The organism is Streptomyces sp. x-19 (assembly GCF_046549115.1).
Classification (GTDB): Bacteria; Actinomycetota; Actinomycetes; order Streptomycetales; family Streptomycetaceae; genus Streptomyces; species Streptomyces albulus_C.
In genome coordinates this window covers 1-57,671 of record NZ_JAJPWK010000006.1, presented here as the reverse complement: position 1 = coordinate 57,671, position 57,671 = coordinate 1, and the positions used below count along the sequence as shown (strand labels likewise).

The window sequence follows — 57,671 nt, the reverse complement described above, 5'->3', positions numbered from 1 at the left end:
GCCGCCAACGAGGAGTGCGTCGAGGCGTTCCTCACCGGCGGGCTGCCGTTCACAGGGATTGTGGATACGGTCGCGGCAGTGGTCGACGAAGGGCTGGCATCCGGAGTGGTGATGAAGCAGAGCCAGGACGGCGCCCGCCCCGGCAGCGCGCCCGGTGACGGAACCTCCCTGACCGTCTCGGACGTCCTGCAGGCCGAGACCTGGGCGCGCGCCCGCGCCCGCGAACTGGCCGCCGCGGCGGCACGCACCCCCTCGGAGGTTCGCGCATGACGACCTGGATGACCATCCTCGGCATAGTCGTCTTCGTCGTCGGCCTGCTGTTCTCCATCGCCTGGCACGAACTCGGCCACCTCAGCACGGCCAAGATGTTCGGCATCCGCGTGCCGCAGTACATGGTGGGCTTCGGGCCGACGATCTTCTCCCGCAAGAAGGGCGACACCGAGTACGGCATCAAGGCGGTCCCGCTCGGCGGCTACATCCGGATGATCGGCATGTTCCCGCCCGGCGACGACGGCAAGCTCCAGGCCCGCTCCACGTCCCCGTTCCGCGGCATGATCGAGGACGCCCGCTCGGCGGCCTTCGAGGAACTCCAGCCCGGCGACGAGCACCGGCTGTTCTACACGCGCAAGCCCTGGAAGCGCGTGATCGTGATGTTCGCCGGCCCGTTCATGAACCTGGTCCTGGCCGTGGTGATCTTCATGAGCGTGCTGATGGGCTTCGGGATCAACACCCAGACCACGCAGGTCGGCTCGGTCTCGGACTGCGTCATCGCGGCCTCCGCCCAGTCCGACAAGTGCCCGAAGACCGCCAAGGACTCCCCGGCCAAGGCCGCGGGCCTGCGCGCCGGCGACAAGATCGTCTCCTTCAACGGCCACGCCGTCCCCGACTGGGGCACCCTCCAGGACCAGATCCGCCGGACCACCGGCCCGGCGACCCTCGTCGTCGAGCGGCACGGCGCCCGGCAGACGCTGCACGCCGACCTCATCGAGAACAAGGTCGCCAAGACCGACGGCCACGGCGGCTACGTCCCCGGCCAGTACGTGAGCGCCGGCTTCCTCGGCTTCACCCCGGCCAGCGGCATCGTCCAGCAGTCCTTCGGTCAGTCCGTCGACCGCATGGGCACCATGGTCCAGCAGGGCGCCCAGTCGCTGATAAGCCTCCCCGGCAAGATCCCGGACCTGTGGAACGCGGCCTTCAACGGCGCCGAGCGCAAGCAGGACTCCCCGATGGGCGTGGTCGGCGCGGCCCGCGTCGGCGGCGAGGTCTTCTCCCTGCACATCCCGCCGGAGCAGCGGGTGGCCACCATGCTCTTCCTGGTCGCCGGCTTCAACCTCTCGCTGTTCCTGTTCAACATGCTGCCGCTGCTGCCGCTGGACGGCGGTCACATCGCCGGCGCCCTGTGGGAGTCGCTGCGGCGCGCCTTCGCCAAGGTCGTCCGGCGCCCCGACCCGGGCCCCTTCGACGTGGCCAAGCTGATGCCGATCGCCTACGTCGTCGCGGGGATCTTCGTCTGCTTCACCCTGCTGGTGCTGGTCGCCGACGTGGTGAATCCGGTGAAGCTGACGTAGGGCCGCGCACCCCGGCCGGGCCCGCCGCGACCGTATGGGCGTGCCCGGCCACCCCCTTTCGTGGGGCATAAGGGTTCGATGTGCCTCCGGCAACCCCGGTGCCGTAGGCTCGATGACCGGAAGCCCGCCGAACCCGGGCCTTGATCCATACCTTGGGGTTGCTCGCCAGATGACTGCCATCGCACTGGGAATGCCGGACGTGCCGACCAAGCTTGCCGACCGCCGGGTCAGCCGCAAGATCCAGGTCGGTACGGTCGCCGTGGGCGGAGACGCACCGGTTTCGGTGCAGTCGATGACGACCACCCGGACCTCCGACATCGGCGCGACGCTCCAGCAGATCGCCGAGCTGACCGCCTCCGGCTGCCAGATCGTCCGGGTCGCCTGCCCCACCCAGGACGACGCCGACGCGCTCTCGGTGATCGCGAGGAAGTCGCAGATCCCGGTGATCGCCGACATCCACTTCCAGCCGAAGTACGTCTTCGCCGCCATCGACGCCGGCTGCGCCGCGGTCCGTGTCAACCCCGGCAACATCAAGCAGTTCGACGACAAGGTCAAGGAGATCGCCAAGGCGGCCTCCGACGCCGGCACCCCCATCCGGATCGGCGTCAACGCCGGCTCACTGGACCGGCGCCTGCTCCAGAAGTACGGCAAGGCCACCCCCGAGGCCCTGGTCGAGTCGGCCCTGTGGGAGGCGTCCCTCTTCGAGGAGCACGGCTTCCGCGACATCAAGATCTCGGTCAAGCACAACGACCCGGTCGTGATGGTCAACGCCTACCGCCAGCTCGCCGCCCAGAGCGACTACCCCCTCCACCTCGGCGTCACCGAGGCCGGCCCGGCCTTCCAGGGCACCATCAAGTCCGCGGTCGCCTTCGGCGCGCTGCTCAGCGAGGGCATCGGCGACACCATCCGGGTCTCGCTCTCCGCCCCGCCGGTGGAGGAGGTCAAGGTCGGCATCCAGATCCTGGAGTCGCTGAACCTCCGCCCCCGCCGCCTGGAGATCGTCTCCTGCCCGTCCTGCGGCCGCGCCCAGGTCGACGTCTACAAGCTCGCCGACGAGGTCACCGCGGGCCTGGAGGGCATGGAGGTGCCGCTCCGCGTCGCCGTCATGGGCTGCGTCGTCAACGGCCCCGGCGAGGCCCGCGAGGCCGACCTCGGCGTCGCCTCCGGCAACGGCAAGGGCCAGATCTTCGTCAAGGGCGAGGTCATCAAGACCGTCCCCGAGTCGAAGATCGTCGAGACCCTCATCGAAGAGGCCCTGAAGATCGCCGCGCAGATGGAGGCCGACGGCGTCGCCTCCGGCGAGCCGGTCGTCACCGCCGCCGGCTGACCGCCACCGCACTCCGCTCCTCCGAGCCCCGCCGCCCGCCCCGGGCCGCGGGGCTCGTGCCCGTCGCCCAGAGGAGCCCGGGTGCTTCCCGGCCGGTGGAGGTACAGTGCCAGGACCCGCTCCGCCTGGCCTCCCAGGCCCCGTAACGGTGAGGCTTTCCGACACGTGCTGACGACCACCGCCATCAAGGTCCTCGAACCGGGAGAGCTCGACGCGGCGCTCACGGTCCTGGACCGCGACCCGGTCGCCAACGCCTTCGTCGCCGCCCGGGTCCAGGTCGCCGGGCTCGACCCCTGGCGGCTCGGCGGCGAGATGTGGGGCTGGTACGTCGGCGGCCGGCTGGAGTCCCTCTGCTACGCCGGCGCGAACCTCGTCCCCGTCTGCGCCACCCCAGAAGCCGTCCGCGGCTTCGCCGAACGCGCCCGCCGTCAGGGCCGCCGCTGCTCCTCCATCGTCGGCCCCGCCGGCCCCACCACCGCGCTCTGGTCGCTGCTCGAACCCCACTGGGGCCCGGCCCGCGAGATCCGCGCGCACCAGCCGCTGATGACCACCCGCGCCCCGTCCACCGACGTCGCCCCCGACCCGTACGTGCGGCGGATCCGCAAGGACGAACTCGACCTGATCATGCCCGCGTGCGTGGCCATGTTCACCGAGGAGGTCGGCATCTCGCCGCTCGCCGGCGACGGCGGACTGCTCTACCAGGCGCGCGTCGCCGAACTCGTCGGCGCCGGCCGCTCGTTCGCCCGCATCGAGGACGGCAGGGTGCTCTTCAAGGCCGAGATCGGCGCGGCCACCCCGCTCGCCTGCCAGATCCAGGGCGTCTGGGTCGACCCCGCGCACCGCGGCAGGGGACTCTCCGAGGCCGGCATGGCCGCCGTCCTGCGCTACGCCCTCAACGACGTCGCCCCGGTCGTCAGTCTCTACGTCAACGACTTCAACACCGCCGCCCGCGCCGCCTACCGCAGGGTGGGCTTCACGGAAGTCGGCGCGTTCATGAGCGTACTTTTCTGAGCCGTCGCCTTGTACCCTCCGAGCATGGATGACGTCGCGGTCGGCCCCTTGGACCTCGCTGCCCGCGTGGACGACGCACTCGCCGTCCAAGCCCTCGCCTTCGGGCTCAGCGACGACGAGATCGCCGTCCGCCGCCACATCGTGCTGCGCCACCTGGGCTGCGCCGGCGCCCGCGCCCTCGGCGCCACCACCCCCGCCGGCCGGCTCGTCGGCTTCGTCTACGGCATGCCCAACGACCGCGCCCACTGGTGGTCCACCGTCGTCGAGCCGTACCTGCGCTGCCAGGGTCTGGACCACTGGCTCGACGACTCCTTCGTCATCACCGAGCTGCACGTCCACCCCGCCTACCAGAACCACGGCATCGGCCGCGCCTTGATCACCCGGATCACCGACGGGGTCACCGAACCCCGCAGCATCCTCTCGGCCATCGACACCGAGAGCCCGGCCCGGGGCCTCTACCGCTCCCTCGGCTACCAGGACATCGCCCGCCGGGTCCTCTTCCCCAGCGCCCCCACCCCTTACGCCGTCATGGGCGCCCCCCTCCCGCTGAAGCGCCCCTGACCGCCGCCCGCACAAGGAGCCCGCGCAGGGGATACGCATTTCCGTGCTGGACGCCCCGGCGGCTAACCTCCAGGGAGTCACCTTTCTTACGCAGGAGAAACTCCCATGGCCAACGCCGCGCAGGTCCAGCGCATGTCCCGGTTGATGTTCAAGACACTGCGCGACGACCCGGCCGACGCCGAGGTGCTCAGCCACAAGCTCCTGGTGCGCGCCGGTTTCGTGCGGCGCACCGCCGCCGGTGTCTGGTCCTGGCTGCCGCTCGGGAAGAAGGTCCTCGCCAACGTCGAGCGGATCGTGCGCGAGGAGATGGACGCCATCGGCGGCCAGGAGGTCCTGCTCCCCGCCCTCCTGCCGAAGGAGCCCTTCGAGGCGACCGGCCGCTGGGAGGAGTACGGCGCCGAGCTGTTCCGCCTCAAGGACCGCAGGGGCGGCGACTACCTCCTCGGCCCCACCCACGAGGAGATCTTCACCCAGCTGGTCAAGGACCAGTGCACGTCCTACAAGGACCTGCCGGTGATCCTCTACCAGATCCAGACGAAGTACCGCGACGAGGCCCGCCCGCGCGCCGGCATCCTGCGCGGCCGCGAGTTCCAGATGAAGGACTCGTACTCCTTCGACACCGCCGACGAGGGCCTGGCCGAGTCCTACGCCCTGCACCGCGCCGCCTACCAGCGGATCTTCGAGCGCCTGGGCCTCGACTACCGCATCTGCGCCGCCACCGCCGGCGCCATGGGCGGCTCCAAGTCCGAGGAGTTCCTCGCCCCGGCCGCCGCCGGCGAGGACACCTTCGCCGACTGCCCCCAGTGCGACTACGCGGCCAACACCGAGGCGATCACCTACGCCCTGAAGCCGGTGGACGCCGCCGACGTGCCCGCGTTGGAAGAGGTCCCCACGCCCGACACCCCGACCATCGAGACGCTCGCCGCGCACCTCGACGTGCCGGCCTCCGCCACCCTCAAGAACCTCCTGGTCAAGGTGGACGGCGAGATCGTGGCCGTGGGCGTGCCCGGCGACCGCGAGGTCGACCTGGACAAGGTCGAGGCGCACTTCGCCCCGGCCGCCGTCGAACTGGTCACCGCCGAGGACTTCGTCGGCCGCGACGACCTCGTGCGCGGCTACGTCGGTCCGCAGGGCCTGGAGAAGGTCACCTACCTCGCCGACCCCCGCGTCGCCCCCGGCACCGCCTGGATCACCGGCGCCAACAAGGAAGGCGTGCACGCCAAGAACGTCGTCGCCGGCCGCGACTTCGAGGTCGACGCCTACGTCGACGTCGTCGTGGTGCAGGAGGGCGACCCCTGCCCCAACTGCGGCACCGGCCTCAAGCTGGACCGCGCCATCGAGATCGGCCACATCTTCCAGCTGGGCCGCAAGTACGCCGACGCCCTCCACCTCGACGTGCTCGGCCAGAACGGCAAGCCGGTCCGCGTCACCATGGGCTCGTACGGCATCGGCGTCTCGCGCGCCGTCGCCGCGCTCGCCGAGCAGCACGCCGACGACAAGGGCCTGTGCTGGCCGAACGAGGTCGCCCCGGCCGACGTCCACGTCGTCGCGGCCGGCAAGGCCAAGCAGACCGAGCTCGCGCTGGAGGTCAGCGACCAGCTCGCCGCCGCCGGCCTGCGGGTCCTGGTCGACGACCGGCCCGGTGTCTCGCCCGGCGTGAAGTTCACCGACGCGGAGCTGATCGGCGTGCCGACCATCGTCGTCGTCGGCCGTCGCGCCGGCGAGGGTGTCGTCGAGGTAAAGGACCGCCGCACCGGCGAGCGCGAGGAGCTGACGGTCGAGGAGGCCGTCGCCCGCCTCGGCGCCTGACCGCACACGGCGACGGGCCGGCCGGGGCACCTGCCCCGGCCGGCCCGTCGCCGTACCGCCCGACCCGCTACACGTAGGTCGCGAACTCCAACAGCGACTCGCCGCGCCGCCGGTCACCCGCCGCCGACTCCCGCAGTCCCGCGCGCACCGCCCGGTACAGCGTCCAGCCGCGCAACCGCTCGCGGTCCACTTCCAGGGAGTCGGCCAGTTTCGCCACCCGCCGACGGGCCGCCGCGGCCGCGCCCGAGCCGGCCAGCAGGTCCTCGAACCGGTCCAGCACCAGCCGCGCCAGGTCGTACGCCCGCTCGCCGACCAGCGGCGACGGGCCCACCGCCAGCCACGGCACCCGCTCCCCGGCCAGCACCTTGCCCTGCCGGAACGCGCCGTGCAGCACGAACTCCTCACCGGCGCCGGCCGGCAGCGACCCGCCCAGCTCCAGCGCCTCGTCGACCAGCGACCCGGCGCCCACCGGCTCCCCGGCCGCCCGCAGCCCCGCCGCGTCCGCCGCGGTCCGCTCCGCCACCGTCGCGAACGGATGCCCCGCCGGCGGCGCCACCCACAGCCGGCGCACCGTGCCGGCCGCCTCCAGCAGGGCCTTGGCCTCCGGCAGCGACCGCAGCGACACCGACCCCTGCAACCGCTCCAGCAGCAGCGCACCGCCCGCCTCGTCGGCCCGCAGCAGCCGCACCGCACCCCAGCCGTCCCAGATCCGCAGCGCCGCGGCCTCCTGCTCGGCGGCCCGGCCCGGCACCGGGAACTTCAGCGCCGCCGGTGTCCCGTCCTGCTGCCGCACGAACGCCACGAGACTGCTGCGGCCGCCCGGAGCGTGCACCCGCTCCAGCGTCAACTCCCAAGCTTCCAGACGTTGTTGGACCAGCTCCGGCAGCGCCGCCAGCCAGGTCCGTACGGGACCCTCCGGATCGCCGCCGAGCGCGTTCACCAATCGTTGCGGCGGTTGGACGGGTCCCGTTGCCATGCTGCAGCTGTCCTTTTCGTGGGGGAGTGGCCGCCGTGACGGCCGGTCGTTCAGAGCGCGTCGGAATCGGCGCCCGCGCCACCCGACGGGGCGGGTGCCGCGGCCCGCTCCACGAGCCCAGGGAAGGCTACGCCGCTGCCCCGCCAGCGCACCGCCCGCACTGCCGCCTCGCGCAGCGCGGCCGCCGCCTCCGTGCGATGCGCACCGCCGGTGGCCCGGACCAGGTCCGCGTAGACGGCCGCCACCCGGTCCTCCAACTCCGCCGCCAGCCGGGCCGCGGCGGCCGCGTCCGGCACCGGGAACGGCAGCGCGTAGGCGGCAGCCGCGGCCTGCGGCCTGCCGCCGAGGTCCCGCACGGCGCGGCCCAGCGCGTCCCGCCGCGCCCGGTGCGCGTCGTACGCGCCCCGGGCCTCCGCGCGCCGCCCGGCGCCGATCCGCCCGCCGACCACGCCGTACCCGTACACCGCGGCGTGCTCGGCCGCCAGCGCGGCCTGCGTCGCGGTCAACGCGTCGTGGTCGCGAGCCTCCTCGCGCGGTGCGCCCGTCGTCGTCATACCCCGTTCCTTCTCCTTCTGCTGGGGCGCCCCGGCGAGGGCCGCGCGCCGTAGGTCGTCACCGTGCCCGCCGCGGGGCCCGGGTGCGGGGCGGTCCCCGTCACCCGGCCTCCGTCAGGAGGTACGCATGGGCCGCGCCGGCCGCCGCCACCGAGGCGAGCAGCCGGGCCAGTTCGGCCGGCGCGGACACCAGCGCCTTCGTCCGGGCGTCCGCGAGGGTGCGCTCCGCGTCGGCGAGCGCCGTGCGGGCGGCCCGCTCGTCGCCCGGCACGTCGGGTGCGCCGGCTCCCCGCGCCGCGCCGGCCGGGGGCGCGGAGGGCGCGGTGGACGGAGCGTCGGAGGTGAACGCCTGGGCGTGGCGGGCGACTTCGGCCCGCAGCGGGCGCAGCTGCGCTCCCAGCGCCGGGTGCGCGGTGAGCGTCGCGTCGTACCGTGCGAGCAGCGCCGTGCTGTCCCGGGCGGCGTTCTTCCGCAACCGTTCCGCGGCCGCCGAGTGCTCGCCCGCCGCGCGGGCCGGCCGGGCGTCGTCGGCGCACCCGGTGAGCAGCGCCGCACCCCCCAGGGCGGCGCCGGCCAACAGGGTCGTTCTGCGCGTGAGCGCCAGTTTCGGCACGTTGCACTTCCCGGGGTCTTCCGTAGTGATCACCGCAGGCGAGCGTATCCGTGACGACCCACCGAATCGTCAGTACCCCGCCGGAACCGATAGGCTTTGACCCGACACGCGACCTACCCACAACAGCACACGCGGCCGAGGAGTCACCCGGATGAGCACCACCCAGAGCGAGAGGCTGCGCGGGCTGCTTGAACCGCTCGTCGCCGCACGAGACCTGGATCTGGAAGAGATCGAGGTGACCCCGGCCGGCAAGAGTCGGGTGCTGAGGATCGTGGTCGATTCCGACGCGGGCGTCCAGCTGGACGAGTGTGCCGAGCTGAGCCGCGAGGCGTCCACGGTCCTGGACGACACCGACGCGATGGGCGGCGCCCCGTACACCCTTGAGGTGACCTCGCCGGGCGCCGACCGGCCGCTGACCGAGCTGCGGCACTACCGCCGCGCCGTCGGCCGGCTGATCAAGGCCCGCCTGCACGAGGGCGGCGAGGTGGTGGCGCGGATCGTCGCCGCCGACGACACCGGACTGGACCTGGAGGTCCCGGGCGTCAAGGGCCGCAAGCCGACCGCCCGACGGGTCGCGTTCGACGAGATCGCCAAGGCACGGGTGGAGCTGGAGTTCAACCCCAAGCCGTCCCCCGCCGCCGCGTCACAGGACGCACAGAGCACCGAGCACGACGAACCCGAGCACGACGAACCCGAGAACGACGCACACGAGAACGACGAGAACAAGGAGGAGGCGTAGCCGTGGACATCGACATGAGCGCCCTGCGGGGTCTGGTGCGGGAGAAGGAGATCTCGTTCGACCTGCTGGTCGAGGCGATCGAGTCGGCCCTCCTCATCGCGTACCACCGCACCGAGGGCAGCCGCCGCCGCGCGCGGGTGGAGCTGGACCGCAGCACCGGCCACGTGACGGTGTGGGCGAAGGAGGACCCGGACGACCTGGAGGAGGGTGCCGAGCCGCGCGAGTTCGACGACACCCCGTCCGGCTTCGGGCGGATCGCGGCGACCACCGCCAAGCAGGTCATCCTGCAGCGGCTGCGGGACGCCGAGGAGGAGATCACGTTCGGCGAGTACGCCGGACGCGAGGGCGACGTGGTCACCGGCGTCGTCCAGCAGGGCAAGGACCCCAAGAACGTCCTGGTCGACATCGGTCGGCTGGAGGCGATCCTGCCGGTGCAGGAGCAGGTCCCGGGCGAGGAGTACACGCACGGCACCCGACTGCGGTCGTACGTCGTCCGCGTCGTCAAGGGCGTCCGCGGTCCCTCGGTCACCCTCTCGCGCACGCACCCCAATCTGGTGAAGAAGCTGTTCGCCATGGAGGTGCCGGAGATCGCCGACGGGTCGGTGGAGATCGCCGCCATCGCGCGCGAGGCCGGACACCGGACGAAGATCGCGGTGCGGTCGACGCGTTCCGGCCTGAACGCCAAGGGCGCGTGCATCGGCCCGATGGGCGGCCGGGTGCGGGCCGTGATGGCCGAGCTCAACGGCGAGAAGATCGACATCGTGGACTGGTCGGACGACCCGGCCGAGCTGGTGGCGAACGCGCTGTCCCCGGCCCGGGTCAGCAAGGTCGAGGTCGTGGACCTGTCGGCGCGCTCGGCCCGGGTGACCGTGCCGGACTACCAGTTGTCGCTGGCCATCGGCAAGGAAGGCCAGAACGCCCGGCTCGCGGCGCGGCTCACCGGTTGGCGGATCGACATCCGTCCCGACACCGAGCACGCGCCGGCGCAGGGCTGAGCCGGGACGGGCGGAGCCGCGGCGCCCGAAAAGAAGTGGTGCCGCGGCGCCGGGCGGGGAATTCTGAGGAACGGATCGGCTTTACCCCATCGGGGTGGACCGGCCGTAGGGAGGTAGACTTAAGCAGTGTCTGGCCGGACGCATGCCCGCGCATGCCCTGAGCGCACGTGTCTGGGGTGCCGGGAGCGAGCGGCCAAGGGCGATTTGCTGCGCATCGTGGCGATCGAGGGCGAGTGCGTCCCCGATCCTCGCGGTACGCTGCCCGGCCGGGGTGCTTACGTGCACCGGACACTGGTCTGCCTCGACCTGGCGGTTCGCCGCCGGGCGTTCCCCCGGGCCTACCGGGGTCGCGGCCCGTTCGACACGGCGGATGTGCGCCGGTTCATCGAAGGGGGCGCGGGTTGAGCAGCCGCCATGGCAATAACGCACAGCAAGACATGCACAGCGCACGGAAAACCGTGCGGTCAGGTACCTCGCGAGTCGGAAGTAGGTCGAGATTGCGATGAGCACTCGATGAGTACGCGATGAGTACGCCCATGAAGTAGCGACGGTCCGGTGGACACCCGGACCTAGAAGGAGCGAAGTGGCTAAGGTCCGGGTTTACGAACTCGCCAAGGAGTTCGGTGTTGAGAGCAAGGTCGTCATGGCCAAGCTCCAAGAACTTGGTGAATTCGTCCGTTCGGCGTCCTCGACGATCGAGGCGCCGGTTGTTCGCAAGTTGACCGACGCTTTCCAGGCGGGTAGCGGCGGCGGCCGTTCCGCCGGCAAGCCCGCGGCGCCGCGCAAGTCGGCCCCCGCGAAGCCGTCCGCGCCCACTCCGGCGCAGGCGGCGCGTCCGGCTGCCCCGAAGCCGGGCGCCCCCAAGCCGGGGCCCGCGGCCCCGGCCGCCCCGGAGGCACCCGTTGCCCCCGCGGCCCCCGCCGAGGCTCCCAAGCCTGCCGCCGGCCCCACGCCGGGCCCGCGGCCGACCCCGGCACGTCCCGCGGCGCCCAAGCCCGCCCCGGCCGCGCCCGCGCAGCCGGAGTTCCAGGCCCCGCCGTCCGCGCCGGCTCCCGCCGCGCAGTCGGGGCCCCGCCCCGGTGCCGCCCCCGGCCCGCGTCCGGGCGGTCGCCCGGCAGGCGGTCAGGGTCAGGGCCAGGGGCGCGGCAACGCCCCCCGTCCCGGTGGCGAGCGCGCCCCGCGTCCCGGTGGCCCCCGTCCGAGCGGTCCCCGTCCGGGCAACAACCCCTTCACCTCCGGTGGCTCGACGGGCATGGCCCGTCCGCAGGCCCCGCGGCCCGGTGGCGCCCCGCGTCCCGGTCAGCCCGGCCCGCGCCCGCAGGGCGGCGGCCAGGGCGGCCCCCGTCCGCAGGGCCAGGGCGGCGCGCGTCCGACCCCCGGTGCCATGCCCCGTCCGCAGGGTGCGGCGCCCGGCGGTGCCGGTCCGCGTCCCGGCGGCGGTAACCGTCCGAACCCGGGCATGATGCCGCAGCGTCCGGCTGCCGGCCCGCGTCCGGGCCCCGGCGGCGCCGGCGGTCGTCCGGGCGGCGCTGGTCGTCCCGGTGGCGGCGGCGGTCGTCCCGGTGGTGGCGGCGGCTTCGCCGGTCGTCCCGGTGGCGGCGGCGGTGGCGGTCGTCCGGGTGGCGGCGGCGGTTTCGCCGGTCGTCCCGGTGGCGGCGGTCCCGGTGGTGGCGGCGGCTTCGGCGGTCGTCCCGGCTTCGGCGGTCGTCCGGGTGGTCCCGGCGGCCGTGGTGGCACGCAGGGTGCGTTCGGCCGTCCCGGCGGTCCGGCGCGTCGTGGTCGCAAGTCGAAGCGGCAGCGCCGTCAGGAGTACGAGGCGATGCAGGCCCCGTCCGTGGGCGGCATCATGCTGCCGCGCGGCAACGGCCAGACCGTTCGCCTCTCGCGCGGTGCCTCGCTGACCGACTTCGCGGAGAAGATCAACGCCAACCCGGCGTCGCTGGTCCAGGTCATGCTGAACCTGGGCGAGATGGTCACCGCGACCCAGTCGGTCTCCGACGAGACGCTGCAGCTGCTCGCCGGCGAGATGAACTACAACATCGAGATCGTCAGCCCGGAGGAGGAGGACCGCGAGCTGCTCGAGTCCTTCGACATCGAGTTCGGAGAGAACGAGGGCGGCGAGGACATGCTGGCGGCCCGTCCGCCGGTCGTCACCGTCATGGGTCACGTCGACCACGGTAAGACCCGCCTGCTGGACGCGATCCGCAAGACGAACGTGGTCGCGGGCGAGGCCGGTGGCATCACCCAGCACATCGGTGCCTACCAGGTCACGACCGAGGTCAACGACGAAGAGCGTCGCATCACCTTCATCGACACCCCGGGTCACGAGGCGTTCACCGCCATGCGTGCCCGCGGTGCGAAGTCGACCGACATCGCGATCCTCGTGGTGGCGGCCAACGACGGTGTCATGCCGCAGACGATCGAGGCCCTGAACCACGCCAAGGCGGCCGACGTGCCGATCGTGGTCGCGGTCAACAAGATCGACGTCGAGGGTGCCGACCCGACCAAGGTGCGCGGTCAGCTGACCGAGTACGGCCTGGTGGCCGAGGAGTACGGCGGCGACACCATGTTCGTCGACATCTCCGCCCGCCAGGGGACCAACATCGAGCAGCTGCTCGAGGCCGTCGTCCTCACCGCGGACGCCGCCCTCGACCTGCGGGCCAACCCCGACCAGGACGCCCAGGGCATCGCGATCGAGGCTCACCTCGACCGCGGCCGCGGCGCCGTGGCGACCGTCCTGGTCCAGCGCGGTACGCTCCGCGTCGGCGAGACGATGGTCGTGGGCGACGCCTACGGCCGGGTCCGCGCGATGCTCGACGACAAGGGCAACCACGTCGAGGAAGCGGGTCCGTCGACCCCCGTCCTGGTCCTGGGTCTGACCAACGTCCCGGGCGCCGGCGACAACTTCCTGGTCGTCGACGAGGACCGCACGGCCCGCCAGATCGCCGAGAAGCGCGCGGCGCGCGAGCGCAACGCCGCGTTCGCCAAGCGCACCCGCCGGGTGTCCCTCGAGGACCTCGACAAGGTGCTCAAGGCGGGCGAGGTCCAGCAGCTCAACCTCATCATCAAGGGCGACGCGTCCGGTTCGGTCGAGGCCCTGGAGTCCTCGCTGCTCCAGCTCGACGTCGGCGAAGAGGTCGACATCCGGGTGCTGCACCGCGGCGTCGGTGCGGTCACGGAGTCCGACATCAACCTGGCGTCCGGCTCCGACGCGATCGTCATCGGCTTCAACGTGCGGGCCGAGGGCCGCGCCACGCAGATGGCCGAGCGCGAGGGCGTCGACGTCCGGTACTACTCGGTCATCTACCAGGCGATCGAGGAGATCGAGGCGGCCCTCAAGGGCATGCTCAAGCCGGAGTACGAGGAGGTCGAGCTCGGTACGGCGGAGATCCGCGAGGTCTTCAAGTCGTCCAAGCTGGGCAACATCGCGGGTGTGCTCATCCGTTCCGGCGAGGTCAAGCGCAACACCAAGGCGCGCCTCATCCGCGACGGCAAGGTGGTCGCGGAGAACCTCAACATCGACGGTCTGCGCCGCTTCAAGGACGACGTCACCGAGATCCGCGAAGGCTTCGAGGGCGGTATCAACCTCGGCAACTTCAACGACATCAAGGTCGACGACGTCATCGCGACGTACGAGATGCGGGAGAAGCCGCGCGGCTGATCTTGTAGTAGTCCGCCCGGTGTGCGGTCCACCAGGAACGGTGGCCGGGCGACGGGCGGGCCGGGGCCGGTCGGCGGGAATTTCCGTCGATCGGCCCCGGTCGTTCCGTGTACGGTTCGAAATGACACGCACGCCCCGGCCGACGCCGGGCGGCACCCCGAAGGCCCCACGGGTGGCTTGACCCGTCATGCATGTACGTAGGGACGTTGTCCTTCGACCTGCTTCTCGGCGACGTACGGTCGCTGAAGGAGAAGCGCTCCGTCGTCCGCCCGATCGTCGCCGAGCTGCACCGCAAGTACGCGGTGAGCGTCGCGGAGGTGGGAGACCAGGACCTCTACCGCAGGGCCCGCATCGGCCTGGCGGTGGTGTCCGGGGACGTCGGACACCTGACGGACGTCATGGACCGCTGCGAGCGCCTGGTCGCCGCACGGCCCGAAGTGGAGCTGCTGTCGGTACGCCGACGGCTGCACGGCGACGACGAGTGACCCCCGAGACCGGGCGGGTCGTCGCCGGTGGAAGCACAATCGTGAAAGACAAGAAGGAGACGGACCAGTGGCCGACAATGCGCGGGCGAAGAAGCTGGCGGACCTCATCCGGGAGGTGGTCGCCCAGAAGTTGCAGCGCGGCGTCAAGGACCCGCGGCTCGGCACGCACGTGACCATCACCGACACCCGGGTCACCGGCGACCTGCGGGAGGCTACGGTCTTCTACACGGTGTACGGCGACGACGAGGACCGGGCGAGCGCCGCCGCCGGGCTGGAGAGCGCCAAGGGCGTGCTCCGCTCCGCGGTGGGGGCGGCGGCCGGCACCAAGTTCACGCCGACGCTGACGTTCGTCGCGGACGCCCTGCCGGAGAACGCCCAGACGATCGAGGACCTGCTCGACCGGGCCCGGGCCTCGGACGCCCAGGTGCGCCAGGCGTCGTCGGGCGCCAAGTACGCCGGTGAAGCGGACCCGTACCGCAAGCCGGGCGACGAGGACGACGAGGACGCAGCGGCAGAATGAAGCGGCAGAGCAACAAGCCGGGCGGCCTGGTCATCGTCGACAAGCCGTCCGGTTTCACGTCGCACGACGTCGTGGCGAAGATGCGCGGGATGGCCCGCACCCGCCGGGTCGGGCACGCCGGCACCCTCGACCCGATGGCGACCGGCGTCCTGGTCCTGGGCCTGGAACGGGCCACCAAGCTGCTCGGGCACCTCGCGCTGACGGAGAAGGAGTACGTCGGCACGGTGCGGCTCGGGCAGAGCACGCTCACCGACGACGCCGAGGGCGAGATCCTGGCGTCGAAGGCGGCCCACGGCATCGCCCGCGAGGACATCGACGCCGGGGTCGCCGAGTTGTCCGGCGCGATCATGCAGGTCCCGTCCAAGGTCAGCGCGATCAAGATCGACGGCAAGCGCTCCTACAAGCGGATCCGGGACGGCGAGGACGTGGAGATCCCGGCCCGGCCGGTGACCGTCTCCTCGTTCGTGGTGCACTCCGCACACGAGACGGAGGCCGCGGACGGCACCCCGGTGACCGACGTGCTGGTCTCCGTGGTCTGCTCCTCCGGCACCTACATCCGCGCCCTCGCCCGTGACCTGGGCGCCGGGCTCGGCGTGGGCGGCCACCTGACCGCGCTGCGGCGCACCCGGGTCGGCCCGTACAAGCTCGACCGGGCGCGGACGCTGGAGCAGCTCCAGGCGGCGGTCGACGACCCCGAGGGCAGTGGCCTGCCGGTCATGCCGCTGGGGGACGCCGCGGACGCCGCGTTCACCCGCTGGGACGTGCCCGAGGCGCAGGCGCGGTTGCTGCTCAACGGCGCGCGGGTGCCGATGCCGCTCTTCGAGGGCGACGGCCCGGTGGCGGCCTTCGGGCCGGACGGCACGTTCCTCGCGCTGGTGGAGAACCAGGGCGGGCGGGCCAAGAGCCTGGCGGTCTTCGCCTAGCGGACGGCAGTCGAGGCGGAGGTGGTGGAACGCGGGCCGTGCCGACGGGCGCGGAGCGTGCGGCCCGCGCTCCACCATCCCCCTCGCTGAGTCTCTGTCCAGCGCCTCGCGGTGATTCACCCCCGCGAGCAGGCGCTCGGAGTGAATCACGGCGCGGAAGGGGGCGCGTTCGCCGTGCACCCTGTCGCGAAGATCACTGTCTGTCTACCGTCGTCGCCGATGAGCACGGACGGTAACGGGCGGGGAGGTTCGCGCATGGTGGTGCTGGACGTCGACAGGGACGTGTGCGGGGATGCGTACGGGGTGGTTGACGGGGGCGCGTTCGCAAGGCCGCACGCAGGGGCGTACCGGGGGGCGCACGGACGACCCGGCGGGGGTGCGCGCGGTGTGGCCAGCGTGGTCGCCGAGGGGGACGCGGGCGAGGAACCAGCGCTGGAATGGCGGGAGTTGGTGGCGGCCGCGACCGCTCCCGGGGTGGGTTCCGGAACGGCGGCCGGTCGGCTGTGCGGCATCCTGCTGGGGGTGCCGGACGCCACCCCGTACCTGGCCGTACTGCGACTGCTCGCCGACCGGATCACCGAGCTGTCGGTCGCGGCCGGCGGCTTCGCGGACTCCGGCCTGGCCACGTTCGGCCCGGTGTTCTGGCGGTGCCTGGCGCTGGCGCCGGCGGACCGGCTGGAACTGCTGCGCCGGCTGCTGCCGGCCGACGGACCGCCGCCGTCCGCGCGGGGCGGGCGACCGCCGCGCCCCTTCGCCCGCCCGCCGCGCGTGCGGGTCCACCCCGCCGACGGCGAGACGGGCCGCCGGGCGGACGCCGTGCGGGTCGACGCCCCGCCGTGGGCCGACGGCCCCGCAGAGGGCCGTGAGGGGGTCGTGGAGGCGTGCGGTCCCGATGGCGGGCACCTGCGCCCCGGGCGCTTCCTCGACCTCGTCGCGGAGCTGCTGAAGGCCGCCCCCGAGCGGACCCAGCCGGTGCTGTGCGGCTGGTTCGACGACGTCCGTCCGCTGCTGGCGGCACCCTGCGCGCCCCGCCCGGTCACCGTCGCGGACGCCGCGCAGGCGCTGCTGCACACCCACCGCACCCGGGCGCTGGACGCCCTCGTACAGACGCTGATCGGCGTGCCGCACCCCCGTGCGACCGAGCTGCTGGACGCGCTCGCCGAGGACGAGCCGGTGGCGCTGCGGCGGGTCACGGCGCCGTGGGGGAGCGGTCCCGGGCGCGGGGGGCAGGCGCCGTCGGCGGCTCCTCGGGACGGTGCGGCGGCGACCGGCCGGTGGTCGGCGGGCGCCGCAGGGTGTCGGATGCAACAGCGGCCAGTCGACCCTTCGCGCGAAGCCGCGCTCGCGGCATGGCAGTCTTAGACCTGCGCCATGCCGAAATGGCGCAGTGGACGGTCAAGAGTTCGGGCGAGGAGCGGGCAGAGTGCAGCGCTGGCGTGGCTTGGAGGACATCCCCGAGGGTTGGGGACGCAGCGTCGTCACCATCGGCTCGTACGACGGAGTGCACCGCGGCCACCAATTGATCATCGGTCGTGCGGTGGCCCGCGCCCGCGAGCTGGGGATCCCGGCCGTGGTCGTCACCTTCGACCCGCACCCGAGCGAGGTGGTCCGTCCCGGCACCCATCCGCCGTTGCTGGCCCCGCATCACCGCAGGGCCGAGCTGATGGCGGAACTGGGGGTGGACGCGGTGCTGGTCCTGCCGTTCACCAAGGAGTTCTCGCAACTGGCGCCCGCCGACTTCGTGGTGAAGGTGCTGGTCGACAAGTTGCACGCGCAGCTCGTCGTGGAGGGGCCGAACTTCCGCTTCGGCCACAAGGCCAAGGGCACCGTCGACAGCCTCGCCGACCTGGGCCGCACCTACGACTACACGGTCGAGGTCATCGACCTCTTCGAGCGCGGCACCGCGGGCGGCGGCGTGCCGTTCTCGTCCACGTTGGTGCGCCGGCTGGTCGCCGAGGGCGACGTGGCCGGGGCCCGGGAGGTCCTGGGGCGGCCGCACCGCGTGGAGGGTGTGGTCGTCCGCGGCGCGCAGCGCGGCCGTGAACTCGGCTTCCCCACGGCCAACGTGGAGACCCTGCCGCACACCGCGATCCCGGCCGACGGGGTCTACGCGGGGCTGCTGCACGTCGAGGGCGAGGCGATGCCGGCGGCCGTCTCGGTCGGCACCAACCCGCAGTTCGACGGCAAGGTGCGGACGGTGGAGGCGTACGCCATCGACCGGATCGGACTCGACCTGTACGGTCTGCACGTCGCGGTGGACTTCCTCGCCTACATCCGTGGCCAGGAGAAGTTCGACACCCTGGACGCGCTGCTGGAGCGGATGGCGGTCGACGTGAAGCAGGCCCGCGGCCTGATCGCCGAATCCGGTCTGGCGTAGGGCACTTCGCGCCCGCGAGGGCGCACGAAAGGGGCGGGGCCCGGCAGTCGACTGCCGGGCCCCGCCCCTTTCGTGCACGCCCCGCAGCTCACTGCGGGGGCGGCTGCTGCGTCCAGCCGCCCTGCTCCGGCAACGGAGCGTCCGGGGCGGGCTGTTGCTGCCAGCCGGCCGGCGGCTGGGCGGCGGGCTGCTGGGTCCAGCCGCCCTGCTGCGGCGGGTAGCCGGCCGGCGGCTGGCCCTGCTGGGGGACCTGCTGCTGGGCCTGCTGCGCCTGCTGGGCCTGCTGCGCGTACTGCTGCTGGGCGTACGGGTCCTGCTGCTGGGCGTACGGGTCGCCGCCCATCTGCTGCTGCCCCATCTGCGCCTGCGCGTACATCCCCTGGGCCTGCTGCTGGCGCGCGAAGTCCTCGGCGACCAGGGCGGAGAGGTTGAAGTACGCCTCGCGGGTCTTCGGCCGCATCATGTCGAGGTCGACCTCGGCGCCGGCGGCGAGGTGCTCGTCGAACGGCACCACGACGACACCGCGGCAGCGGGTCTCGAAGTGCGACACGATGTCCTCGATCTTGATCATCTTGCCGGTCTCGCGGACTCCGGAGATGACCGTGATGCCGCGCTGCACCAGGTCGGCGTAGCCGTGCGCGGAGAGCCAGTCCAAGGTGGTGCTGGCGCTGCTGGCACCGTCGACCGACGGGGTGGAGATGATGATCAACTGGTCGGCGAGGTCGAGCACACCACGCATCGCGCTGTAGAGCAGACCGGTGCCCGAGTCGGTGAGGATGACCGGGTACTGCTTGCCGAGGATGTCGATCGCGCGCCGGTAGTCCTCGTCGTTGAACGTCGTCGAGACGGCCGGGTCGACGTCGTTGGCGAGGATCTCCAGGCCCGAGGGGGCCTGCGAGGTGAACCGGCGGATGTCCATGTAGCTGTGCAGGTGCGGGATCGCCTGCACCAGGTCACGGATGGTCGCCCCGGTCTCGCGGCGGACCCGTCGACCGAGCGTGCCGGCGTCCGGGTTGGCGTCGATCGCGAGGATCTTGTCCTGCCGCTCGGAGGCCAGGGTGGCGCCCAGCGCGGTGGTCGTCGTGGTCTTGCCGACGCCGCCCTTGAGGCTGATCACCGCGATCCGGTAGCAGGACAGCACCGGCGTGCGGATCAGCTCCAGCTTGCGCTGGCGCTCCTCCAACTCCTTCTTCGCACCCAGCTTGAACTTGGACGGCTGGGCGTTGGCGCCCGGCTTCCGCTTCTTGGGCTGGTTGCGCAGCAGGCGGTCGGAGGTCAGCTCGACCGCGGCGCTGTAGCCGAGCGGCGCACCGGGGGTGGCGCGCTGCGGCTGCTGCTGGCCCGGCTGCGAGTACTGGGCGTAGTTGGCCGCCGCGTTGGGGTCGCCGAACTGCTGGCCGGGGAGCGGCTGTTGACCCTGCTGCTGGGGCTGCTGCTGGGCCTGTTGCGGCTGTTGCGGCTGCTGGGGGTAGCCGGGCTGGGCCTGCTGCTGTTGCTGGGCGTGCTGCTGGGCCGGCTGGGCCTGCTGGGGGTATCCCTGCTGCGGGTAGCCGTAGGCGGGCTGCTGCGGCTGGGCGTTGGGCTGCTGCTGGGCCGGCTGCTGGGCCTGCTGCGGGTGCTGACCCTGCTGCACCTGCTGCGGATAGCCGTACGCGGGCTGCGGGTAGCCGTAGCCGCCCTGCTGCGCCGGGGCGGCCTGCTGCTGCGGGTAGCCGCCCTGCTGGGGCTGCTGCGGCTGCTGGGCCTGCTGGGGGTAGGGCTGCTGAGGTGCCTGGGGCTGTGCCGGCTGCTGCTGGACCTGCTGGGGGGCGACCGGCTGCTGCTGGCCGGCCTGCGCCATCCGCGGGTCGGCCGGCTGGAACTCCGGCGGCAACGGCGGGAGTCCGCCCTGCGCCGGGGCACCCTGCGGGGGCACGCCCTGCTGCTGACCGTCCGCACCGGGCCACGGCGCACCCGCCGCCGGAGCGCCCTGCGGCGCCCCCTGCTGCGGCGGCATGCCCTGCGGGGCGACGCCCTGCTGGGGTACGCCCTGGACGGGCGCCTGCTGCTGCGGGGGCTGCTGGGCCGGCTGCTGGCCCTGGACGGGCTGGGCCGGCTGGGCAGCGGGCTGGGCGCCTGCCGCGGCCGCGGTTGCGGCTGCGGTGGCGGCCTCCGGCCCGGGAGCCGGTGCGGGCTGTTCGGGCGCGGGCGGGGCGGGCGCGGTGGGCGCGGCCTCCGGCTGCGGCGTCGCGGCGGACTGCGGCACAGGCGTCGGGTCCGCCGCCGGCTCCGCGTCGTCCTCGTCGTCGTCCCAGAGGGAGGCCGAGGGGTCCGGACCGTTGCCGGCGCGGACGTTGGCGCCGTGCGCGTCGGCGGCGGCCGGAGCCGACGCACCGCCGGCCGCGGCGGCCGCGTCGTCCCCGCCCGCGTCGTGCGGACGCAGCGTCGGGAAGCCGGGAGGCGCGGCCGGACCGGGCGCCCCCTGCTGCGGAACGCCGGGCGTCGCGGGGCCCTGGGCGGGCCCGGACGGCGACTGGCCGGTCGACGACGGGCCAGCGGCACCGGTGGGAGGCGTCGCGGAGGAGGCCGCGGCGCCCGCGCCGCCACTGGTGTCGTTGCTGCCGTACCAGGCCGGAGCCGCGAAATCGATCTTGAACTCGCCGGTCAGGTCGAACTCGGACTGGTCGTCGTCAGGATCGTTCCCGTCCGGGCGGAAAGCCTCCTGGTCTTTCACTGTGCCTCCTGGTCTACTGCAACGCACCTGAACGGCAGGACCGGATACAGGCGGATCGATCGGATGTAACGGAAGTCGGAGCACGCCACCCGGGGTTGCGCCACCACTGCTATGTCTCCATCCCCGTGTCGACTGCCGTCGTGCACCGCCGATGTGAGGTGCTCCTGCGGCTCTCCCCACAGCCTAATCAACAGTCGGCCCATAACGGCAGTCGATGCCATGTCGTCTTCAAGCCCGGTCGGCACGCCTACGGGCGCACCCCGTGGATGCGCCCGTAGCTCGTGCCGGCGGCCGGTCGCTTCGTGCGGCGCATGTGACGCCCGCGGACAACCGGCCGGTGTGCGCTGGTCAGTCCATGCGGCGCGGCCCGCCCAGCAGGTTGGTCTCCGGCTCGGTGGGCTGGGTCATGACGAACTGGTGGCCGCCGTCCCGCCGGCACCACAGCATGGCGTTGTCGCTCAGCGTCGGCAGCACCGCCCCGACGTTGTCCGGCAGGCGCATGATCCGCGTCACAACCTCGGCCTCCTCGGGCGAGAGTCGCTGCAGGCCGACCAGGTCCGCCCGGCCGAGCATCTGCGGCGAACGCGGCCCGAGGAAGGGCAGCACCGTCAGCACGGTCTGCCAGGGGCTCGGCGCGAGCTGGTTGCGCGGCGGACGCGCGCCCATGTCGCGGACGACGAGGACGGGGCTGGAAACCGACGGTCCCTGCGGCGCGATCTGGCGCACGTCGAAGACCGAGACGCACTGCTGACCGCCACCGGCGGCCTGCGCCATCTGGCCCCAGGCCGGCGGCCGGGCGGTCTCCACCGCGACCCGGGCGCCGGTGGCGACCGTGCGCAGCGCCAGCACCTGGGCCATCCACATGCTGCCGACCAGCGCGATCTCCATCGGCGCGGGGCGCAGCAGGCTCAGCACCGCCGGCTGGTTCTGCGGGTCGATGCCGATGATGACGCCGTCGTCGCCGACCGGCAGGGTGAGTTCGGCGAGCGACTCGGCCGTCAGCACGTGCGGGTTGCGCCGCGGGCCGCGCAGGCCGAAACCGGGGCGCGGCTTCGGACCCGTCGGCCCGGACTGCTCCTCGTCGGGGCGCGGCTGGTGCGAGAGCCGACCACCGGAGACGCCCTGGTTCGTCGGGGTACGCCAGCCGTCGCTGCTGACGTTGACGCGGGGCTGGTACGTGGGAGTGCCCATCAGCGGGTACCTCCGAGGGGAAGCGTGGCCAGCAGGCCGGGCAGCTGCTCGCGGTCGAGCCGGACGAGTCCGACCTTGACGGAGCTGGAACGACGCTCCAACTCGGTCTGCGCGGCGGAGAGTTCGTTGTCGCTACGGGTCGACAGCCGGATGTAGCCGGAGATGGCCGGCAGTCGGCCGCTGCCGTGCGTGGCGGTCAGCGCGAAGGTGCTGGCCATCGCACGGGTGCTGGTCAACAGCTGGGTGACGGCGGCCAACGGGGCGCCGCCGCGGCCGAGTTGAGGCCAGCGACCGATCCAGTACGTGCTGTGCCAGCGGTCGTCGCAGCGCATCGCCCGGGTGGTCTCCTGGGTGCGGCGGGCGGCCCGGCCGTCCCGGCCCATCGCGCCGTTCGCGGCCCGCGGGCTGACGCACACCGCGGTGCCGACCGCGGCCACCACCTCGCGCTCGTCGAGGACCTTGGCGCGCACGCCGTGCGCGGTGAGCCGGCTGACGAGCTGGTCGGCGGCGCGGAGCAGGGAGCGCTGGGAGCCGTTCATGCCGCCGCCGCGGGCCTCGATCGCCTCGGCGCACAGCTCCGGGTCCAACTTCAGCGCGATCCAGGTCAGCTGCACCGCGGGGGTCTGCGACTGGGCCTGGAGCGGCGCGTAGGAGCGGGCGGCGACGGCCTGCTCGGGCAGGTGCGGCGCCGGCGCGGGCTGGGTGTACTGGACGAACTGCGCGGACTCCAGGTGGATGTCCTCGATGTCCAGCGCGGTGTGCAGCAGCTCCAGCGGGACCATGTGGCTGCCGCGCTGCGGCCGCAGCGGTTCGTCACGGGCGTCCACCTGGACGATGGCGGTCAGGAACGTGCCGTCGCCGACGAAGCCGATGGTGCGCTGCTCGGCGTCGGTGTACTCGTAGGTGCGCAGCGCCGGGTCGCACTCCACCACCGGGGCGAAGGCGGGGTCGACGCCCTGCGTGGCGGCGAGGTTCTCGGCCGCGGTCTTCCCGCGGCGGTTCATCGCGCGCACCGTGATGATCCACTCGGGCAGCGGGATCTTCCGGCGCCGGCCGAGCGCGAAGATGACCAGGACGACCGCCACCACCACGGCCACGGTCAGCGCCACCGGGTGATGCATCGACAGGCCCACCAGGACCAGTGCCGCGGCGAGTTCGATGATGGCCAGTTGTTGGACGCGGACGCCGCCGATGGTGCCGGCCTGTTGGCGCAGCCGGGGCGAAACCGGTCCGGCCGCAGCCCGACCCCCGTTTCCTCTGCTGCCCGGAGCTGTGCCGTCTTGGCCCTCATTTCCCGCGTTCTGCGGTGCAGCGGAAGGCTGTTGCTGCTGTTGCCGCCCATTGCGGCGTCGAGCCCTGGTGGCGCTGGACATCCCCCGGCCTGCTCCTCTACTGGTGGTGGTGCCTCTAGGCGTATCGGCCGCCGCTGAGACTGGTGCGTTGGAAGGTGGCACCCGTACCGTACGGCTCGATCGATACACGGCATAGTAGAGGGCGCTACGGCGTGAGTGCCGGGGGCGGTCGATGTGGATCCGACAGGCGGGGAGAGAAAGCAACAATGGCATCACGTCGGGACGAGCTGAATGCGTATTCGTTCGCTCGAAAGCGCACGAATGCGGCATTTCTGAAGCCGCTGCCGAACGGTTCCATCGAAAGCGCGCCGAGACCGCTGAAGGCCGTGTTGCCCAGTGTGGTGATGGGGGTCCTGGTGCTCGTGGGATTCGGGGCCTGCGGCATTCTCAAGCCGGTCGCCCCGGCGGGATGGGACACCGTGGGGGCAAATGTCCTCGTCGGGGACGAATCCACCACTCGCTATGTCGTACTGGAAAGCAAGGACGCCAACGGCAAAAAGCAGAAGCTGCTCCACCCCGTTCTCAATCTGGCCTCCGCCAAGCTCCTTCTCGACCCGAAGAAGTTCCAGGTCGTCAAGGTGAAGGAATCCGAGTTGGACGGGAAGCTGCCGCACGGTCCGGCCATCGGCATCCCGTACGCCCCGGACCGGCTGCCCGCCGCGAACCAGGCCGACAAGGCCAAGACCTGGGCGGTCTGTGATCGCCCAGGCAGCGGGGAGAACAGCAAGAGTCAGCAGGCCGTCTTCGTCCTCGACGGCAAGGACAAGCTGGACATCGACAACCCCAAGAAGGGCAAGCTCGACTTCCACCAGGCCCTGTACGTCGAGGATCCCGACGGGGTGCCGTGGCTGGTGGACAGCAACGGTTTCGCGTTCCAGATGATCGCCAACGCGGGGCAGGCGTTGGCCGAGGCGCGGGCCGGTATGAAGCACGCCGACGTCGAGGACGACCGGAGCCTGCGGCGGATCATCTTCGGCTCCCAAGCGGAACCGCAGAAGGTCACCGCCGAGTTCATGAACACGCTGATCAAGAGCCCGTACGCGATCAGCATGCCGACCGTGCCCGGTGCGGGGCGCGAGGTCTCCAACTCCGACGTCCCGGCGGCGGCGCGCAAGATCGGCTCGATCCTCCAGGACAGCAACGGCCAGAAGTACGTGGTCCTCTTCGACGGCGTCGCACAGGTCAGCAACTTCGTGGCCAACCTCCTGGAGCAGGGCCCCAACGCCGCGGCGGTGAACGGCAACAGCGGCAAGGCGCTGCAACCGGTGAGCGTCGCCACCGGAAGCATCCGCCACCCCAAGCTGGACACCGACAACCGTCCGTACACCTTCTACGGCAAGGTGAAGGGCACGGAACTGGACAATCCCTGGCCCAAGGAGCCGGTCACCGCGGCCAACGACTTCGCGCACGGCTCCCAGACCGGCGGCCTGTCCTCGCCCACGCCGAACGGCGTCTCCTGCAGCGTCTACAAGGGCACCACCACCAAGTTCGCGGGCGTCGACACACTCGGCTACCCCAACGGACTCCCGGACATGACCACCTGGGTCGGCAAGGACTACCCGGCCAAGATCGCCCCGGGTGCCACCACCTACGTCACGCCCGGCAGCGGCCTGCTGTACCAACAGGCCGCCAACCCCAAGGCGACGTCCGGCAGCCTCTTCCTGGTCACCGACACCGGCCTGCGCTACTCCATCCCGCGGAACAACGATTCCGCCACCAAGGCCGGTAGCGACAAGCAGGACCAGGACCAGGCCCAGATCCATCTCGGCTACGGCGAGGCGCACCCGCCGCTCATCCTGGATGCGTGGTCCAAGCTGCTCTCTGCGGGTCCGTCCCTGGACATCCCCAGCGCGAGCAAGCCGCAGGCTTCCTGATCCGACCGGAAGGGCCATCGGCGGTCGTTGCTCACTCCGCTCAGGGCCGGGCCCGGCACCCTTTCGTGGTGCCGGGCCCGGCCCTTGCGCACTGTGATGTCCAAGTCCCGTGCACTGTGCGGGAGTCGAGCTCTCGCGCCGCACCGGGATTGCTCCACCAAGCCGCCACTTCTCCCCGGAATCTCCACTAGCGCGCGCCCGAAACCACCCCATCTGCCGGATTTCACTGAACGGTGGTTTCTCGACGCCCAGTTGACATTGTTGTGATCCCGTCACGACCGCCGTCCCCCTGTTGGGAACTGGCGTGTCGAGTAGGTAATGTGGCAGGAGGCGTCAGCAGGAGATGCCACCCGCGCACTGCCCTCGTCGGCGCCGCGCGGGCCGATGCACGAGTCTCATGGGGGACGTTGACCATGGCCGGTCAGTTCACACTCACTCACGAGGAGATGGTCGCGTTCAGCGGCAAAATCGACTCGGTCAACCAGGCGATCCAGGGCGAGCTCCAGCGTCTGAACACGGTTGTCGACAACATCACCTCGGGCTGGAAGGGCCAGGCCGCCTCCTCGTACCACCAGCTGCAGTCGCAGGTGAACGAGGACGGCAACCGGATCAACCAGCTCCTGGCTGAGATCAAGGAAGCGGTCGACCAGACCACGGGGAACTACCAGTCCTCCGAAGAGGAGCAGGCTCAGTCGATCTCGCACGTCACCGCCCAGGCGTCCCCGTTCGGATGATGGGGCCGCGCCGCTGACCCCGGCGCTCTCGCCCACCCGCCGTGGTCAGGCCCGCCGGTCTCAGCGCCGGTGCCGGTCCTCGCCACGGCATGTGAATCGACTAGGCAGCAACAACTCCTGAGGAGACCCCATGTCCGGCCAGATCCTGGTCAATTTCCACACGATCAGCCAGGCGAGCTCTGATGTGCGGCAGACCGCCAACAACATCCGCCAGCAGCTCGACGACCTCGAGGCCGGCGTCAAGAAGGTCGCCGCCAGCTGGGAAGGCGCCGCGCAGGAGGGCTACCAGGCTCGCCAGCGCGAGTGGGACCAGCGCGCCGCGCACCTGCAGCAGACGCTGGAGGCCATCGCCAAGGCGCTCGACACCGCCGCGCAGAACTACCAGAGCACTGAGAGCAAGAACGCCAGCATCTGGCAGTGACCGCGCATCGCGCGCGAGCGTAAAGTGCAGATGGCACACGGCTGAGCAGCCCCTGACGGCTCGCACAGTGGTCGACGAGGGCGGGCGCGCTGCACCAGTGCGCTCGCCCTTCTGGTGTCCGTACGGACGCCCCCAGTTCTCCCGCCGTTACCCCTCGCCCTACCCCAACCCACCTATGGAGAGCAGACAACCCGTGGGATCTCGCGCCATTGGTCTACGAACCGGGCATCGTCGTCGCGTAACGGGTGCACTGGTCACCGCGGCCTGCGTCGCCGGCCTGTCGTGCGTTGCCGCCGCGCCGGCGGTGGCGGACGACGGGAACGTTCCGCTCCAAGACGGCGAGTGCAAGTTCGGCACCAACGACATCAAAGAGACCCCCTGGTCCCTCCAGCGCCTGATCAACAGTCAGATGTGGGCGGGTGGCAACAAGGGGGAAGGCATCCGGGTCGCCGTGATCGACACGGGTATCGACGCGGGCAACAAACAGCTCCAGGGCGTCATCGAGGGCCCCGGCAAGAGCTACGTCAAGGACGGCAAGCCGACCCAGGACAAGGTCGGCCACGGCACCAAGGTCGCCGGCATCATCGCCGCCCAACCCCGTCCGTCCTCCGGCTTCTACGGTCTGGCCCCCGGCGCCAAGGTCATCCCGTTCCAGCAGACCAGCGACGAGCAGGCGGGCACCGCGGACACCCTCGCCACGGCCATTGACGACGCGGTCGCGGCCAAGGCCAACATCATCAACATCTCGCAGGGCACGGCTGCCTCCGAGTCGCTGCTGCCCAGGCTCAAGGCCTCGGTCAAGAAGGCCCAGGACAACGGCATCCTGATCGTCGCCTCGGCCGGCAACAGCGGCGCCAGCGGCGCGGAGAAGAACATCTACCCCGCCGCGTTCAGCGAGGAATTCGACAACGTCATGGCTGTCGCCGCCTCCGACCGCAACAACGAGCGCGCGGCCTTCTCCCAGCCGGGCAGCTTCGTCGGCATCGCGGCCCCCGGCGTCGACATGGTCTCCACCGTCCCGCTCGGCGGCAACTGCGTCGACCAGGGCACCAGCTTCTCCGCTCCCTACGCCACGGGTGCCGCTGCCCTTCTGATGGCCAAGCACCTGAACGACAAGGAGAAGTGGGGGCCGCAGCAGATCATCTGGCACCTGGAGCAGACCGCCGATCGGGTCCGCCGGGGCCGGGACAACAACATCGGTTGGGGCGTGGTCAATCCGATGGCCGCGCTGAACGACGACACCCGGCCCGTCGCCCCGCCCGAGCCCGACAAGCCCTCCAGTGTGGCCGACGGCTCCATCATCCTGCCGGCCGTCGCCACCCTCGGCGAAACCACCGAGGAACGACGTGCCCGCATCGCCATCTACATCGTCGGCGGCGGCCTCCTTGCCGTCGCCGCGGTCGTGGGCTCCTCGGTCGCCTTGCGCGACTGGCGCCGCAAGACCGGACTGACATCACACGGGGAGGCCGAGCATGGCTAATGAGCAATACGGCGTTGATCTGGACGCTCTCGACCAGTTGGTGAAGGAGCTCAACCAGATCCTGAAGGACATGGGCGGTCCGAACAACAGGGCCAAGAACCAGACGTATCTGCCGCCAAAGGCCCTGGGTAACTCCTTCGGTGAGCAGAAGGATCTGCACAACGCCCACACCGAAATGCAGCAGTACATCCAGGAAAAGATCGTCAAGAAGATCACTGACCTGATCGACGAATTCGGTCAGAAGTCCAAGAAGACGAAGGAAGCCTACGACGACGCCGAGCAGCGCAACAAGATGCATCATTGACAGTGGCAGCTATGGCGTTGACGGTTAGGTGAGGAAGAAGGGGGACGAGGGGTGAGTGGAGACACGGGCGGCGTGCCCACGGATCGTTACGTGGACACCATGTTCTACACCAAGTTCAATCTGAACAATCTCGACAACTTGAAGTCGATGTTGGACGGCGCCAGCGTCCAGACGGTCCGGGACGTCGCGCGCAACTGGCAGCTCCTGCACGACGACTTGGTCGGCGAGGACGGCCAAGGCGGAATTCAGAAGCGGTTCACCGATGCCGTGAACAAGGTGATGGAGTCCTGGCACGGCGAAGCAGCCAACCGCTTCCAGAAGAAGGCTCAGGAGATCGTCGAGAACTTCCAGAACGGAGCTCCCTTCGCCGTCCAGACGGCGAAGGTCATGGGCGCGACGGCCCAGGACCTCCAGAAGGCCGTCGACAAAGTCTCCACGACCGACGACGGTTGGAACTGGAGCGACGACGTCTGGGGCGAGATGCCCTGGTCGGACCAGATCGACGATGACGACCTGGACAAGGCGCTGAAGTCAGGTGCCAGCACCAGCGGAATCCTTGAAGCAAACAAGGACAACTTGTCGAGCCACCAGAAGAAGCGGCTTGAGGCTGCTGTGGCCATGGAGACTCTCGGCACGTCGTATATGACGCGAGCCACGGGGTTGCGGCAGCCGGGGTCCGGGATTCCCCCGGGCAATAAGTGGGACGACAAGCACAACGAGCGTCCCGACCAGAAGGATCTGGGCGGTATGCCAATGCCCATGGGCCTAGGCAGTGGGCCGGGAGGTGGCGGTGGCGGAGGCAACCTCAAGATCCCCACGCGGGGCATGAAGTCCGCCACCCCCAAAATGCCTGAGACGCCCAAGATGCCGGACCAGCAGGGCATCAGCGGCGGGCTGGGCTCGATGAAGCCGCACACGCCCGATGTGAAGACTGGCCTTGACGGCCTCGGCGGTGGCACCGGCATCAAAATCCCCAACGCAGGTGGTCCGGGCCCTGGCATGGGCGGCGGGACCGGCGTTCACATCCCCAGCGGCGGTGGAGGGGGCGGCGGCATGCCGGGTATTCCCGGCGGCGGCATGCCGACCCGTGGCTTGCCCACCGGTGGCTTGGGTGGAGTGAAGTCCGGCCCCGGTGGCACAGGCGGCGTGAAGAACGGGCCTGGTGGCACGGGCGGCGTGAAGTCCGGCCCCGGTGGCACTGGAGCAACCGGAGGCACCGGAGCTCGCAGCGGTCGCCCTGGTATGCCGGGCATGGGCGGCGCTCACGCTGGAGGCGGCGGAAAGGGTGCGGGCGGACGTGGCGGCGGCGGTGTCAGCGGCGGCGGCGCGCAGGCTCGACAGAAGGGCGGGATCGTCGGCTCGACCGGCGGCAAGACCAGTGGTGGAAGCGGAACTCAAGGAGGCTCCGGCCTGCATCGCAGCCGCGGTGGGGCAGCGGCTGGCACCAACTCCGGCAGTGGACGTCGCCCGGCAGGCATGATGGGTGGCGCGCACGGTGCCCACGGGGCCAAGGGGAAGGGCGAGGGCCAGAACGGCAACCGCCCCGACTACCTCGTGGAAGACGAGGAGACCTGGACGCCGGAGCGTAATGTGGCTCCCCGGGTCATCGAGTAGGAACGGCCAGGCAAGCAATCGGCAGACATGCTTGGGGCCCGCAGCTCTCAGGCTGCGGGCCCCAGTTCTGTGAGGAAGGTGTAATGGCATGAGCTTCACGCGGACGCTGCGTGCGGTGGGTGGCGCGGTAGTGGCGGGGGCACTGCTCTTCGGCACCGCGCCGGTTGCTTCGGCAGACCAGATCAGGAATGAACAGTGGCCGTTGAAAAAATTCGACGCCGAGTCGATCTGGAAGGTTTCGACGGGTAAAGGCATTACGGTCGCAGTCATCGATGACCCCGTGGACGGCGACCATGCCGACCTCAAGGGAAATGTGCTCCCAGGAAAGAACTTTGTCACCGGGGGAACCGCGGATCAGTCGCATGGTGATAATGAGCACGGGACTGCCATGGCTTCGCTTATCGCTGCTCACGGGCATGGGGCTGGTGGGGCCGACGGGGTTAAGGGGTTGGCTCCAGATGCCAAAATCCTCCCCATCGGAGTGGACCTGACTTCTGGAGCCATGGCGGGGTCAGAGGCGGCAGATTATGCGGCCCCGTTGCGATATGCGGTAGACCATGGCGCCCGTGTTGTGAATATGTCTTTTGGCGTAGGCAATGACACCGTCACGCCGGAGGAGCAAGCAGCCATTGACTATGCTCGCAAGCATGATGTGTTGCTAGTTGCTGCAACCGGAAATTCCGGGGGCCTTGCTTCTAACCCAGCATCAGTGCCAGGTGTCCTCGCAGTGGGGGCGGTAGATAGTCAGGGGCACATCTGGCAAAAGTCCAACTACGGCCCTAACCTCAAGCTCACTGCGCCAGGCGTGAACATTCGATCCGCCAGTCCAGTGGAGGACATCCACGGCAAGTACCGCCTGGCCGACGGCACATCCGACTCCACCGCCTACGTCTCCGCCGCCGCGGCCCTTCTTCGTGCGAAGTTCCCGGACCTGACTGCTGGGCAGATCGCGAACCGTCTGATCAAGACGGCCAGCCTTCCGGCTGACCAGCAGGGCACGTCGCTTCCGGACCAGCACTACGGCTATGGGTCCATCAATCCGCTCAGCGCGCTGACCAAGGACGTTCCTGCTGGCTCCAAGGACGGCCCCTTCCCCGCCCTGGGCGGTGGCTCGTCTGGTCCGTCTTCCGACCCCAGCAGCGCAGCCGGCGACAATAACGGCAACCTGACGATCCAGAGCCACAAGGGTCTGAGTGCCCCCTTCATCATTCTCATGCTCGTCGTCGTGGTCGTTCTCCTGGTCATCGTCGTGGTTGTGGTGATGGTGGTTAGGAAGAAGAACCGTCGTAATGGCCCGCCCCCGGGCGGATTTGGTGGACCGGGTGGTCCTGGCGGCTTTATGCCGTACCAGCAGCAGGCTCCGTACCAGCAGCAGCCCGGGCCCGGCGCGCCCGGCTCCTACCCTCAGGGTCCGCCCACGCAGCCGCCCGGTCAGTGAGGCTCTGCTGTAGTTCCAGCGAAAAGTAGCGCATGTGCATTGAGGTCCGCAGCCTTCGGGCGGCGGACCTCAATGCATTTGAGAGCGAAGCGCGTTTGGAAGGGATGAGTCTAAGAGGGACGCGGTCCGCGTTTTCGAGGTCTCTTGCCGAATCCGCTAAACCCACGTCGGAGTGAGTGAACTCGCGATGGGAGCTATCTCTACACCGTGTGACGCCCGGGTTGGCCCGTGATCTGACGTGACGCCGCCTCGGGGAATTCTGTCGAGCGAGCTTTCGTGCAGTGCCTGACGGGTCCGGGATGGGCGGCGCGCATCGGTTCCGTGTCGAGATATCCGATACCTGTAGCGAGGAGGTTGTCGTGGTCGTCTCGGGCAGGGGGACGGGGCGGAGAGCGGTCGCCGGCTGCTGATCCTCGGAGGTCGTGACCGGATGGGGTGTTGTTCCGCGTCCGGGTGGGTCGGGGAAGGCCGTGTGGGCGGAGTGGATCGTCGAGACCGGTACGGCGAGGGACGGAGGAGGCCAGCGGAAGCCGACGGACGTGCCCCGGGGGTTGACTTGAAACCACGACAAAGCCGCTGCATCACCGGCCTGGGTGGTCGGAGTGCAGCGGCTCTGTGAGGGAGAGCGGAGGTCAGCCGAAGACGTCCTCGACGGTGCCCTTGGCCTTTTCCTTGGCGGCGTCGGTGGCTCCCTGGTAGCGGGTGGCGGCACCGCCGGTGTGGGCGTCGACCTGCTTCTGGGCCTGGTTCAGGCCGCGGTCGGTGAGGTCGTTCCGGGCGTGATCGACGTACGTCTTGGGGTCGGTGAGTTCATCCGCCCCCTGCTTGACGCCCTCGACGTACTCTTCGGCCTTCTTCTTGCCGATGTCCGCGGTTTCGTCGAGCTTGATGCCGTCGCGTTCGCCGAAGTGGGTTTCGATGCCCTGCTCGGCGATGTTCTGGGCCATCTCCGTGCCTGCTTCTTGGGCCTTCGTCTTGGCCGCGTCGACGACCTTTTCCTTGACGGTGTCCTTGACCGTTTCCTTGATCTGCTTCTTGGCGTAGTCCGTGACGACCTTGCGAGCCTCCTGGGAGACCGCCTTCTTCGCCAATTTCTTGATGGCGTCCATGGTGGCGTGTTCCATGGCCTTGGTCGCCGCCTGCATGACCTCGTGCTTGATCTTGTCGAGGATCTGGCGGACGATCAGCCGGGTCGCCTGGGTGGCACCGGCCGCGGCGATTTCGGATGTGCCGAAAGTGAAGGGGGCAGCGGCCTGTGCGGCGATGATCTCGGCGGCCAACATGACGAGCTGGACGATGACTGCGATCTTGCCGGCGAGCACGGCAATGGCTGCTGCGTCGAACGCGTCGGCGATGATCCCGGCGGCCTCCGCGGCGTCGCGGAGGTAATGGTCGCCGGTGCTGCCGCCGGCGCCGCCTCCGCCGAAAGCGCCCCATTCCTTGGTGAAGCCTTCGACGGCGTCACCAGCGTTGGCAGAGACGACCTGATTGGCGGCCAGGGAGCCCTGCTCCTGCGCCTGGTTTACCGATTCTGCGAAGTTGCGCCAGATCTGGGCGCATTCGTGGAGTGCGTCCTCGTCGGCGCCCGGCCAGTTGTAGCCGAGGAGGTTCAGCACCCAGCTGACCTCGCTTGGCAGTGTCAATGACACGGTAATTGTCCCCCGCGCGGTGATAGTCGATTGCTGGTGGGATGGAGAGAGCGGAAGTGAAGGGTGCGGGGGGTGCGTCAGATCTGCGGGCGGCCGACCGCGCTGATGGTGTGGACGCCCTGCTCGTCGGACTCGCTGTACGAACGGGCCATGTCGTCAAGCTTGTGGCCGATGCCTTCGAGACGCTCACCGAGCGAGTCCATCGACTTGAACATGCCGTCCCGGACGGGGACGTAGATCGTGTCGAAGAGGTCGCCGAAGTCGCAATCCTTCCAAGGACTATCCATCGACTTGAGGTCGTCCTGCAGCTTCTTCGACGCCTTGGCGAAATCGTTCCCGATGTGGACAAAAGAGTTTCCCTGCGTCCGCAGGACGTCCGGGTCTACATCAAATTCCTGGCCAGCCATCATCGCCCCCGTCTTTGCGGTGCGCTCCGCACCTTGCTCGTCACGCCTAACGGTCTCACATTAGGCGATCTGCGTGGAGTCGTGTCAAGGCGAGAGCGGTGGCCCTCATGGACCCGTTGGGTGGGGCGAACAGCGTTGGGATTTTTGCCAATTGGTCCGGCTGGGGCCCTGGTGGAAACTCGTGGAATTGGTGAATTTAGGGTGGTGGTGAGGATGAGTGTGGTCGACTTGTGGGGGTCGGGTGGGTGAGCTGTGTGTCGGGGGCCAGTCGTGCCCTCCAGGGCGGGCGATGGTGACGTCAGCTGCGTGCGGCGTCGCAGCGGCTCGGGGCATGGGGCTGCGCGGCGTCCCGTAGCATTTCCGCTCATGGACATAGCCGACGCGGCCGACAGTGATGAGCCTGATGGGAGTGATCAGGTGCCCCCTGGGGGCGAGGGTGAGCGTCGAGCGAGGCTGACGCCGCGTCAAGCGCGTGTCATGCGCGTCGTGTTGGCCTCGGTGATGATGGCCGTGATGGCGGTGTTGCTGGTGCTGAGGTTGGCTTCCCGTGGGTCGGTGTTGGTTGTCGGGGTGTACGGGGCGGCGCTTGTGCTCTGTGGAGTCGTCATCGAACTTGCTCGTAACGGGCGTACGCGGCTGGGAAGTTGGCTGCTGGGTATCGGGCTGGCTGCCGCGTTGGCGGCGGACTGGTTGCTCTTGCCTTGAGCGCCTGGGGCCCCGGTGTGTGAATGCGGGGGAGAGGGTTGTCCCTGTATGCCCGGCCCGCGCGGAGGCGGAACCACGGATGGCTCCAGCAATGTCATCCGCTCCTGATACAAGTGAGATCGGTGTGTCGAGATCCTAGGAGTTGCTGTGTGGTTCGGTGGACGCCAGAAGGTGCCGGGGTTCGGGGCTGTGGTGCTTGCCATGACCTTCGTTCTGGCGGGATGTGGGACGGGTTCGAAGCTGGGTGGCTCCCAGGCGGCCGAGAATGTCCTGCCGCCCCGTGACAGCATGCCGGCGGAACTCGGAACTGTGATCAACAAGCCGTCCAGTCGAGCCCTGAACCGCAAAAAGTGCAGCTTCACCGCGGACATGCCCTCGGGATGGTGTGAGGACGCCGTGGCTGAGGGGCATACCGGCTATGGGAACGGCGATGGGAGCAAGCGCCTTCTCTTCGACGTGATCGTGTACCGCAACGACACCGCGGCCAAATACGCCTTCAGGAAGTGGAACACCTCTATCCGGCACACCCCTTCCAAGTACCGGACCTTGAACGCCGACAAGTTCGGATCCGAGAGCATGGTGTTCGTGGGGGCCTCGGGGGCGAGCCGGGACGACCAGCAGATCGTTATCCACGAGGGTCACTTCGTCGGCACGGTGAAGTTCCTCGGGAGCGGTAAGCGGGACGCCCTCGACGCCACCTTGAGCAAGATGTCGGACACGTTCGTCAAGAGGATGCAGAAGGAGGACTAGCCTCCTTCGTTCCCGCGGAGCCCGCCTCTTTCCTTTAGACGCCCCAGCCGAGTAGGCGCTCCAGCCGAGCAGGGAGCCCGCTGGGTGGTGGAGGCGAGGGCGCTTCGGACCGTGCGGAAGCCGGAAGTCTCGCCCGGCTCCGTCCGTTCCCGCCTCGGTTGGGCGGAACGGACGGAGCCGGGCGCAGTCACCTCGGCCCGCGCCGGTCTGGGGCAGTCAGAACAACCCGTGCCACATCTGCTCGGTCACCAGGGACCACCAGTTGTCGGGGTCGTCCAGGGACCACGCGTCGAGGGCCACGAGTTGTTCCTGGAAGGCGGCGACCGCGGCGCCCGCGGCATACGGGTCGAGGCCGGCGAGTTGCCGGCGCGTGGTGACCAGGAGGGTCAGCGAGCGCAGGTAGGCGGCGAGGGAGCGGTTGACGAAGCGGGCGCCGCCGGTACTGGGCTGGACGGCCCACAGGGTGCCGAGTTGGTTCGGGTCGTCCTCCGGGGCGGTGCACTGGACGGCGAGGGTGTAGAGGCCGTCGGTGCCGACGCGGACGTACCCGGCGAGGATGTCGAGGACCTCCGGCGGGGCCTGCGTCCCGGCACCGCGGAGGTGGGTGGCGACGTCCGCGAAGAGTCCGCCGGCCGGCGGCGCGGCGGGGTCGTCGGCGGTGAAGAAGTACGGGACCCGGGCCGGCAGGCCGGCTTCGATGAGGGTGGTCCGGGTGTCCTCGGGGAGTTGGCTGGCGGCGAGCGCTCCGGCGTCGGGGCGGCGCACACCGTCGGCGCCGAAGACCTCGGTGAGGTGGGCGCCGAGGTCCGCGGTGGGCAGCGCCGGCGCGGGGGCGACGACCCGCGGGGCGGGGGTGCGATGCGGCTGCGGCGGCGCCTGGCGGCCCGCGAGCCGGTGCATGGTCTCGACCTGCTGGACCAGGCCGGCGATGCCCGCGGCGCGCTCCTCGGGGCTCGTGCCGTACTCGGTGGTGCAGGAGAACGCGGCGTTCGGGAAGGCCCGCAGGACGAAGTCGCCGGTGTAGCCGCCGGGGAGCATCGCCGGTCGCAGGTCGGTGTGGACCGCGCGGACCGCGGCGCCGTCCACGCCCAGCTGGCGCAACGCGTCGAACAGCTGGTACTCGGCGGGCGGCAGGCCGGGGCGGGAGACCTGGGCGAGGCTCGTCTCCTCGCCGGTGGAGGGGTCGAGGTAGGTCGCCACGGCGGTGTTGCCGGGGCCGGTGACCGGCGGCTGGGCGGTGGTGCCTGCCTGCGCCTGGGTGTTCACGAGTGGTCTCCTTCGGGGCCGTGGGAACGGCCGTGGGCGGCGGCGTCGGCGGAGGTGGTGCCGGCGGGCGCGGTGGCGGCCTGGGTGGGTGCGGCGGCCTGGGCGGGGACGGTGGGGGCCGCGACCTCGGGTGCCTCGGCGGTCGCGGTGGCCGGGGCCGGTGCGGGCGCCGGCGCGAGGATCTGACGTGCCGTCACCCCCCGTTCGGTGGCGACGACGAGGACGCCCTCGGGCGTGAGCTCGGCGTCGCGGAACGGGGAGTCGGAGATCAGCGCGGTCACCACGTCGCCGCTGGCCCGGTCCCATACCCGGAGGTAGTCGGAGCCCCGGCTGAGGCCGTACGGGGCCGCGGCCCGCTCCTCGTCCGACGGGCGCAGCACCTGCGCGGGGTCGGCCTCGACGTATCCGGGGCTGAGGAGGTCGTGGAAGAGGAGGGCGGTGGCGGTGGACGGCTGCGCGGGGGAGGGCCCCTGATCCGCCGACGCCTCGGACTCCGGGCGGTCCGCGGCCGGCACCGCCCGGGAGCCGGGGGTGCCCGCGGGGACGACCAGCGCGACGACGGGACGGCGGCCGGCGCCGGGCGCCGCCGGGTCCGCCTCCTCCGCGGCCGGCAGGCTGCCGGCCGCCACCGAGGCCACGCCCGCCAGCGGCACGCTCCACAGGGTGCGCCACGGCAGGTCCAGGCCCAGCCCGTGCAGGGCCTCCGCGTACGGCTGGAGGTCGTCCTCGACGAACGCGGTCTCCAGGAGCGCGGCGCGCATGTCGGCCGGGGCCCCGGAACGGGTCAGCAGGGGCGCGGTGCGCAGGTACGTACGGGCCGGTGCGCCCAACTGGTCGAGGGGCACGGCCTCGATGGCGGTGCGCAGCGCGATCGGGTCGGCGTGCGTGAACAGGCCCGGATCGACGAGGAGTTGGGGGAGCAGGCCGGCGTCGAGGGTGTGTCCGGCGAGGTGGTCGCGGACGTAGTGGTCGGCGCGGGACCAGTCCTGTTGGGGCACCGCCTCCAGGAGCGCCATGGCGATCTTGGTCTGGGTGTCCCGGGGGTCCGGCAGGCCCGAGCGGATCTCGGCGGCGAGGGCCGGGTGCGTCAGGCGGACCAGGGTGCGGACCGCGGGCTCGGCGGGCGCCTCGGGCCCGGAAGCCTCGTCGTCCTCGTCCACGGGGGCTTCCACCGGCTCCACGAACGGCGCGGCCAGCAGCATCCCGTCGGCGAGGACGCGTCCCATGTCGCGGCCCGCGACGGCGTCCGCCAGCGGGCGCCACAGCTCGACCGGCAGCCCGTCGCCCTCGGCGAACGCCAGCGGCGCCAGCATCTGCCGCAGCGTCTGCGGATCGGCGCCCAGACGGCGGGCGTGCAGGTCGAGGACGTCGCCTACGGTGGCCGGCAGTTGCGCCTCGTCCTCGGGATCGAACCCCTCGGAGTGGGCGAAAAGCGACTGCACCGCCAACTGGACCGTCAGCCGGCTGCCGCCGGCGCGCCGGGCGAGGGCCTCGGCGAGCTCCCGGCGGGCGGCCGGGTCGGTGGTGTACGGCAGGTCGGGGGCGCCGGCCTCCGGGGCGAGCGCGGTCTCGGCGTGCAGGACCAGACCCTCGGGGTCGGCCCACTCGGGCGCGTCGAGGTCGATCACCTGCACCTGGCCGCTCGGCAGCGCGCCGGCCAACTCGGCGGCGAGCTCCCGGGGGACGTCGGCGAGCAGGTGGACCGTCGGCGTCGCGGCGAGCGGCGCGAGGACCTCGCGCACCAGGCGCGCCGGCTCGCCGGCGGCGCGCACCGGCCCGGCCCGGTCCACGTCCGGGACGACGATCGCCAACGGCTCCTCGCGGGCGCCGAGTTCGGCGAAGACGTCCGTCGCGCGCCCGGCGGCCAGCTCAAGGTGGTCGGCGAGCAGCCACAGCACCTGCGCTGACGTCAGGCCCCGGACGTCCGGCACGACCGGTGCCGGGAGGTCCGGGGGGACCGTCGCCGGGTCCAGGTCGTCCACCGGGAGCTGCTTGCGGTATTCGGGGTCGCACAGCATCAGGAAGCCCGCGACCACGCGGGAACGCCCGCTACCGGGGTTACCGGTGAGGGCGACGACCCGTGGTGCGCCCGGCCACCGCATACGCCAGGCGGCCAGCGCCCGGAGGGCGGCGCTGCGGCCGCCGATGTACGGGTGCGGCGCGTATCCGGCCCCCGCGCCGGCTGCTTCGCCTGAGGCGCTCATGACTTCCTCGTCCCCCATCTATCCCGCCACCACTTCCGCGGATCCGTGCGTGTACGGGATAGATCCTATGATCCGGGCCGGGCGGGTGCGACGTTCGAGGGGCGGCTGTTCCGGAACTGGCACACAGGAGCGTGCTGACCACGGGAGAAAAGGAGGCGCAGTGCGGGACGGACGAGGGCTCTGGGCTTCCCGGGGCCCGCGGTTCGAGGAACGACATATCCGCTCCAACTGATCGAACTCCCCTCTTCTTCCTCTCCGCCGCACCCTCCTTACCCGCTTATTTCCCTTTGGTGATTTCCGCGCGGTGTCGGGCTCTTGTCCGACCTGTTCTTTTACGGGGCGCCCTTTCCCGGGCTCTGGTCGTCGGGCCGGTTGATCTCACTGAACTCCGCAGATCTCCGCTGATCTCCGCTGATCTCCGCGGACCTTCGCACCGTTCTTGTCCGGACCGTTGTACTCCGACGCGTTCTTCTCCGGGGTGTCCGTGTCCCGCGGCGGCGCCGGGCGGAGGGGGAGGACCGGCACGTCCCGGACGGGGTGCGAACGCGACGATCCGCCCTCCCGGGCCGGCGCACCGGCCGGGGAGGGCGGATCGTCTTCCTGCCGCAGGACCTCCGGTCCCGGCCACCCGCTGCGCGCTCGCCGTGCGGGCAGGGTCCGGGCACGGGCCCTGGCCGGTGGGCTCGCCGCGTCGCGGCGGAGGGTCAGCGGTGGCCGCGGCCGTTGCCGCGGCGCGGGCCGGTGACGAGGTTGAGGCTCGGGCCGTCGCGCTCGGCGCGCTCGCGGTCGTCCTCCTCTTCCTGCTTCTTCTGCCACTCGGCGAACTTCGCGCGGGACTCCTCGCGCTCGGCCATGGTCTGCTCCTCGGCGGCCTGCCGGATCTTGGTCAGCCGGTCGCCCAGCGCGTCCATGTAACCGGGCGTCTCGATGGCCTCCTTCATGCCCATACGGCCGGAGAGCACTTCCTTGGCCATCTCCTGGAGCTTGCCACCCACATTCGGGTTGTCCGCGAGCACCTTCAGCGCCTTCCGCAGACGGTGCGCCTGCTCAGGATCCTGGGCGACGTCCATCAGGTCCTCGTCCTGGATCTGCCGCTCTTCGTTCATGTCTGCCCCCTCGTACGTGGTGGCACAGCAACCGCGCGTGCTGCACCGGCGTCCTGAGTGTAATGACGGAAGTGAACGGGTCGTCAAGGCGGGGTTGTCGGTATTGCCGCATATTGCTCCGCGTCCCTTACGCGCTGCACACAGAAGCCACTCCGCGAGGGGCTTCCGGGCTATTGCCGGTGTGCTAGACCTGGAGCGATGTTCAGCAGGTCGCTGTCATTCAATTCGGGGAGAAATGATGTCCGATGAAGTCCGGCTCAGTACCGAGGCGTTGCACAAGCTCGGTACGACCTTCGAGAATCGTGCGGAAGAACTGAGCCGGCAACTGAGCGCATTCAGACGGCGCGCGGACGCCGAAGCGCTCAGGGATGGTTTCGGCAGCGACGAGGAGGCCCGGCCCTACCGCGAACTGTTCGAGGAGGCCGAGCGCGCCCTGGCCCAGCTCCAGCAGCGGCTCGCCGCGGTCGGCGGCGGCATCAAGGAGACCGTCGCCAACACCCAGGCCGCCGAGGACGAGCTCGTCGAGATCATGCGGAGCACCAAGTGACCGAGCCACGACGCAATCCCCACGCGCTGCACGAGGCGGCCGCCGGTTGGCGCGACATGGGCAAGCACCTGGACGGACTCGTCCGCGACCTGGACCGGCACGTCGGCACCGCCGCCGCGGCCGACTGGCACGGCCCGGCGGGGGAGGCGTTCGCCGGCGAGTGGCACCAGCTGAAGCGGTCCGTCGACGACTCCCTGCCGGTGTTCGAGCTGGCCGCCGCCGACCTGGACGAGGCCGCCGCCGCGCACTCCACCGGCAGCGCCGGCGGGGACCACGCCGCCGCCCCCGCGGGCGGCGCGCAGAACGCCACCCAGTCGTCCGGCCGGGACATGGCCTACGGCTTCATGGCGCTGGGCCAGCTCGCCAACGGCCTCGGCGGCGCGTTCGGCAAGCAGGGCCGGGGCGGGGGCGGCCAGGGCCAGGCCCCGCAGCTGCGGCACCAGTGGGACTCCTCCACGGCCGCCCACGGGCCCGACCCGTTCGACACGCCCCGGGACGGCGCGGCCGCCACCCGAGGTGGTGAAGGCATCGCCAAGGGCGTCCGGACGAACCCGGCCGAGGCCCAGCGCGCGGCGGACGAGCAGGATGCCAAGGACGCCGCCCGGCAGAAGGACGCCGAGCAGAAGGCGGGGGCCGGCAAGGACGCCGAGAAGCCGGCGGACAAGGCCGCGGAGAAGGCGACGGGTGGCACCACTCCCGACGCCGGGTCCGCCGCCGGGTCCGCCGCCGGCCCGGCCGAGGGCGCGTCCGCCCCGCCCGGTCCGGACGTCACGCAGCACGGCGCCTTCGGCTGACCGCACCGTCCCCGGCCAGCACGGGGCGGCCGGGGACGGGACAACGGAAAACGGCGGTGGGGCGCCCCTCCTGAGAGGGACGCCCCACCGCCGTCGTCGCGGGTCGACCGCTACTGGCTCTTCAGCGGCAGCAAGCCCGTCTGGACCAGCTGCGCCCCACGCTTGCGCGTGATGAACATGCCTCGTCCCGGCGTCAGCTGCTGACCCTTCGTGTTGCCCATCAGCGGGCCCTCGGCCGGGTCGGCCGACAGGATCAGACCCTGCGCACCGAGCTCCTTGGCGCGCTGCATGACCGGCTCGAACGAGGACCGGCCGGCACCCGAGGAACTGCGTGCCAGGATCAGGCGCAGACCCAGGTCACGGGCGAACGGCAGGTACTCCAGCAACGGCTGCAGCGGGTTGCCGCTGCTGGTCGCCACCAGGTCGTAGTCGTCGACGATCACGAACGCGTCCGGCAGGTCGTACCAGCTGCGGTTGCGCAGCTGCTCCGGCGTGACGTCCGGACCCGGCATGCGCCGGCCCAGCGAACCGGCCAGTCCGCTGATGACCTCCTGGAGCTGCGGGCCCGCCGCACAGTACTTGTACACGTGCGAATCGGGGACCTCGCCGAGCAGCGCGCGCCGGTAGTCGGAGACCACCATCAGCGCCTTGTCCGCCGGGTACCGCTCCGCGAGCTGCTTGCACAGCAGGCGCAGCAGCGACGACTTGCCGGACTCGCTCTCGCCGTAGATGACCAGCAGCGGGTCGGTCTCGAAGTCGATGAACGCCGGGGACAGCGTGGTCTCGTCGACGCCGATCGCGATGCCGTGGTCCGGGTAGTCGCCGCCCCGGGGCAGCTCGCTGGCGTGCAGCAGCGTCGGCAGCATCCGGACCTTGGGGGCCGGCTCGCCCTGCCAGTGCTCGTTGACCGTCTGCACGAGGTTCGCGACGCCGTCGCTGAGCGTCTCGGGGTCGCTCATCCCGTCCAGGCGCGGCAGCGCCGCCAGGAAGTCGAGCTTGTCGGGGGACAGACCGCGGCCGGGCTTGCCCATCGGGACGTTCTCCGCGCGCTTGCGGTCGAACTCCGACTCCATCGGGTCGCCCAGGCGCAGCTCCACGCGGTTGAGGAGCTGGTCGCGCAGTGCGGGCCGCACCTCGGTGTAGCGCGAGCCGGCGATGATGAGGTGGATGCCGAAGCCGAGGCCGCGGCCGGCGATGTCCAGGACCACCGGGTCCATCTGCTCGTAGTCGGTCTTGAACGTGCCCCAGCCGTCGATGACCAGGAAGACGTCGCCCCACTTCTGGTCGGGGAAGGCCCCCGCGGCCCGCCGCTGGCGGTAGGTCGCGATCGAGTCGATGCTGTTCGCGCGGAAGAACTCCTCGCGCTCGTTGAGGATGCCGACGACCTCGGAGACCGTACGGCGCACCTTCTCGGCGTCCAGACGCGAGGCGACGCCGCCGACGTGCGGCAGCCCCTCCAGGCTGAGCATGCCGCCGCCACCGAAGTCGAGGCAGTAGAACTGCACTTCGGCCGGGGTGTGGGTGAGCGCGAACGAGGCGATCGCGGACCGGATCAGCGTCGACTTGCCGGACTGCGGACCACCCACGACCAGGCCGTGACCGGCACCGGCGGAGAAGTCCAGGTACATCACGTCACGCCGCTGCTCGAACGGCTTGTCCACCAGCGCGACGGGCACCACGAGCTTGCCCAGCGCGGTGTACTCCGGCGCGTGCACACCCCGTTCGGGGGTGACCGCGAGGGCCGGCAGCAGCTGGTTGACCGTGGGCGGCTCCTCCAGCGGCGGCAGCCACACCTGGTGGGCCGGCGGGCCCTGGCCCTGCATCCGCTGGACCATGACGTCCAGGACGGTGTCGGCGAGCGCGTCGTCGATCTCCGGCTCGGCCGCCTCGACGGCGACCGGCTCCTCGATGATCTGCTCGATGACCGGGGCCGCCGTGAACGGCACCGGCATCCGCATCGACCGGCCACCGCCGGTGCTGCGACCGCCGCCGCCCGGACCGCGGTAGGTGCCCGAGACGTACGCGGCCTTGAACTGGACCATCGTCTCGGTGTCGTACTTCAGGATGCCGGAGCCCGGGACGTTCGGCAGGTGGTAGGCGTCCGGCACGCCGATCGCGGTCCGCGACTCGGCGGCGGAGAAGGTCCGCAGACCCAGCCGGTAGGACAGGAAGGTGTCCAGACCGCGCAGCTTGCCCTCTTCCAGACGCTGCGAGGCGAGCAGCATGTGCACACCCATCGACCGGCCGATACGGCCGATCTGGATGAACATCTCGATGAAGTCGGGCTTGGCGGCGAGCAGCTCGGAGAACTCGTCGATGATCATCACCAGCGACGGCAGCGGGTCCAGCGGGGCGCCGGCGGCACGTGCCTTCTCGTAGTCGGTGATGTTGGCGTAGTTGCCCGCCGAACGCAGCAGCTCCTGACGGCGCTGGAGCTCACCGGTGATCGAGTCCCGCATGCGGTCGATCAGGGTGACGTCCTCACCGAGGTTGGTGATGACCGCCGCGACGTGCGGCATCTCCGACATGCCGGTGAAGGTGGCGCCACCCTTGAAGTCGGCGAGGATGAAGTTGAGGGTCTCCGAGGAGTGCGTCACCGCGAGCGCGAGCACCAGGGTGCGCAGCACCTCGGACTTGCCGGAACCGGTCGCACCGACGCACAGGCCGTGCGGGCCCATGCCCTGCTGCGAGGCTTCCTTGATGTCCAGCATGACCGGCTGGCCGTCGCGGTCGACGCCGATCGGCACCCGCAGCCGCTCGGACAGCGTCCGGGGCCGCCAGGTGCGCGAGACGTCCAGCGAGCCGGCGTCACCGATGTTGAGCAGGTCGGTGAAGTCCAGAGCGGACAGCAGCGGTTCCTCGCCGTCCGCGCCCGAACCGGCGCGCAGCGGGGCCAGCTGGCGGGCCAGCGCCTCCGCCTCGGGGATCGACAGGGTGTCGCACGCGCCGTGGTAGACGGCGCCGCTCGCCGACTCCAGCACCAGCTTGCCCGGCGACACCTGGACCGCCAACCCGCCGCGGATCTCGTCCAGGTCGCCCGGCACGATCTCCAGGATGGTGACGCCCTGCAGGCCCTCGGCCCCCGCGATCACCGAGTCCATCGGAACGTCGCCGCCGTCCAGCACCACGACGACGTGCGGGCTGTCGGTGACCGCCTGGCCCTGCGGGTTGAACCGCGGACGGCCGTCCAACTCGTCGGCGAGCAGCTCCTCGACCTCGCCGAGGTCGCCGACGACCAGCCGGCGGGTGCCGGCGCCGTCGGTGGACGTGTCCTGGACCTGCGGCAGCCACTTGGTCCACTCCCACTCGGCCTGCGCGCCCGGCGCGGCGACGACGGCCACCACCAGGTCCTCGGGCGAGTGCAGCGTGCACAGCTGGGCGACGAGGGCGCGCGAGGCGCCGTAGACGGTGTCCGGGTCACCGGAGACCGTCAGGTGGTAGAAGGCGCGCAGCGACACCGCCAGCGGGAGGTTCTCCAGGTGGCCGTGGTTGTCGAGGAACTCCTTCATCGCGTGCGCGGTCAGCGGCTCCAGCTCGTCGACCGGAGCGGTCTCCGGCGCCCGCAGCGGGGTGGCCAGCTGCTGCGGTCCCAACCCCAGGCGCACTTGCGCGAAGTCCGGGTCGTTCGCCCGGCGTTCCCACACCCGCTTGCCCTCGGCCACGACGGACCACAGTTGGCTCGGGTCGGGATGGGTGAACAGCTGCGCGTCCCGCTGCCGGCGCGCGGTGCGCCGCACCTCTTTCCGCTTCTGCGCAAGATACTTGAGGTAGTCCTGGCGCTCCTGGAGCATCTGCCCGGAAGGCCCCTGGCGGGACTTGACGATCTGCATGATCGCCATCGCCAGTGTGGAGGCCACCATGAATCCGCCCATGATCATCATGAACGGCTGCTTCCCCATGAACAGGAAGCCGGCCGAGGACGCCATGCCCATCATGGGCAGGAAGGTCATCAGCAGGTTTTCCGGCTCTCCCTCGCGGGGAAGCTCCGGAGGCGGCTCAAGTACCACCTCCTCCGAGGGAACTTCAGGTGGTAGCGCGCGAGGCGGGCGCTTGACGATGACAACGCTCACCGAGGCATCAGTCCTTCATGCATCTCGCAGTCTCGGACCGCCCCCGTTGGATTCGACGGTCCCCCGAGCCAAGTCCTTGGCCCGACGCAGGCGTTGATCCTACTGTTAGGCGTCAAGTCAAGGGGTGGGTGGGGCCGGGCCCCGATCGGACGGTACGCTGACGCCCCGCGAGCGCGCCACAGCCCCGTACGGGCGGCCCTATATATAGGGCGCGCGACGCGACAAAACGCCCAACGGATAGGGGGAACCGCCAGGTGAGCACGAGCACTGGCACCGGCTTTTGCCGGGTGACGGTCGCCGCGCCGGACGCACGGATCGACGTGGCACTGCCGGAGGACGTTGCCCTCGTCGATATCTATCCGGAGATCCTGCGGCTCTCCGGGCAGTCCCAGGCCGAGGGCGCCCCGACCGGCTACCACCTCGTACGCCGCGACGGCACGGTGCTCGACGCCGGTCAGTCGCTGGCCCAGCAGCAGATCCTCGACGGCGACCTGCTCCTGTTGAAGCCGTTCGCCGAGTCCCTGCCGCTGCCGGTGTTCGACGACGTCTCGGACGCCATCGCCTCGGCGGTCAAGCAGAACCGCAGCCGCTGGAGCGACGACCTGATGCGCGTCGTCGGCCTCAGCGCCGGCGTGCTGCTCCTGGTGATGATGGCGTTCGCCCTGTGGTTCTCCAACCCGGTCGACCGCGACATGCACCGGCTCCCCGGCATCATCGCCGGCGTGGTCGGCGTCGTCCTGGTGGCGCTGTCCGGCGTCCGCGCCCGCGTCTACGACGACCACGCCTCCTCGATCGCCCTGGGGCTGGCGTCGCTGCCGCACCTGCTCATCGCCGGCTCCGGCATCTTCCCCGTCGACGCCGGCCACGGCCCGGGTCGGCTGCACCTGCTCGTCGGCTGCGTGACCGTCCTGATCGCCTCGGTGCTCCTGGTGGTCATGCTGCCCCGCGGTGACGCGCCCTTCGTCGCGGCCGCCTTCCTCTCCGCCATCGGCACCCTCGCGGTCTTCGCGGCGATCCTCACCGACGCCGCCCCGCGCGAGGTCGCCGCGGTCACCGCCGTCGTCTCCATCGCCCTGGTCGCCTGGCTGCCGAGCCTCTCCGCACGGTTCGCCCGGCTGCCGATCGGCTACCGCTCGCCCGACCAGATCGCCAAGGGCGCCCTGGAGACCGGCTCCGAGACCGAGTCGGTCGACTTCGTGAAGATCGGCAATCAGGCCAAGCGCGGCCACGAACTCCTGCTCGGTCTGGTCGCCGGCTGCTCCGCCCTGGTCGTCGGCTCCGCCGGCGTCGTCCTCGGCTTCTCCGACAACGTCTGGGCCCAGGTCCTGGCCCTGGCCGCCGGCATCACGATCATGCTGCGCGCCCGGCTCTTCGACTACACCGCCCAGGTCGCCTGCCTGACCATCGCCGGCATCTTCACCATCGTGCTGCTCATCCTGGGCATCGCGCTGCACCCGCCGGTCGACATCTTCGTCAACCTGGAGCGCTTCCAGGACGCCGGCCCGCTGAACGTCCGCACCGTCTGGTTCTCCGCCAGTATCGCGGTGGGCGCGGCGCTCCTCGTCGGCGTCGGCCTGGTCGTCCCGAAGAAGGGCGTCACCCCCTTCTGGGGCCGGATCTTCGACGTCTTCGACGGCCTGGTCCTGCTGTCCCTGGTGCCGCTGTGCCTGGCGGTGCTCGACGTGTACAACACCGTGCGCGGCCTGACCAGCAGCTAGCCCGGTGCCTTCCGCACGCGCGACGGCCCCCCGACCACCCGGTCGGGGGGCCGTCCTGCTGCTGGTACGCTGTCCGACGGTCCACTCGAGTTATCCAAGATTCCCTGTGCTGCAAATCCAGGGGCGCTCGCGGACCGAAACCCCAAGGAGTACGCGTGTCGCTCGACGCCGCTACGAAGAAGCAGATCATGGCCGAGTTCGCCACCAAGGAGGGTGACACCGGCTCCCCCGAGGTCCAGGTCGCGATGCTGTCGCGCCGCATCTCGGACCTGACCGAGCACCTCAAGACGCACAAGCACGACCACCACTCCCGCCGTGGTCTGCTGCTGCTGGTCGGCCAGCGCCGCCGCCTGCTGCAGTACCTGGCGAAGAAGGACATCACGCGCTTCCGCGCGCTGGTCGAGCGCCTGGGCATCCGCCGCGGCGCGGCGGGCGCCAAGTAAGACGCCGTAAAGGGAGCGGTTCCCACCGGGGGCCGCTCCCTTTGCCGTACGCACCGGACGCCCGTACCACCGCATGGTGGGCGGAAGCTTTGTAGTCTGGTGGCATATCGCAATAGCGAACGCGGTGGAGCGCTCTCTGGCCGCCGGTCCTCGGTAGTGGCCCCCGGAGGCCCATGGGACACCCCATGCGGCAGGACTCCGGGTGCTTCGATCGAAGACCGGCCCGCACCGGCGCTCCACCGAAGACGGTCCCCTGCCACACGGGCAGCGGACGCAGACGAGGAGATATTCCTGGTGGAGAACGAGACCCACTACGCCGAGGCCGTGATCGACAACGGTTCCTTCGGCACCCGCACCATTCGCTTCGAGACGGGCCGCCTGGCCAAGCAGGCCGCCGGCTCCGCCGTGGCGTACCTGGACGACGACACCATGGTGCTGTCGGCCACCACCGCTTCCAAGAACCCGAAGGACCAGCTGGACTTCTTCCCGCTGACCGTCGACGTCGAGGAGCGGATGTACGCGGCCGGGAAGATCCCCGGCTCCTTCTTCCGTCGCGAGGGCCGCCCCAGCGAGGACGCGATCCTCACGTGCCGCCTCATCGACCGGCCGCTGCGCCCCTCCTTCAAGAAGGGCCTGCGCAACGAGATCCAGATCGTCGAGACGATCATGGCGCTCAACCCCGACCACCTCTACGACGTGGTCGCGATCAACGCCGCCTCCTGCTCCACGCAGCTGGCCGGCCTGCCGTTCTCCGGCCCGATCGGCGGCACCCGCGTCGCCCTGATCAACGGCCAGTGGGTCGCCTTCCCGACCCACTCCGAGCTTGAGAACGCCGTCTTCGACATGGTCGTGGCCGGCCGGGTGCTGCCCGACGGCGACGTCGCCATCATGATGGTCGAGGCCGAGGCCACCGAGAAGACCATCGAGCTGGTCAAGGGCGGTGCCGAGGCCCCGACCGAAGAGGTCGTCGCCGCCGGCCTGGAGGCCGCCAAGCCCTTCATCAAGGTCCTGTGCAAGGCCCAGGCGGACCTCGCCGCGAAGGCCGCCAAGCCGACCGGCGAGTTCCCGGTCTTCCTCGACTACCAGGACGACGTCCTGGAGGCGCTGACCAAGGCCGTCAAGGACGAGCTCAGCCGGGCGCTCACCATCGCCGGCAAGCAGGAGCGCGAGGCCGAGCTGGACCGCGTCAAGGGTCTGGCCGCCGACAAGCTGCTCCCCGAGTTCGAGGGCCGCGAGAAGGAGATCTCCGCCGCGTACCGTTCGCTGACCAAGACCCTGGTCCGCGAGCGCGTCATCAAGGAGAAGAAGCGCATCGACGGCCGTGGCGTGACGGACATCCGCACGCTCGCCGCCGAGGTCGAGGCGATCCCGCGGGTGCACGGTTCCGCGCTGTTCGAGCGTGGCGAGACCCAGATCCTGGGCGTCACCACCCTCAACATGCTCCGCATGGAGCAGCAGCTGGACACCCTCTCCCCGGTGACCCGCAAGCGCTACATGCACAACTACAACTTCCCGCCGTACTCCGTCGGTGAGACCGGCCGCGTGGGCTCGCCCAAGCGCCGCGAGATCGGCCACGGTGCGCTCGCCGAGCGCGCCATCGCGCCGGTGCTGCCGACGCGCGAGGAGTTCCCCTACGCGATCCGCCAGGTCTCCGAGGCGCTGGGCTCCAACGGCTCGACGTCCATGGGCTCGGTCTGCGCCTCCACGATGTCGCTGCTCAACGCCGGTGTGCCGCTCAAGGCCCCGGTCGCCGGCATCGCCATGGGCCTGATCTCCCAGGAGATCGACGGCCAGACCCACTACGTCGCCCTCACCGACATCCTCGGTGCGGAGGACGCCTTCGGCGACATGGACTTCAAGGTCGCCGGCACCAAGCAGTTCGTCACCGCGCTCCAGCTCGACACCAAGCTCGACGGCATCCCCGCCTCGGTCCTGGCCGCCGCGCTGAAGCAGGCCCGTGACGCGCGCCTGCACATCCTCGACGTGATGAACGAGGCCATCGACGTCCCGGACGAGATGTCCCCGAACGCGCCGCGGATCATCACCGTCAAGATCCCGGTGGACAAGATCGGTGAGGTCATCGGCCCCAAGGGCAAGATGATCAACCAGATCCAGGAGGACACCGGCGCCGACATCACGATCGAGGACGACGGCACCATCTACATCGGTGCCGCCGACGGCCCGGCCGCCGAGGCCGCCCGCGCCACGATCAACGGCATCGCCAACCCGACCATGCCGGAGGTCGGCGAGCGCTACCTGGGCACGGTCGTCAAGACGACCACCTTCGGTGCGTTCGTGTCCCTGCTCCCGGGCAAGGACGGCCTGCTGCACATCTCGCAGATCCGCAAGCTGGCCGGCGGCAAGCGCGTCGAGAACGTCGAGGACGTGCTCGGCGTGGGCGCCAAGGTCCAGGTCGAGATCGCCGAGATCGACCAGCGCGGCAAGCTCTCCCTGATCCCCGTGGTCGAGGACGAGGACGCCGCCAAGGACGACACGAAGGACGACGCCGCCAAGTGACGTCCCGCACGCACGCGACGACGGCCCGCACCTCCTCGGAGGGGCGGGCCGTCGCCCGTACCCAAACGCTTCTGAAGGGCGCCGCGGGCGCCGGCACGGTGCGCCGCACCACGCTCCCCGGCGGGCTGCGCGTGGTCACCGAGACGCTGCCCACCGTCCGTTCCGTCACCTTCGGGATCTGGGCGCACGTCGGCTCCCGCGACGAGACCCCGTCCCTGAACGGCGCCACCCACTACCTCGAACACCTGCTCTTCAAGGGCACCCAGCGGCGCTCCGCGCTGGACATCTCCGCGGCCGTCGACGCCGTCGGCGGCGAGATGAACGCCTTCACGGCCAAGGAGTACACCTGCTACTACGCGCGGGTGCTCGACACCGACCTGCCGCTCGCCATCGACGTGGTGTGCGACATGCTCACGGGCTCGCTGATCGACGGCGAGGACGTCGACGCCGAGCGCGGGGTGATCCTCGAAGAGATCGCGATGACCGAGGACGACCCGGGCGACTGCGTGCACGACCTGTTCGCGCACACCATGCTCGGCGACACCCCGTTGGGCCGCCCCGTCCTGGGCACCGTCGACACCGTCAACGCGCTCTCGGCCGACCGCATCCGCCGCTTCTACAAGAAGCACTACGACCCCACCCACCTGGTCGTCACCGCCGCGGGCAACGTCGACCACGCCAAGGTCGTCCGGCAGGTGCGCCGCGCCTTCGAGCAGGCCGGTGCGCTGGGCCGCACGGACGCCGCCCCGATCGCGCCGCGCGCCGGCCACCGCGCCATCCGCACCGCCGGCCAGGTCGAACTCCTCGGCCGCAAGACCGAGCAGGCCCACGTCGTCCTCGGCATGCCCGGCATGTCCCGCAACGACGACCGGCGTTGGGCGATGGGCGTGCTCAACACCGCCCTGGGCGGCGGGATGAGTTCGCGGCTGTTCCAGGAGGTCCGGGAGAAGCGCGGCCTGGCCTACAGCGTGTACTCCTTCACCTCGGGCTTCGCCGACTGCGGACTCTTCGGCGTCTACGCCGGCTGCCGGCCCAACCAGGTGCACGACGTCCTCAAGATCTGCCGCGACGAGCTCGACACGGTGGCGGCCGAGGGCCTCACCGACGACGAGATCCGGCGCGCGATCGGCCAGTTGCGCGGCTCCACGGTCCTCGGCCTGGAGGACACCGGCGCGCTGATGCACCGCCTCGGCAAGAGCGAACTGTGCTGGGGCGAGCACATGTCGGTCGACGAGGTGCTCGCCCGGATATCGGCCGTGACCCCGGACGAGGTCCGCGCGGTGGCCCGTGATGTCCTGGGCGCACGCCCCTCGCTGTCCGTCATCGGCCCCCTGAAGGACCGGCAGGCGGCCCGCCTGGAGGATGCCGTCGCCTAGGCGACGGCATCAGCGGGCGTCCCACCACGAGAGAGAGCGGAAAACGATGAGCAAGCTGCGCGTGGCCGTCCTGGGAGCCAAGGGGCGCATCGGCTCCGAGGCCGTCCGGGCCGTCGAGGCCGCCGACGACATGGAGCTGGTCGCGGCCCTCGGCCGCGGCGACGAGCTTTCGACGCTGGTCGAGGCCGGCGCCCAGGTCGCGGTGGAACTCACCACCCCCGACGCGGTGATGGACAACCTCGACTTCTGCCTGCGGCACGGCATCCACGGTGTGGTCGGCACGACCGGCTGGACCGACGAACGCCTCACGCAGCTGCGCAGCTGGCTCGACGCCGCCCCCGGCGCCGGCGTGCTGATCGCCCCGAACTTCTCCATCGGTGCGGTGCTGACCATGCGGTTCGCGCAGCAGGCGGCCCGTTTCTTCGAGTCCGCCGAGATCGTCGAGCTGCACCACCCCAACAAGGCGGACGCCCCGTCCGGGACCGCCGCCCGTACCGCCCGGCTGATCGCCGAGGCCCGCGCGCAGGCCGGCTGCCCGCCGCAGCCGGACGCCACCACGACCGCCCTGGACGGCGCCCGCGGCGCGGACGTGGACGGCGTCCCGGTGCACTCGGTGCGGCTGCGCGGCCTGCTGGCCCACCAGGAGGTGCTGCTCGGCGGGGTGGGCGAGACCCTCACCATCCGCCACGACTCGCTGCACCACAGCAGCTTCATGCCGGGCATCCTGCTCGGCGTGCGGCGCGTGGTGTCCGCCCCGGGCCTGACGGTGGGCCTGGAGAACTTCCTCGATCTGGACTGACGACCATGGGCGGAAAGATCACGTACTTCTTCCTCGCCACCGTGCTGGTGCTGGTCTTCGGCGTGGTGGCGATGGAGGGCGTACTGCTCCTGCTGACCGGGCAACCGGCGGCGATGGGCATGGGCGCGGTGGCCTTCGTCCTGCCGTTCCTGGGTGGCTGGTTCCTGTGGGCCAACACCCGCTTCGCCCGCGACGCGAACCGGCTGGCCGGCGAGCTGGCGGCGGAGGGCGGCCTGCCCGTCGACGACCTCGCGCGCACCCCCGGCGGCCGGATCGACCGGGAGGCGGCCGACGCCGTCTTCGCCCGGCGGCAGGAGGAGACCGAGGACGCGCCCGGCGACTGGCGCACCTGGTTCCGACTCGCCGTCGCCTACCGCGACGCCCGGGACACCCCGCGCGCCCGCAAGGCCATGCAGCGCGCCATCGCCCTGCACGACGGCAGGCCGGTCCCCGGCGAGCCGGCCCGCACCGGCTGACGACCCGCGAACGCCGAACGCCCGGTTCCGTACGGAAGCACCGTACGGAACCGGGCGTTCGGCGTTCTCAGGGGCGGTGGTACTCCGACGCCCAGGTCTCCAGCACGTCGGCGGCCCGCTCGAACGTCTCGGAGCGGCCCAGGAAGTCCCCGTTGCGATCGCTCAGCAGCGTCCGCAGCGGTTCGCCCTGTACCCGCTCGATGCGCAGCGCCTGGCCCTGCACCGTCCGCGGCAGCCCGAGCCAGCGCACCGGCTGCTGGACCGTGCGGACCACGGCGACCGCGGACCACGGCAGGGTGGTGGTGCGCAGCAGGTTCACCTGCCGCAGCCCCCGGGCGCTCACCCAGACCCCCACCCGCACCAGGCGCAGCGCCAGCGCGATCACCAGCACCGCCACCGCGGCGCAGATCCCGGCCCCGACCGGTGACCCGGCCAGCGCGATGATCAGCGCGGAGAGCAGGACGAACGAGGCGAGCAGCAGCAACACCGCCGCCGCTCCCACCCGCCACGGCCCCGGACGGTAAGGACGGCGCCAGTGCTCGGGGTCGTGGACCGGCGGGGGGAAGGGATCCGCGCGGCCGTCGGCCTGGAGGGCGCGGTCGGCCGTCAGGAAGGGCAGGGGCACGGCTGGTCCTCACTCGGGGCTGGTCAGCACGGAATCGCATGCCGACGGAAGCTGTGAGCGGTGAGGCTATCGGGACCGGCGGAGCGGAACCACCCGGTGGCCCGCTCCGCCGCCGAATCAGCGGTGCGCAGCCTCGGACTGGTGCACCCCGGTCGAACCGGAGGTGTCCTGCTGGAGGGCCGGCAGGCCGAACAGCAGGGCGCCCGTCAGGCCGCCCACCACAGTGAGTGTGATCAGGGACTGGCCGAGGAACTGGGCGCGCGAGCGGCGCGGGCGCGGCGGGGGAGTGATATTGCTGCGGAACCGGTCTGCCTCGGCAACGAAGGCGAACGGGACGGGCTCTCGCCGGCGGAACATGAGGGGGCTCTCCTAGGAACCTTGTAGTGGGCACTGTCACAGGTAGAGACGGCTGAGGCGTCCGTTTGGTGCCCGTTTTCCGTTACTTCTGTGAAAAATATCAACCGCCGCCCACTGGCGCGCAGGCGGGGGGTGCCTTTTTCCGCTTTGTCCGCTAACACAGCATCAGTTGGCATTTCCCTGGCTGTCAGTGGCGGGCCGTAGGCTGGACGCGCACGAGGAACGAACGGAAGGAACCGCCGGTGTCCCACACCCCCGACAGCGCCGAGAGCGCACCCGTCAGCTTTCGCAGCGAGGTGACGGTCGAGCTGGTCAAGCACAGCGCAGCGGACAGCGACGTGCTCTGGGCGGCCCGGGTCTCGACGGCCGGCGAGCAGTCCCTGGAGGAGCTCCAGAAGGACCCGGAGCGCTCCAAGGGCCTGATCAACTACCTGATGCGGGACCGGCACGGCAGCCCGTTCGAGCACAACTCCATGACGTTCTTCGTCAGCGCACCGATCTTCGTCTTCCGCGAGTTCATGCGGCACCGCGTCGGTTGGTCGTACAACGAGGAGTCCGGCCGCTACCGCCAGCTGGACCCGGTCTTCTATGTCCCCGGCGCGTCCCGCAAGCTCGTCCAGCAGGGCCGCCCCGGGAAGTACGAGTTCGTCGAGGGCACCTCCGCGCAGCACGAGCTCACCGGCCGCGTCATGGAGGACACCTACCGCCAGGCGTACACCGCCTACCAGGAGATGCTCGCCGCCGGCGTGGCCCGCGAGGTCGCCCGCTCGGTGCTCCCGGTCGGCCTCTTCTCCTCGATGTACGCCACCTGCAACGCCCGGTCCCTGATGCACTTCCTCGGCCTGCGCACGCAGCACGAGCAGGCGAAGGTCCCCTCCTTCCCGCAGCGCGAGATCGAGATGGTCGGCGAGCGGATGGAGGCCCACTGGGCCACGCTCATGCCCCTCACCTACGCCGCCTTCAACGCCAACGGCCGCATCGCCCCGTAGTGCCCCGACCGCGCACGGTGCGGCCCGTCCGACGGGCCGCACCCCCGGGCCCCGGAATACCCGTCCGAGGTGTCCGGATTGCGGCACTTTGAGAAGTTCATCTACGCTGAACGAACGGACCCGGCACTGCTTGAACCCCCGAGCAGGCAGTGCCGGAGTCCACATCCCTCCTCCCCAGAGGCACACCCGGCGGCGCCCTACGAGTAGCGTGGGACCCATGGCTCCGACTTCCACACCGCAGACCCCCTTCGGGCGGGTACTGACCGCCATGGTCACGCCGTTCACGGCGGATGGCGCTCTCGACCTCGACGGCGCGCAGCGGCTCGCCGCACACCTGGTGGACGCCGGCAACGACGGCCTTGTCGTCAACGGCACCACCGGCGAGTCCCCGACCACCAGCGATGCGGAGAAAGCCCAGCTGGTCCGCGCCGTGGTCGAAGCCGTCGGCGACCGCGCCTTCGTCGTCGCCGGAGCCGGCACCAACGACACCCGTCACAGCCTGGAACTGGCCCGCGCCGCGCAGGACGCCGGCGCGCACGGCCTGCTCGCGGTGACGCCGTACTACAGCAAGCCCCCGCAGGAGGGCCTGCTGCGCCACTTCACCGCCATCGCGGACGCCACCGACCTCCCGGTGATGCTCTACGACATCCCCGGTCGCAGCGGCGTCCCGATCAACACCGAGACCATGGTCCGGCTCGCCGAGCACCCGCGGATCGTGGCCAACAAGGACGCCAAGGGCGACCTCGGCCGCGCCAGCTGGGCCATCGCCCGCTCCGGCCTCGCCTGGTACAGCGGTGACGACATGCTCAACCTCCCGCTGCTCTCGGTCGGCGCGGTCGGCTTCGTCTCGGTCGTGGGCCACGTCGTCACCCCGGAGCTGCGCGCCCTCCTCGACGCCCACCTCACCGGTGACGTCGCCAAGGCGACGGAGATCCACCAGAAGCTGCTGCCCGTCTTCACCGGCATGTTCCGCACCCAGGGCGTGATCACGACCAAGGCCGCGCTCGACCTCCAGGGCCTGCCCAGCGGCCCGCTGCGGCTGCCCCTGGTCGACCTCTCGCCCGAGGAGACCGAACAGCTCAAGCGCGATCTCGCCGCCGGCGGGGTACAGCTGTAGAACACAGACTTCACAACTGCATATGGACCACACAACCGCCACATAGCAAGTGCACGAATGTCATGCGCGCCACGTGCCTCGACGGCAGCGTGGCGCGCGTGGTGAGGAGAGTCTTTTGAGTCATCCGCATCCTGAGCTCGGCGCCGCGCCGAAGCTGCCCAAGGGCGGCCTGCGTATCACCCCCCTCGGTGGCCTGGGTGAGATCGGCCGCAACATGACGGTCTTCGAGTACGGCGGCCGGTTGCTGATCGTCGACTGCGGAGTGCTCTTCCCCGAGGAGGAGCAGCCCGGAATCGACCTGATCCTGCCGGACTTCACGTCCATCAGGGATCGCCTCGACGACATCGACGGCATCGTGCTCACGCACGGCCACGAGGACCACATCGGCGGTGTCCCCTACCTCCTCCGGGAGAAGCCGGACATCCCGCTGATCGGCTCCAAGCTGACCCTGGCCCTCATCGAGGCCAAGCTCCAGGAGCACCGGATCCGCCCGTACACGCTGGAGGTCGCCGAGGGCGACCGCGAGCGCCTGGGCCCCTTCGAGTGCCAGTTCGTCGCCGTCAACCACTCCATCCCCGACGCCCTCGCGGTCGCCATCCGCACCCCGGCGGGCATGGTCGTGCACACCGGCGACTTCAAGATGGACCAGCTCCCGCTGGACCGCCGGCTGACCGACCTCCCGGCCTTCGCCAAGCTCGGCGAGGAGGGCATCGACCTCCTGCTGTCCGACTCCACGAACGCCGAGGTCCCGGGCTTCGTCCCGCCCGAGCGCGACATTTCCAACGTGCTGCGCCAGGTCTTCGCCAGCGCCGACAAGCGGATCATCGTCGCCAGCTTCGCCAGCCACGTGCACCGCATCCAGCAGATCCTCGACGCGGCCCACGAGTACGGCCGCCGGGTCGCCTTCGTCGGCCGCTCGATGGTCCGCAACATGGGCATCGCCCGTGAACTGGGCTACCTCAAGGTCCCCGCGGGCCTGGTCGTCGACGTCAAGACCCTCGACGACCTGCCGGACGACGAAGTGGTCCTGGTCTGCACGGGCTCCCAGGGCGAGCCGATGGCCGCCCTGTCCCGGATGGCCAACCGCGACCACCAGATCCGCATCGTCCAGGGCGACACGGTCATCCTGGCCTCGTCGCTCATCCCCGGTAACGAGAACGCGGTCTACCGGGTGATCAACGGCCTCAGCCGTTGGGGCGCGAACGTGGTCCACAAGGGCAACGCCAAGGTCCACGTCTCGGGCCACGCCTCGGCCGGCGAGCTGCTGTACTTCTACAACATCTGCAAGCCCAGGAACCTCATGCCGGTGCACGGCGAATGGCGCCACCTGCGCGCCAACGCCGAGCTGGGCGCACTGACGGGCATCCCCAAGGACCGCATCGTCATCGCCGAGGACGGCGTCGTCGTCGACCTGGTCAAGGGCATCGCCAGGATCGCCGGCAAGGTCCAGGCCGGCTACGTGTACGTCGACGGCCTCTCGGTCGGCGACGTCACCGAGACGCACCTCAAGGACCGCCGCATCCTGGGCGACGAGGGCATCATCTCGGTCTTCGTGGTCGTCGACAGCAGCACCGGCAAGACCGTCGGCGGACCCAACGTCCACGCCCGCGGCTCCGGCATCGACGACTCGGTGTTCGACGCCGTCATCCCCAAGATCGACGAGGCGCTGTCCAAGGCGGCCCAGGACGGCGTCGCCGAACCCCACCAGCTCCAGCAGCTGATCCGCCGTGCGGTCGGCAAGTGGGTGTCCGACAACTACCGTCGCCGCCCGATGATCCTCCCCGTGGTCGTCGAGGTCTGACGGACGGACCGTCCGACGGTCCTCAAGTAGGAGCGGGGCGCCAGGATTTGCATCCGGGCGCCCCGCTCCAGTACGTTTACGGCTCCGCCAGAACGGGAAGCACCGCGCGCTACGTGCGTGGCAGCCTCCCACGGGTTGCGGAATTCTGATTCAGATTATTCTGTTAAAGTCGGAACAGCCGAAAGGCAAATCATTCCGACAAGAATTCGGAGCCGAATTCGAGACGGTTGCGCCTCATCGAGGAGCGGGCCGGACACGAAAAAGGATCTGATAAAGTCGGAAAGGTCGAGAAGCGAAAGCGAATCGGCCGGACCCCGCTCCAGCAGGGGGCCAGAGACGGAAACGGATCTGGTAAGGTTGGAACCGCGAGAAAGCCGAAAGGCCGGATCGCACCGGCGAAAATCAGGGCCGAAAGGATCTGATAGAGTCGGAGACGCAAGACCGAAGGGAAGCGCCCGGAGAGCCTGGTGAAACAGGCACAAAGGAAGCGTCCGTTCCTTGAGAACTCAACAGTGTGCCAAAAGTCAACGCCAGATATGTTGATACCCCGTCTCCATCATGGAGATGAGGTTCCTTTGAAAAGTCCTCCCAAGCTTGGGAGGCGCACAGCGAGGACGCTGTGAACTGTGAGGATTATTCCTCCTCATGGTTCCGCTCAACGCGAGTGTTATTGCCGGATTACCGGTAAGCATTCACGGAGAGTTTGATCCTGGCT

The 57,671-nt window shown here is 70.6% G+C and carries 49 protein-coding genes (1 of these 49 running past the window's edge); 35 read left to right on the top strand and 14 right to left on the bottom strand.

Annotated elements, in window-relative coordinates:
* The 6 genes from dxr to ACLJT4_RS17330 all read left to right on the top strand — a co-directional run.
* Positions 1 to 270: the final stretch of a 1-deoxy-D-xylulose-5-phosphate reductoisomerase gene (gene dxr, locus ACLJT4_RS17355; RefSeq protein ID WP_233661544.1), read on the top strand. The gene continues 1,047 nt to the left of window position 1, outside the view; the window shows 270 of its 1,317 coding nt (coding positions 1,048–1,317); the start codon falls outside the window, past its left edge; the stop codon is at positions 268 to 270.
* Entirely contained in the window at positions 267 to 1,568 is a 1,302-nt protein-coding gene (locus tag ACLJT4_RS17350) for a M50 family metallopeptidase (protein WP_016570720.1), read from the top strand. The genes dxr and ACLJT4_RS17350 overlap by 4 nt, the downstream gene beginning before the upstream one ends.
* 169 nt (positions 1,569 to 1,737) lie before the next feature.
* Positions 1,738 to 2,895 (top strand): flavodoxin-dependent (E)-4-hydroxy-3-methylbut-2-enyl-diphosphate synthase, encoded by a 1,158-nt coding sequence (gene ispG / locus ACLJT4_RS17345; protein ID WP_016570719.1) that lies wholly within the window; start codon positions 1,738 to 1,740, stop codon positions 2,893 to 2,895.
* Positions 2,896 to 3,060: 165 nt separating this feature from the next.
* Positions 3,061 to 3,906 carry a GNAT family N-acetyltransferase gene (locus ACLJT4_RS17340; protein WP_411123217.1) on the top strand — a complete coding sequence of 282 codons (846 nt, stop codon included), beginning with the start codon at positions 3,061 to 3,063 and terminating at the stop codon, positions 3,904 to 3,906.
* A gap of 24 nt (positions 3,907 to 3,930) precedes the next feature.
* Positions 3,931 to 4,467: a GNAT family N-acetyltransferase gene (locus tag ACLJT4_RS17335; RefSeq protein WP_411123216.1), complete on the top strand. Its 537-nt coding sequence runs from the start codon at positions 3,931 to 3,933 to the stop codon at positions 4,465 to 4,467.
* Positions 4,468 to 4,572: 105 nt separating this feature from the next.
* Positions 4,573 to 6,276, top strand: coding sequence for a proline--tRNA ligase (locus tag ACLJT4_RS17330; protein ID WP_411123215.1), 1,704 nt, complete (start codon positions 4,573 to 4,575; stop codon positions 6,274 to 6,276).
* A gap of 67 nt (positions 6,277 to 6,343) precedes the next feature.
* Here ACLJT4_RS17330 and ACLJT4_RS17325 read toward each other — a convergent pair whose 3' ends face one another.
* The 3 genes from ACLJT4_RS17325 to ACLJT4_RS17315 all read right to left on the bottom strand — a co-directional run bounded on the left by ACLJT4_RS17325 (position 6,344) and on the right by ACLJT4_RS17315 (position 8,410).
* A complete protein-coding gene (locus ACLJT4_RS17325; RefSeq protein ID WP_411123214.1) occupies positions 6,344 to 7,252 on the bottom strand; it encodes an aminoglycoside phosphotransferase family protein in 909 nt (302 codons plus the stop codon).
* A 50-nt stretch (positions 7,253 to 7,302) separates the two neighbouring features.
* Positions 7,303 to 7,806 (bottom strand): ferritin-like domain-containing protein, encoded by a 504-nt coding sequence (locus tag ACLJT4_RS17320; protein WP_275462712.1) that lies wholly within the window; start codon positions 7,804 to 7,806, stop codon positions 7,303 to 7,305.
* A 100-nt stretch (positions 7,807 to 7,906) separates the two neighbouring features.
* Positions 7,907 to 8,410, bottom strand: a complete 504-nt coding sequence (locus ACLJT4_RS17315) for a hypothetical protein (protein ID WP_411123412.1) — start codon at positions 8,408 to 8,410, stop codon at positions 7,907 to 7,909.
* 160 nt (positions 8,411 to 8,570) lie between these two features.
* On the opposite strand from ACLJT4_RS17315, the gene rimP reads away from it, so the two are divergent.
* The 9 genes from rimP to ACLJT4_RS17270 all read left to right on the top strand — a co-directional run bounded on the left by rimP (position 8,571) and on the right by ACLJT4_RS17270 (position 18,119).
* Positions 8,571 to 9,158 carry a ribosome maturation factor RimP gene (gene rimP, locus ACLJT4_RS17310; protein ID WP_411123213.1) on the top strand — a complete coding sequence of 196 codons (588 nt, stop codon included), beginning with the start codon at positions 8,571 to 8,573 and terminating at the stop codon, positions 9,156 to 9,158.
* Positions 9,159 to 9,160: 2 nt separating this feature from the next.
* Positions 9,161 to 10,153: a transcription termination factor NusA gene (nusA, locus tag ACLJT4_RS17305; RefSeq protein ID WP_016576513.1), complete on the top strand. Its 993-nt coding sequence runs from the start codon at positions 9,161 to 9,163 to the stop codon at positions 10,151 to 10,153.
* A 126-nt stretch (positions 10,154 to 10,279) separates the two neighbouring features.
* Positions 10,280 to 10,558 carry a YlxR family protein gene (locus tag ACLJT4_RS17300; RefSeq protein ID WP_016576512.1) on the top strand — a complete coding sequence of 93 codons (279 nt, stop codon included), beginning with the start codon at positions 10,280 to 10,282 and terminating at the stop codon, positions 10,556 to 10,558.
* 178 nt (positions 10,559 to 10,736) lie between these two features.
* On the top strand, positions 10,737 to 13,814 hold the full coding sequence (gene infB, locus ACLJT4_RS17295; RefSeq protein ID WP_411123212.1) for a translation initiation factor IF-2: 3,078 nt from the start codon (positions 10,737 to 10,739) through the stop codon (positions 13,812 to 13,814).
* Positions 13,815 to 14,005: 191 nt separating this feature from the next.
* Positions 14,006 to 14,299 (top strand): DUF503 domain-containing protein, encoded by a 294-nt coding sequence (locus ACLJT4_RS17290; RefSeq protein ID WP_016571771.1) that lies wholly within the window; start codon positions 14,006 to 14,008, stop codon positions 14,297 to 14,299.
* Positions 14,300 to 14,366: 67 nt separating this feature from the next.
* Positions 14,367 to 14,819, top strand: a complete 453-nt coding sequence (rbfA, locus tag ACLJT4_RS17285; protein WP_411123211.1) for a 30S ribosome-binding factor RbfA — start codon at positions 14,367 to 14,369, stop codon at positions 14,817 to 14,819.
* Positions 14,816 to 15,742 (top strand): tRNA pseudouridine(55) synthase TruB, encoded by a 927-nt coding sequence (gene truB / locus ACLJT4_RS17280; protein ID WP_411123210.1) that lies wholly within the window; start codon positions 14,816 to 14,818, stop codon positions 15,740 to 15,742. Before rbfA ends, truB begins: the two co-directional genes overlap by 4 nt.
* A gap of 387 nt (positions 15,743 to 16,129) precedes the next feature.
* Positions 16,130 to 17,104 carry a hypothetical protein gene (locus ACLJT4_RS17275; RefSeq protein WP_411123209.1) on the top strand — a complete coding sequence of 325 codons (975 nt, stop codon included), beginning with the start codon at positions 16,130 to 16,132 and terminating at the stop codon, positions 17,102 to 17,104.
* Between the two features lie 61 nt (positions 17,105 to 17,165).
* Positions 17,166 to 18,119, top strand: coding sequence for a bifunctional riboflavin kinase/FAD synthetase (locus tag ACLJT4_RS17270; protein ID WP_016574923.1), 954 nt, complete (start codon positions 17,166 to 17,168; stop codon positions 18,117 to 18,119).
* An 88-nt stretch (positions 18,120 to 18,207) separates the two neighbouring features.
* Here ACLJT4_RS17270 and ACLJT4_RS17265 read toward each other — a convergent pair whose 3' ends face one another.
* The 3 genes from ACLJT4_RS17265 to eccE form a co-directional block, all read right to left on the bottom strand.
* Positions 18,208 to 20,832: an SCO5717 family growth-regulating ATPase gene (locus ACLJT4_RS17265; RefSeq protein ID WP_411123208.1), complete on the bottom strand. Its 2,625-nt coding sequence runs from the start codon at positions 20,830 to 20,832 to the stop codon at positions 18,208 to 18,210.
* Between the two features lie 348 nt (positions 20,833 to 21,180).
* Positions 21,181 to 22,023 carry a hypothetical protein gene (locus ACLJT4_RS17260; RefSeq protein WP_016572245.1) on the bottom strand — a complete coding sequence of 281 codons (843 nt, stop codon included), beginning with the start codon at positions 22,021 to 22,023 and terminating at the stop codon, positions 21,181 to 21,183.
* Positions 22,023 to 23,396, bottom strand: a complete 1,374-nt coding sequence (gene eccE, locus ACLJT4_RS17255) for a type VII secretion protein EccE (RefSeq protein ID WP_411123207.1) — start codon at positions 23,394 to 23,396, stop codon at positions 22,023 to 22,025. The genes ACLJT4_RS17260 and eccE overlap by 1 nt, the downstream gene beginning before the upstream one ends.
* Positions 23,397 to 23,581: 185 nt before the next feature.
* Between eccE and ACLJT4_RS17250 the strand changes: the two genes are divergently transcribed.
* The 7 genes from ACLJT4_RS17250 (at position 23,582) to ACLJT4_RS17220 (ending at position 31,240) form a co-directional block, all read left to right on the top strand.
* Positions 23,582 to 25,249, top strand: a complete 1,668-nt coding sequence (locus ACLJT4_RS17250; RefSeq protein WP_411123206.1) for a type VII secretion protein EccB — start codon at positions 23,582 to 23,584, stop codon at positions 25,247 to 25,249.
* A gap of 413 nt (positions 25,250 to 25,662) precedes the next feature.
* Positions 25,663 to 25,983 carry a WXG100 family type VII secretion target gene (locus tag ACLJT4_RS17245; RefSeq protein ID WP_016572248.1) on the top strand — a complete coding sequence of 107 codons (321 nt, stop codon included), beginning with the start codon at positions 25,663 to 25,665 and terminating at the stop codon, positions 25,981 to 25,983.
* Positions 25,984 to 26,113: 130 nt separating this feature from the next.
* Positions 26,114 to 26,404, top strand: coding sequence for a WXG100 family type VII secretion target (locus ACLJT4_RS17240; RefSeq protein ID WP_016572249.1), 291 nt, complete (start codon positions 26,114 to 26,116; stop codon positions 26,402 to 26,404).
* A 304-nt stretch (positions 26,405 to 26,708) separates the two neighbouring features.
* On the top strand, positions 26,709 to 27,884 hold the full coding sequence (gene mycP / locus ACLJT4_RS17235; protein ID WP_411123205.1) for a type VII secretion-associated serine protease mycosin: 1,176 nt from the start codon (positions 26,709 to 26,711) through the stop codon (positions 27,882 to 27,884).
* A complete protein-coding gene (locus ACLJT4_RS17230; RefSeq protein ID WP_037633014.1) occupies positions 27,877 to 28,188 on the top strand; it encodes a hypothetical protein in 312 nt (103 codons plus the stop codon). The genes mycP and ACLJT4_RS17230 overlap by 8 nt, the downstream gene beginning before the upstream one ends.
* A 99-nt stretch (positions 28,189 to 28,287) precedes the next feature.
* A complete protein-coding gene (locus tag ACLJT4_RS17225) occupies positions 28,288 to 29,802 on the top strand; it encodes a WXG100 family type VII secretion target (protein WP_411123411.1) in 1,515 nt (504 codons plus the stop codon).
* An 88-nt stretch (positions 29,803 to 29,890) separates the two neighbouring features.
* Entirely contained in the window at positions 29,891 to 31,240 is a 1,350-nt protein-coding gene (locus ACLJT4_RS17220) for a S8 family peptidase (protein WP_411123204.1), read from the top strand.
* Between the two features lie 632 nt (positions 31,241 to 31,872).
* Here ACLJT4_RS17220 and ACLJT4_RS17215 read toward each other — a convergent pair.
* Together ACLJT4_RS17215 and ACLJT4_RS17210 are read right to left on the bottom strand one after the other, a co-directional pair.
* A complete protein-coding gene (locus tag ACLJT4_RS17215; RefSeq protein ID WP_411123203.1) occupies positions 31,873 to 32,889 on the bottom strand; it encodes a PE-PGRS family protein in 1,017 nt (338 codons plus the stop codon).
* Between the two features lie 77 nt (positions 32,890 to 32,966).
* Complete coding sequence (locus ACLJT4_RS17210) at positions 32,967 to 33,299, bottom strand: WXG100 family type VII secretion target (RefSeq protein ID WP_411123202.1); 333 nt, start codon at positions 33,297 to 33,299, stop codon at positions 32,967 to 32,969.
* 363 nt (positions 33,300 to 33,662) lie between these two features.
* Here ACLJT4_RS17210 and ACLJT4_RS17205 point away from each other — a divergent pair, with 363 nt between their 5' ends.
* Together ACLJT4_RS17205 and ACLJT4_RS17200 are read left to right on the top strand one after the other, a co-directional pair.
* Positions 33,663 to 34,001, top strand: coding sequence for a hypothetical protein (locus ACLJT4_RS17205; protein WP_411123201.1), 339 nt, complete (start codon positions 33,663 to 33,665; stop codon positions 33,999 to 34,001).
* Positions 34,002 to 34,202: 201 nt separating this feature from the next.
* Entirely contained in the window at positions 34,203 to 34,751 is a 549-nt protein-coding gene (locus ACLJT4_RS17200; RefSeq protein ID WP_411123200.1) for a hypothetical protein, read from the top strand.
* 216 nt (positions 34,752 to 34,967) lie between these two features.
* On the opposite strand, the gene ACLJT4_RS17195 is transcribed toward ACLJT4_RS17200, so the two are convergent.
* The 3 genes from ACLJT4_RS17195 to ACLJT4_RS17185 form a co-directional block, all read right to left on the bottom strand.
* A complete protein-coding gene (locus tag ACLJT4_RS17195) occupies positions 34,968 to 36,017 on the bottom strand; it encodes an SUKH-4 family immunity protein (RefSeq protein WP_411123199.1) in 1,050 nt (349 codons plus the stop codon).
* Positions 36,014 to 38,221 (bottom strand): ATP-binding protein, encoded by a 2,208-nt coding sequence (locus ACLJT4_RS17190; protein ID WP_411123198.1) that lies wholly within the window; start codon positions 38,219 to 38,221, stop codon positions 36,014 to 36,016. Before ACLJT4_RS17190 ends, ACLJT4_RS17195 begins: the two co-directional genes overlap by 4 nt.
* 704 nt (positions 38,222 to 38,925) lie before the next feature.
* Positions 38,926 to 39,327: a hypothetical protein gene (locus ACLJT4_RS17185; RefSeq protein WP_411123197.1), complete on the bottom strand. Its 402-nt coding sequence runs from the start codon at positions 39,325 to 39,327 to the stop codon at positions 38,926 to 38,928.
* A gap of 238 nt (positions 39,328 to 39,565) precedes the next feature.
* Here ACLJT4_RS17185 and ACLJT4_RS17180 point away from each other — a divergent pair, with 238 nt between their 5' ends.
* Together ACLJT4_RS17180 and ACLJT4_RS17175 are read left to right on the top strand one after the other, a co-directional pair.
* Positions 39,566 to 39,874, top strand: coding sequence for a hypothetical protein (locus ACLJT4_RS17180; RefSeq protein WP_038526525.1), 309 nt, complete (start codon positions 39,566 to 39,568; stop codon positions 39,872 to 39,874).
* A complete protein-coding gene (locus ACLJT4_RS17175; RefSeq protein WP_411123196.1) occupies positions 39,871 to 40,668 on the top strand; it encodes a WXG100 family type VII secretion target in 798 nt (265 codons plus the stop codon). Before ACLJT4_RS17180 ends, ACLJT4_RS17175 begins: the two co-directional genes overlap by 4 nt.
* Before the next feature lie 110 nt (positions 40,669 to 40,778).
* On the opposite strand, the gene eccCa is transcribed toward ACLJT4_RS17175, so the two are convergent.
* A complete protein-coding gene (eccCa, locus tag ACLJT4_RS17170) occupies positions 40,779 to 44,738 on the bottom strand; it encodes a type VII secretion protein EccCa (RefSeq protein WP_411123195.1) in 3,960 nt (1,319 codons plus the stop codon).
* Between the two features lie 254 nt (positions 44,739 to 44,992).
* Here eccCa and eccD point away from each other — a divergent pair, with 254 nt between their 5' ends.
* From eccD to ACLJT4_RS17140, 6 genes are all read left to right on the top strand, one after another.
* On the top strand, positions 44,993 to 46,456 hold the full coding sequence (gene eccD, locus ACLJT4_RS17165; protein ID WP_411123194.1) for a type VII secretion integral membrane protein EccD: 1,464 nt from the start codon (positions 44,993 to 44,995) through the stop codon (positions 46,454 to 46,456).
* Positions 46,457 to 46,611: 155 nt separating this feature from the next.
* Positions 46,612 to 46,899, top strand: a complete 288-nt coding sequence (gene rpsO / locus ACLJT4_RS17160; RefSeq protein ID WP_006602744.1) for a 30S ribosomal protein S15 — start codon at positions 46,612 to 46,614, stop codon at positions 46,897 to 46,899.
* A 294-nt stretch (positions 46,900 to 47,193) separates the two neighbouring features.
* Positions 47,194 to 49,416, top strand: coding sequence for a polyribonucleotide nucleotidyltransferase (locus tag ACLJT4_RS17155; RefSeq protein WP_411123193.1), 2,223 nt, complete (start codon positions 47,194 to 47,196; stop codon positions 49,414 to 49,416).
* On the top strand, positions 49,413 to 50,792 hold the full coding sequence (locus ACLJT4_RS17150; protein ID WP_233661520.1) for a M16 family metallopeptidase: 1,380 nt from the start codon (positions 49,413 to 49,415) through the stop codon (positions 50,790 to 50,792). Before ACLJT4_RS17155 ends, ACLJT4_RS17150 begins: the two co-directional genes overlap by 4 nt.
* Positions 50,793 to 50,838: 46 nt before the next feature.
* Positions 50,839 to 51,591, top strand: a complete 753-nt coding sequence (gene dapB, locus ACLJT4_RS17145; RefSeq protein ID WP_016571100.1) for a 4-hydroxy-tetrahydrodipicolinate reductase — start codon at positions 50,839 to 50,841, stop codon at positions 51,589 to 51,591.
* 5 nt (positions 51,592 to 51,596) lie between these two features.
* A complete protein-coding gene (locus tag ACLJT4_RS17140; protein ID WP_411123192.1) occupies positions 51,597 to 52,067 on the top strand; it encodes a hypothetical protein in 471 nt (156 codons plus the stop codon).
* A 67-nt stretch (positions 52,068 to 52,134) separates the two neighbouring features.
* Here the strand turns inward: ACLJT4_RS17140 and ACLJT4_RS17135 are convergent, their stop codons facing one another.
* Both ACLJT4_RS17135 and ACLJT4_RS17130 read right to left on the bottom strand, forming a co-directional pair.
* Entirely contained in the window at positions 52,135 to 52,692 is a 558-nt protein-coding gene (locus ACLJT4_RS17135; RefSeq protein WP_411123191.1) for a PH domain-containing protein, read from the bottom strand.
* 117 nt (positions 52,693 to 52,809) lie between these two features.
* Entirely contained in the window at positions 52,810 to 53,049 is a 240-nt protein-coding gene (locus ACLJT4_RS17130; protein ID WP_016578607.1) for a hypothetical protein, read from the bottom strand.
* A gap of 242 nt (positions 53,050 to 53,291) precedes the next feature.
* Between ACLJT4_RS17130 and thyX the strand changes: the two genes are divergently transcribed.
* The 3 genes from thyX (at position 53,292) to ACLJT4_RS17115 (ending at position 56,956) form a co-directional block, all read left to right on the top strand.
* Positions 53,292 to 54,038: an FAD-dependent thymidylate synthase gene (thyX, locus tag ACLJT4_RS17125; protein WP_411123190.1), complete on the top strand. Its 747-nt coding sequence runs from the start codon at positions 53,292 to 53,294 to the stop codon at positions 54,036 to 54,038.
* Between the two features lie 217 nt (positions 54,039 to 54,255).
* Positions 54,256 to 55,155 carry a 4-hydroxy-tetrahydrodipicolinate synthase gene (gene dapA / locus ACLJT4_RS17120; protein ID WP_016577984.1) on the top strand — a complete coding sequence of 300 codons (900 nt, stop codon included), beginning with the start codon at positions 54,256 to 54,258 and terminating at the stop codon, positions 55,153 to 55,155.
* 115 nt (positions 55,156 to 55,270) lie between these two features.
* Positions 55,271 to 56,956: a ribonuclease J gene (locus tag ACLJT4_RS17115; RefSeq protein ID WP_411123189.1), complete on the top strand. Its 1,686-nt coding sequence runs from the start codon at positions 55,271 to 55,273 to the stop codon at positions 56,954 to 56,956.
* Positions 56,957 to 57,671 lie beyond the last annotated feature (715 nt).

What these genes read in the sequence shown, in the direction of transcription:
- ACLJT4_RS17350 (WP_016570720.1), top strand. Translation starts at nt 267, where the DNA reads ATGACGACCTGGATGACCATCCTCGGCATAGTCGTCTTCGTCGTCGGC.
- ispG (WP_016570719.1), top strand. Translation starts at nt 1,738, where the DNA reads ATGACTGCCATCGCACTGGGAATGCCGGACGTGCCGACCAAGCTTGCC.
- ACLJT4_RS17335 (WP_411123216.1), top strand. Translation starts at nt 3,931, where the DNA reads ATGGATGACGTCGCGGTCGGCCCCTTGGACCTCGCTGCCCGCGTGGAC.
- ACLJT4_RS17330 (WP_411123215.1), top strand. Translation starts at nt 4,573, where the DNA reads ATGGCCAACGCCGCGCAGGTCCAGCGCATGTCCCGGTTGATGTTCAAG.
- ACLJT4_RS17325 (WP_411123214.1), bottom strand. Translation starts at nt 7,252, where the DNA reads ATGGCAACGGGACCCGTCCAACCGCCGCAACGATTGGTGAACGCGCTC.
- ACLJT4_RS17320 (WP_275462712.1), bottom strand. Translation starts at nt 7,806, where the DNA reads ATGACGACGACGGGCGCACCGCGCGAGGAGGCTCGCGACCACGACGCG.
- rimP (WP_411123213.1), top strand. Translation starts at nt 8,571, where the DNA reads ATGAGCACCACCCAGAGCGAGAGGCTGCGCGGGCTGCTTGAACCGCTC.
- ACLJT4_RS17290 (WP_016571771.1), top strand. Translation starts at nt 14,006, where the DNA reads ATGTACGTAGGGACGTTGTCCTTCGACCTGCTTCTCGGCGACGTACGG.
- truB (WP_411123210.1), top strand. Translation starts at nt 14,816, where the DNA reads ATGAAGCGGCAGAGCAACAAGCCGGGCGGCCTGGTCATCGTCGACAAG.
- ACLJT4_RS17260 (WP_016572245.1), bottom strand. Translation starts at nt 22,023, where the DNA reads ATGGGCACTCCCACGTACCAGCCCCGCGTCAACGTCAGCAGCGACGGC.
- eccE (WP_411123207.1), bottom strand. Translation starts at nt 23,396, where the DNA reads ATGTCCAGCGCCACCAGGGCTCGACGCCGCAATGGGCGGCAACAGCAG.
- ACLJT4_RS17250 (WP_411123206.1), top strand. Translation starts at nt 23,582, where the DNA reads ATGGCATCACGTCGGGACGAGCTGAATGCGTATTCGTTCGCTCGAAAG.
- ACLJT4_RS17245 (WP_016572248.1), top strand. Translation starts at nt 25,663, where the DNA reads ATGGCCGGTCAGTTCACACTCACTCACGAGGAGATGGTCGCGTTCAGC.
- ACLJT4_RS17240 (WP_016572249.1), top strand. Translation starts at nt 26,114, where the DNA reads ATGTCCGGCCAGATCCTGGTCAATTTCCACACGATCAGCCAGGCGAGC.
- ACLJT4_RS17230 (WP_037633014.1), top strand. Translation starts at nt 27,877, where the DNA reads ATGGCTAATGAGCAATACGGCGTTGATCTGGACGCTCTCGACCAGTTG.
- ACLJT4_RS17225 (WP_411123411.1), top strand. Translation starts at nt 28,288, where the DNA reads ATGTTCTACACCAAGTTCAATCTGAACAATCTCGACAACTTGAAGTCG.
- ACLJT4_RS17220 (WP_411123204.1), top strand. Translation starts at nt 29,891, where the DNA reads ATGAGCTTCACGCGGACGCTGCGTGCGGTGGGTGGCGCGGTAGTGGCG.
- ACLJT4_RS17210 (WP_411123202.1), bottom strand. Translation starts at nt 33,299, where the DNA reads ATGATGGCTGGCCAGGAATTTGATGTAGACCCGGACGTCCTGCGGACG.
- ACLJT4_RS17205 (WP_411123201.1), top strand. Translation starts at nt 33,663, where the DNA reads ATGGACATAGCCGACGCGGCCGACAGTGATGAGCCTGATGGGAGTGAT.
- ACLJT4_RS17200 (WP_411123200.1), top strand. Translation starts at nt 34,203, where the DNA reads ATGACCTTCGTTCTGGCGGGATGTGGGACGGGTTCGAAGCTGGGTGGC.
- ACLJT4_RS17190 (WP_411123198.1), bottom strand. Translation starts at nt 38,221, where the DNA reads ATGAGCGCCTCAGGCGAAGCAGCCGGCGCGGGGGCCGGATACGCGCCG.
- ACLJT4_RS17185 (WP_411123197.1), bottom strand. Translation starts at nt 39,327, where the DNA reads ATGAACGAAGAGCGGCAGATCCAGGACGAGGACCTGATGGACGTCGCC.
- ACLJT4_RS17180 (WP_038526525.1), top strand. Translation starts at nt 39,566, where the DNA reads ATGTCCGATGAAGTCCGGCTCAGTACCGAGGCGTTGCACAAGCTCGGT.
- dapB (WP_016571100.1), top strand. Translation starts at nt 50,839, where the DNA reads ATGAGCAAGCTGCGCGTGGCCGTCCTGGGAGCCAAGGGGCGCATCGGC.
- ACLJT4_RS17140 (WP_411123192.1), top strand. Translation starts at nt 51,597, where the DNA reads ATGGGCGGAAAGATCACGTACTTCTTCCTCGCCACCGTGCTGGTGCTG.
- ACLJT4_RS17130 (WP_016578607.1), bottom strand. Translation starts at nt 53,049, where the DNA reads ATGTTCCGCCGGCGAGAGCCCGTCCCGTTCGCCTTCGTTGCCGAGGCA.
- dapA (WP_016577984.1), top strand. Translation starts at nt 54,256, where the DNA reads ATGGCTCCGACTTCCACACCGCAGACCCCCTTCGGGCGGGTACTGACC.